This is a genomic window from Brachybacterium sp. J153 (assembly GCF_036311905.1).
Taxonomy (GTDB): Bacteria; Actinomycetota; Actinomycetes; order Actinomycetales; family Dermabacteraceae; genus Brachybacterium.
In genome coordinates this window covers 1-57,671 of the sequence record NZ_JAZDCH010000008.1, presented here as the reverse complement: position 1 = coordinate 57,671, position 57,671 = coordinate 1, and the positions used below count along the sequence as shown (strand labels likewise).

Below are 57,671 nucleotides of genomic sequence, written 5' to 3'. Positions count from 1 at the left end.
GGAGGCGCCAGTTCTCGCGGTGGTCGAGGGCGTCGTGCATGGGGCGGATCCAGGTGCCGACGGCGGTGACCCCCGCGGCGGTGAGCAGCTCGAGGGCGTCGGGCAGGGCACCGAGCGCCTTCCGGAACTCCTCGGCGGAGGAGTCGAGGCCGATGGGCAGGCCGGAGATGCCCCAGCTCAGCCCCTTGGCCTTGACGGCGTCGCCGTGCTCGACGACGGCCTGCAGGCCCTTCTCCTCGAGGAGGGTGCGGAAGTGGCCGGGGTCGGGGTCGACGCCCCCGAAGCCGTGCGTCACGGCGAGATCGATGGCGGTGGTGTGGTCCAGGGTGAGCCCGAGTGCGCCGGGCGAGAGGCAGGAGAACATCCCTGAAGCCTAGGCCCCGAACGTTCCCACGTGGTGACCTCGCGCACATCGTCCACGGAGTGGGACGCCGGGGCGAAGCGGGCGCGCTGGGCTATTCGCGAGCGCTCCGCCAGGCAGCATCCCGCCGACGCCCCCGCCCTGGACTCCGCACGTGACGCCCACGCCGACGGCCCCTCCCGCGCCGCCGCGAGGCGGGCCGGAGGGGCCGTCGGAGAGCAGGGCGGGGCCGACGGAGCGTCCGTCGGCCCCGAACGCCCGCTCAGGCGTCGATGACCACGGCCATCACCGCGGGCTCGCGGCGGTAGGTGCGGCGCAGGTGGGTGCTGACGGTCTCGACGACGATCTCCTCGATCTTCGCGATGTCGTCGATGCCGTCGGTCCGGGTCTGGACGAGGGCCTTCTCGACCTGCGCGGCGGCGCCCTGGAAGGTCTTCTTGTCGTGGACGAAACCCTTGGTGAGGAATTCGACCGGCTCGACCGGCTTGTGGGTCTTCGGGTCGATCAGCGCGACCACGGTGACCACGCCGCCGCCGGAGAGCAGCCGGCGCTCGGCGAGGGTGTCCTCGGTGGCGGCGCCGATGGTCTGCCCGTCGACGTACACGAGCCCGGCCTCGACCTTGCCGGAGATCTTCGCCTGGCCGGCGATGAGGTCGACGGTCACGCCGTCCTGCGCGATGACCACGTTCTTCTCCGGCACACCCGTCTTGCGGGCCAGCTCGGCGTTGGCGTGGAGGTGCTTGGACTCGCCGTGCACCGGCATGACGTTCTTGGGCCTCACGATGTTGTAGCAGTACACGAGCTCGCCGGCGCTCGCGTGACCGGAGACGTGGACCTTCGCGTTGCCCTTGTGGACGATGTTCGCGCCGAGGTCGGTGAGCTTGTTGATGATCCCGTAGATCGCGTTCTCGTTGCCGGGGATCAGCGAGGAGGCCATGAGCACCGTGTCACCCTCGCCCACCTGGATCTGGTGGTCGCCGTTGGCCATGCGGGCCAGCGCCGCCATCGGCTCACCCTGGGAGCCGGTGCAGATCAGGGTGACCTTGTGGTCGGGCATCGACTGGATCTTGCGGAAGTCGACGACGAGTCCCTTGGGGATGTCGAGGTAATCGAGGTCGCTCGCGATCTTCATGTTGCGCACCATGGAGCGGCCGACGAAGGCGACCTTGCGGCCGGCGGCGTGCGCGGCGTCGAGCACCTGCTGGATGCGGTGCACGTGGCTGGCGAAGCTCGAGACGATGATGCGGCGCGGCGAGGTGGCGAAGACCCGGTCGATCGCGGGGGTGAGGTCGCGCTCGCTCATCGTGAAGCCGGGGACCTCGGCGTTGGTGGAGTCAGTGAGGAAGAGGTCCACGCCCTCCTCGCCGAGGCGCGCGAAGGCCCGCAGGTCGGTGATGCGGCCGTCGAGCGGGAACTGGTCCATCTTGAAGTCGCCGGTGCACAGCACGGTCCCGGCCTTGGTGCGGATGAACACCGCGAGGCTGTCCGGGATGGAGTGGTTCACGGCCACGAACTCGAGGTCGAAGACCCCGGCGCGATGCTTCTGCCCCGCCTCGACCTGCACGGTCTTGGGAGTGATGCGGTGCTCCTTGAGCTTCGCGGTGAGGAAGGCGAGAGTCAGCTCGGAGCCGATCAGCGGGATGTCCGCGCGCTCCTTGAGCAGGTACGGGACACCGCCGATGTGGTCCTCGTGGCCGTGGGTGAGGACGATGCACTCGATGTCCTGGAGGCGGTCGCGGATCGAGGTGAAGTCCGGGAGGATCACATCGATGCCGGGCTGGTGCTCCTCGGGGAAGAGAACGCCGCAGTCGACGATCATCAGCTTGCCGGCGTGCTCGAACACCGTCATGTTGCGGCCGACCTCGCCGAGGCCGCCGAGCGGGGTGATGCGCATGCCGTTCTTCGGCAGGCGCGGCGGAGCGGAGAGCTTGGTGCGGGGGGAGGGCATGGAGGAGGTTTCCTTCGACGGAGGGACAGGGACAGAGGTCTGTGGTGGAGCGCGCGGGAACGGGTCCCGCCGCGGCGTCCGCCCCTTCAACGTACGGGGTCTCGGCGCAGATCCCGCGTTCTGGGCCGGAACCGACACGAGAATCACCTTTCGCGGGGCGGATCTGCCACCATGGCGACGGCCGCAGGCCGGGGAGACACCCCGCGCCGCCGCGACGGGAAGGGCGTGAGGCAGTGGGAGCACGACGCACCGGAGGGTCCGTTCCAGGGGCGCGGAGCGGCGGATCGGCCGACGGGGGCGCCGGGCCGCTGCTGACCCGCCGGGCGCTCGCCCGCACGGCAGTCGCGATCGCGGCCGTCCCCGCCCTCCCCACCCTCGCGGCCTGCACGGACACCGACGAGGCGGGCATCGTCTTCGTCGCCGACCCGACCCCGTCGGCCGTCCTCCCCGCCGCCTCCCCCGCCGCGACCGCGCTCTCGCTGAGCGCCCTGCTCGTCGAGTCTGCGGACGTGGTCGCGCTCGCCCCCGCCGAAGCGGGGGACGCCCTCGCCGCGCTCACCGGGCCGGCGCGCCTGCCGCTGCTCGTCGGCCCCGACGGGGAGATCACCGAGGAGCAGCTGGGCGAGGAGCTGGACCGGCTCGGCGCGCGCACCCTGCTGATCCCCGCGGGCCAGGATGCCGGCGCACTCGGTGAGGGCCGGGACATCCTCGAGGTAGACCTCGCCGCGGAGGATCCCTCCGCCGACCTGCCGACGGTCACCGTCGGCGCCGCCCCCGAACGACTCACCCTGCTGCTGGACCCGGAGCAGGCCCTGCCCGCCGCGCCGGTCGCGTCGGCCCTGGTCACCGCCGCCGGCGGGACCGTCGCCCAGGTGCCCGGCGGGCAGCTGGGCCGGAGCTCCGATTCCGTGGCCGCGGCCCGTGCCGCCGTCGGCAATGATCCGACGACGGGCGTGCTCGCCCTCGGCGAGAGCTTCGGCGCGAGCGACGGCCTCGCCGGCGCCCTCGAGCGCGCCGCGACGACCCCGGAACTGCCGGGCGGAGGGCAGATCGCCTTCCCCGGTCGGCGGATGGTCGCGGCCTACGGCTCCCCCGGCGTGCCCTCGCTGGGGATCCTCGGTGAGCAGGGGCTCGAGGAGACGATCGCCCGCACGCAGCAGCTCGCCGCCGACTACCAGGGACTCACCGACGAGCTGGTGATCCCCGCCTTCGAGATCATCGCGACGATCGCCGCGGACACCCCCGGCGGCGACGGCGACTACTCGCGGGAGCTCTCCGTGGACTCACTGCGGGAGTGGGTCGACGCGGCGGGCGAGGCCGGGGTGTACGTGGTGCTGGATCTCCAGCCCGGCACCACCGACTTCCTCACCCAGGCGCAGCGCTACGAGGAGCTGCTGCTCGAGCCGCACGTCGGCCTCGCTCTGGACTCCGAGTGGCGGCTGAAGCCCGGCCAGAAGCACCTCGAGCAGATCGGATCGGTCACCGGGGCGGAGGTGAACTCGGTGGTCACGTGGCTGGCGGACCTCACCGCCGAGCATGGCCTGCCGCAGAAGCTGCTGATCCTGCACCAGTTCACGCTGCGGATGGTCACCGAGCGGGAGACGATCGACACTTCCCGGACGGAGCTCGCGATCACCCTCCACGCCGACGGCCACGGTGCGCCCGGCGACAAGCTCGCCACCTGGAACGCGTTGCAGCAGGGCCTGCCGGAGGGGATCTTCATGGCGTGGAAGAACTTCTACGACGAGGACTCCCCCACCTTCACGCCCGAGGAGACCTACGCCGTCGAGCCGCGGCCCTGGTTCGTGTCGTACCAGTAGGCGGGCTGGGCGCGGCGACGCAGTAAGTCGACCGGCGGTGACGCGGCGGCGCGGGCCGCCCCGACGAGGGGCGGCCCGTCGGGCCTCCTCCGCGGGTCAGCCGAGCTGCAGCTGCACCGTCGCCACGGAGTGCGGCGGCAGGGTGACCTCGAGCCCGGCCGGGTGCTCGCGCACGTCCGTGAGCGGCACGGGCGCGACGGCCTCGGGCTGCTCGGGGGTGTTGTGCGCGGCGGTCGAGGCGCCGGTGAGCACGGTCGCGGTGTGGCCCACCACCTCGCGGCCGCGCAGGTCCAGCACCAGGGTGCGGGGCTCGGCGGCGTCGAGGTTGGAGAGCGAGATCAGCGCGGTGTCCTCCGCGGACCGCAGCGAAGCGGAGGCGGAGATCCGGGGCAGCGCCCGCCCCTCGATCACCGCGGACTCCTCGGGCAGGAGCACGTGGGCGTCGAGCGCGGCGGCGTCCTGGTGCCCTGCGTTCATGGCGAACACGTGGTAGGTCGGCGTGAGCACCAGCGCGCCGGTGTCCGGATCGGTGAGGATCATCGCCTGCAGCACGTTCACGGTCTGCGCGATGTTCGCCATGATCAGACGGTCCGCGTGACGGTGGAAGCCGTCGAAGTGGATCGAGGCGACCAGGGCGTCGCGCATCGTGTTCTGCTGGTACAGGAAGCCGGGGTTGGTGCCCGGCTCGACGTTCCACCAGGTGCCCCACTCGTCCAGGACCAGACCCACCTTGCGGTGCGGGTCGTAGCGGTCCATGACGGTGGCGTGGCGGGCCACGTGCTCCTCGGCGCGGGCGGCGCGGGAGAGGGTCAGGTACCACTCGTCCTCGGTGAACTCGGTGGCCGAGCCCTTGTCCGACCACGGCCCCGACATCGTGTAGTAGTGCAGGGAGATCGCCTGGTAGGGGCCGGCCTTCCCGTCGGCGTGCTCGACGTTCGTAACCGCGCGCATGAGCGACTCGGTCCACCCGAGGTCACCATCAGAGGCACCGGCCGCGATGCGGGTGACCTGGTTGCCGGCGTGGTCGCGGACGAAGGTCGAGTACTGACGCGCGAGCGCCGCGTAGTCCTCGGCGCGCATGTTCCCACCGCAGCCCCAGGACTCGTTGCCGATCCCGAAGAACGGCACCTTCCACGGCTCGTCCCGACCGTTCTGGCGGCGCAGCGCCGCCATCGGCGAGTCATCCGCACGGGTCAGGTACTCGATCCACTCGCTCATCTCCTGCACCGTGCCCGAGCCGACGTTCCCGTTCACGTACGCCTCGGTGCCCAACAACTCGACCAGGTCGAGGAACTCGTGGGTGCCGAAGGAGTTGTCCTCCACGACATCACCCCAGTGGGAGTTCACCATCCGCGGCCGCTGCTCGCGCGGCCCGATGCCGTCCTTCCAGTGGTACTCGTCCGCGAAACAGCCTCCCGGCCAGCGCAGGTTCGGGATATGCAGCGCCCGCAGCGCCGCCACCACATCGTCCCGGATGCCGCGGGTGTTGGGGATCTCCGAGTCCTCGCCGACGAAGAACCCGCCGTAGATGCACCGACCCAGATGCTCGGCGAAATGGCCATACAGATGCCGGGAGATCGTGGCCCCCGGCAGGTCCAGGTCCACCACGACCCGGGCGGGTCCGGTGGTGCGGCGGGCGCTGGGTCCGGTGGACCCGCCGGCGGGGGTGGTCAGCGCGGAGACGAGGTCGCTCGCGAGGGTGGGCGCGTTCTCGGTCATGGTGCAGGTGCTCCTGTTCAGGGGGCCGACGGGTCAGCGGCGGGCGAGGCGGACGAGGGACCAGGAGATCGCAGGGAGGGAGCCGACGAGCCGGCCGTCCTCGAGCGCGATCGAATCGTTCGCCGCGGGGACCACGGTCTCCGGGGCGTCCTGAGTGTTGGCGGCGTAGGGGTCCTCGTGGTGCAGGGTGACGGCCTCGACCAGCTCGAGGTCGCCAAAGGAGGAGAGGTCGGCGTCGAGGGCGAGCTCCTCGTCGGCCCCGCGGTTCACGACGAACACGCTGAGCGCACCGGACTCCTCGTCCCAGGTGGCGACGGCGTCGCCGGAGGCGCTGCTGCCGAAGCGGGCGTTCTCGAAGCGCGGCGAGTCCAGGCGGACGTCGAGCACCTCGCCGCGGGCGTGCGCGGAAGTGAGGGCGAAGGGATGGAAGGTGGTCTGCTTCCAGGCGTCACCGCCGGGGGCGGTCATGATCGGGGCGATCACGTTGACCAGCTGGGCGAGGGAGGCGGAGGCGACGCGGTCGCTGTGGCGCAGCAGGGAGATCAGCAGGTTGCCGAAGACCACCGCGTCCATCGCGTTGTAGGTGTCCTCGAGCAGCACCGGAGCGACGGGCCAGTCATCGCCGCTCGGCGGGCGGGACTCGGCGCGGTGCTGGTACCAGATGTTCCACTCGTCGAAGCTGATCATGATCCGCTTCTCGCGCTTGAGCTTCGCGCGCACGTGATCCGCGGTCGCGACGACGGAGTCGATGAAGTGGTCCATGTCGTCGGCCGACGCGAGGAAGGAGGCCTGGTCGCCGTCCTTCTCCGAGTAGTAGGCGTGGGCGGAGATCATGTCGACGAGGTCATAGGACTCCGTGAGGACGGTGTTCTCCCAGGCCGCGAAGGTCTCCATGGAGGAACTGGAGGAGCCGCACGCGATGAGCTCGAGCTCCGGATCCTCCTGCTTCATCAGTCGGGCCGCCTCGGTGGCGATGCGGGCGTACTCCTCCGCGGTCTTGTGACCGGCCTGCCAGGGGCCGTCCATCTCGTTGCCGAGGCACCACATCCGGATGCCGTAGGGCTCCTCGTGGCCGTTCGCGGCGCGCTGGTCGGACAGGGCGATGCCGGTGGGGGCGTTCGCGTACTGCAGGACGTCGAGGGCCTCCTCGATGCCGCGGGTGCCGAGGTTCACGGCGTACATCGGCTCGACCTCGGCCTTCTTCGCCCAGGCCATGAACTCGTCGAGGCCCACGGTGTTCGGCTCGGTGGAGTGCCAGGCGAGGTCGTGGCGGGCGGGGCGCTCCTCGACCGGGCCGACGCCGTCCTCCCAGCGGTAGCCGGAGACGAAGTTGCCGCCCGGGTAGCGCACGGAGCTCACGCCGAGCTCGCGGGTGAGGGCGAGGACGTCGGTGCGGAAGCCGTCCTCGTCGGCGCTCGGGTGCTCCGGTTCTAAGATGCCGGTGTAGACGCACCGGCCGAGGTGCTCGACGAAGGCGCCGAAGGTGCGGCGGCGCACGGGGGCGACGCGGAAGGCGGGGTTCAGGGTGAGGGCGAGGGTCGAGGCCACAGTGAGGATCCTTCGGGGCGGGGCCGGGTCGCGACGATGCGACGGACCGGGCCGGGCGGGGCTGAGCGGTGTGGGCGCTGCTGAGTAGACGCTGCAGTCCAAGTTCTACAACGTTGCAAACAAGCCTGTCACAGGGCGGGCGGCGAGTCAACGGACATTCTCCCCTCGTCCCCCGACCCCCGCGGCGAGAACCCCCACAGACTTGGGCTTATTCGGGCCGAATTCCCCCAAGTCTGCGGGGGTTTCGGGCGCCGCACCCCGCCGCGCGACGTGACCTCGGCCCGGCGCCCGCCACCGCTCCCCCGTCGGTGCGAGAATCATCGCCATGACTCCCCCCGCCCCGCCGACCGGTCGGCACCGCCCGCCGCGGCTGCGCGACGTCGCCGAGCTGGCCGGGGTGTCGATCAAGACGGTCTCGAACGTCGTCAACGACTACCCGCACGTGAAGCCCGAGACCCGCGAGCGGGTGCAGGCCGCCATCGCGCAGGTGGGCTACCGCCCGCAGGTCGCCGCGCAGCAGCTGCGCACCGGGTCGTCGGGGATGATCACGCTCGCGCTGCCGTCGCTGACCTTCACCTACTTCTCCGACATCGCGCAGGAGTTCATCGAGGCGGCCCAGCGGCGGCGGCTGACGATCATCGTGCACACCACGGAGGGCGGCCCCGAGGCGGAGCGCACCGTGCTGCAGGGCTTCGAGCGCGTGCTCGGCGACGGCGTCATCTTCAACCCGCTGCACCTGTGGGAGGAGGAGCTGGCGCGCATGGATCACACCAGCCAGCCCACCGTTTTCATCGGCGAGCACCTGCCGGAGGCGCTGCCGCGTGGGTCGGACTACGTGCGCATCGACAACGAGGCGGCCTCCTTCGACGCGACGTCGCACCTCATCGCGCAGGGCCGCACACGGCTCGGCTTCCTCGGCGCGATCACCTCGCCCCACGGGGAGCAGCCGCACAGCTCGGGTACGCTGCGCCGTGCCGGCTTCAAGCGGGCCCTGCGCGAGCACGGCATGGACCCCGCCTCCGCCGTGCTGCAGGAGGTGCGGGACTGGCATCGCCAGGATGGCTTCGTCGGGATGGCGGCGCTCCTCGAGCGCATGCCGGACGTCGACGGGGTGGTGTGCGCGAACGACGACCTCGCGATCGGCGTGCTCGCCAGGCTGCGCCGCCTGGGCCGTCGGGTGCCGGACGACGTCGCCGTGATCGGCTACGACGACACCCCCGACGCCCCCTTCACCTCCCCGTCGCTGTCCACCATCTCCCCCGACAAGCAGCAGCTCGCCGCCACCGTGCTCGACCTGATCGCCGAGCGGATCGCGGGCTACGACGGCCCGCCCCGGACCGTGGACGTGCCCTACACGCTGGTCACGCGCGACTCGACCGCCGTCGGCCGCCGCGCGCAGACCACCTCCGAGCCGACCTCCGTCGACCCGATCGTCTCCGACCGGCCCGACTCCGAGACAACCGCCCCCGACCCGTCCGCCGTCGACCTCGAGGAGCTCCCCCGGTGACCACCATCCCCACCCCCTACGAGGACCTGTTGCGCGAGGTGCTCGAGACCGGCGCCGCGAAGGGCGACCGGACCGGGACCGGCACGCGCAGCCTGTTCGGTCGGCAGATCCGCTATGACCTCTCGCACGGCTTCCCGCTGCTGACCACCAAGCGCGTGCACACCCGGTCGGTGTTCCTGGAGCTGCTGTGGTTCCTGCGCGGCGACACCAACGTGCGCTGGCTGCAGGAGCGCGGGGTGACCATCTGGGACGAGTGGGCCGACGAGGACGGCGACCTCGGCCCGGTCTACGGGGCGCAGTGGCGCTCCTGGCCCACGCCCGACGGCGGCGTAATCGACCAGATCACCGACGTCGTCGAGCAGATCCGCACGAACCCCGACTCGCGGCGCCTGATCGTCTCCGCCTGGAACCCGGCCGACATCCCCGCCATGGCGCTCGCCCCCTGCCACGCCCTGTTCCAGTTCGAGGTGCATGACGGGAAGCTGTCCTGCCAGCTGTACCAGCGCAGCGCCGACCTGTTCCTCGGCGTCCCGTTCAACATCGCGAGTTACGCGCTGCTGACCCACATGGTCGCGCAGCAGACGGACCTCGAGGTCGGCGACTTCGTGTGGACCGGCGGGGACTGCCACATCTACGACAACCACGTCGAGCAGGTGGAGCGGCAGCTCGCGCGGGAGCCGTTCCCGTACCCGACGCTGCGGCTGAACCGTCGGCCCGCCTCGATCCTCGAGTACGAGCTCGAGGACATCGAGATCGTGGGCTACCAGCACCATCCGGGGATCAAGGCACCGGTGGCGGTGTGAGTGCGGCCGACGGGGTCGGTGCGGTGGACGCCGGCCACAGGGCCGGTGCGGCCGCAGGGGTGAGTGCGGCCGACGGGGCCGGCACGGCCGACTCCGCCGCGACCGAGGTGCCCGGGATCGGGATGATCTGGGCGCAGGCCCGCGGCGGCGTGATCGGCGCCGGCGGCACGATGCCCTGGCACCTGCCGGAGGACCTGAAGCACTTCCGCCGCACCACCTCCGGCAGCCCCGTCGTCATGGGGCGCCGCACCTGGGAGTCCTTCCCCCCGCGCTTCCGCCCCCTGCCCGGACGCACCAACATCGTCATCACCCGCGACGACGACCTCGAGTTGCCCGGCGCCGTGCGCGCCCGCTCGCTGCCCGAGGCGCTCGAGCTCGCGGCGGGCGAGGCCGGCCCCGGGGTGACCACCTGGGTGATCGGCGGCGGCACGATCTACGCCGCGGCGATGGAGGTGGCGGAGGTCCTGGTGGTCACCGAGATCGACCTCGAGGTCGCCGGCGACACCCTCGCCCCCGCGATCCCCGCCGACTTCCGCCTGGCCGGGACGGATCCCGCGGGGGGCTGGCACGAGTCGGCCGACGGGCTGCGCTTCCGGGTCGTCACCTACCTGCGCTGAGCAGTCCCCACCTCAAGCCCCACCCCGCACCCCGCACCCCACGCCTCGCCCGACCCCCGGCCACGCCCCCGCCACGCCCCGCCCCCCCCGCCGCGCCCCGACCCGACCGACTCCACGGCGCCTGAGGGAGCATCGTGCGGCGAACATGCTCCCTCAGCCGCCGCTACCCGCCGGTAACGGACTGGCGCGGGCTGAGGAGGGGCTGGTGGGCCTGGTCGGCGCGTCAGGCTGCGCCCGCGTCAGCCTTCGCCCGCGTCGGGGTCCTCGCCGCGGCCCGCCGCGCGCCATGCCAGCAGCGCCCCGAGCACCGCCCCGGCCACGGCGCCGAGCGGCAGGCCCACCGCGGACAGCACCAGCACACCCAGTGGCACCTCACCGCCGCGCACGACCGCGGCCGCCAGCAGATCCGTGAGGATCAGCGCCGCGAGCAACCCGCCGACGGCCCCGAGCAGCCCCGCGCCGAGGAGCCGCCACGGGCTCGGGGCGCCCGTCGGGCCCGTCGGCCCCTCCCCGCTCACCGGGCCGACACCGCCCGCGCGCTGCCGGCGACCCGCGCGAGCAGCGCCGCGACGAGCCCCACCACGACGCCCACCACCAGCCCCGTGACCAGGCTCGACATCACCGCGGCGGCACGGACCAGCACCTCCTGCAGCAGCGGGTCGAGGCCGGCGAGGTTCCCGCCGAGCCGCGGGCTGCCGCCCGGGAAGGCGGCGCCCCACAGCAGCTGATGGGTGAGCGCGAGGAGCACGCCGTGCACGGCGCCGATCGTGAGCACCGTCAGGAAGGGCCGCGGCACCCGGGCGAGTAGCACGACGAGGATCCACACCAGCGGCGGGACCACCACGAACAGCAGGTTCACGAAGGTGCCCTCGTGGATCAGGTCCAGGTCGTGCAGCACCACCCGCGGCACCGCGAGCAGCGCGAGACCCACGACGGCGAGCCAGGGTAGGCCCGGCCAGGACCGACGGGGCGGGGCGGAGGACGGACGGGTGGACAGGTTCTGCGAGGTCATACCGGCACGCTAGGGATCGTCGGCCCCGGTGCACATCGGCCCTCGCGCGTTCCCGGGGTCGCGTGCAGGCGACACCCGAGGTCGTCGGGAGGCGACCTCGCCGCGGCCCGGGGTCGGGGTTCCGGTCCGGGCAGCCCCCGTAGTCTGGAAAGCGTGAGCGAGACGATGTCGGGGCCGTCCGCGGCCCCGCCCCCGGCCGGGCGGCGCCGTCGGCGGCTGCCACCGCGCGCCGTGGACCTGCTGCTCGCCGTGCTCGTCGCCCTCGCGCTGACCCTGGTGATCCTGACGAACGATCGCGGCGCCCGCCCGGCGGACGCTCTCGCGATCCTCTTCGCCGCGGGGTTCGGCGCGCTGCTCCTGCTGCGCCGCTCGATGCCGCGCACCGTGCTCGTACTGAGCGTGCTCGCGATGTTCGCGTACTACACGCGCGACTATCCGCCGATCGGCGTGGCCGTCCCGATCCTCGCGGCGCTGTTCTCCGCGGCGGAGGCGGGGAGGTGGCGCTGGGCAGTCGGTGCGGCGGCGGTCTCGCTGCTGGTCTCCACGGCGTTCCGGCTGCTCGAGGGCGGGGAGTCGATCGGCGTGGTGCTCGGCTACGAGTCGGTCACCAACGTGGCGCTGTTCGCGGCGGCGATCGCGCTCGGCGACGGGCTGCGCACGCGGCGGCTGCGGGAGCGGCAGCAGGCGGAGATCGCCCGGCTCACCGCGGCCCAGCTGGCCCGCGAGGCGGACCTGCGGATCCAGTCCGAGCGGGAGCGGATCTCGCGGGATCTGCACGACACCGTCGGCCACACCCTCTCGGTCATCTCGCTCCACGCCGGGGCGGGCGGCGAGGCGGTGGGCGCGCGGGACGAGGAGGCGCGCGAGGCCTTCGCGCGGATCCGGGATGCGGCCGGTCGCTCGCTGCGGGAGCTGCGCGTCATGGTCCGGCTGCTGCGATCCCCCGAGGGGCACTCCGGCGGGGGCGTCCCGTCCGACGGGGGTCCCGCCCCGGAGCAGGTCTCCGCGGGGCGCGGGCCGCAGTCGCTCGTCGCCCTGCCCGAGCTCGCGGCCGAGGCGGGGGCCGCCGGCCTCGCCGTCGCCCTCGACGTCGAGGTCGAACCCGCCGACCTCCCCGGTCCGGTCGACACCGCCGCGTTCCGGGTGGTCCAGGAGTCGCTGACCAACGTGCTGCGCCATGCCGGAACCGACCGCGCCACGGTCCGTGCGCAGATCCGCGACGGCCGGCTGCACCTGCGGATCGCCGACGACGGCGCCGGTCGCTCGGCCGCCGACGGAGGCACTCCGGCAGCCGGCGACAGCGCGCCGGTGGCCGACGAGGGCGCGACGGCGTCGGGCGGGCAAGCACCGACGTCGGGCGGGCCGACGTCGGGCGGGCACGGCCTCGTCGGCATGACCGAGCGGGTGCGGCTGCTGGGCGGGACGCTCACGGCCGGCCCCTCCCCCGACGGCGGCTTCGTCGTCGAGGCGTCCCTTCCCACGAGACTCCAGTGAGGTGCCCATGATCCGCGTGGTGCTGGTCGACGATCAGGAGCTGGTGCGCACCGGCCTGCGCACCCTCGCCCAGCACGACGGCGACATCCGCGTGGTCGGCGAGGCAGCCGACGGCGAGGCCGGGCTGCGCGTCGTGCGCGCCGAACGGCCCGACGTGGTGCTCATGGACATCCGCATGCCCCGGCGCGACGGGATCTCCGCGACGGCGGAGATCGTGGCCGACCCCGATCTGGCCGGGGTGAAGGTCGTGGTCCTGACCACCTTCGACGATGACGAGGACGTGCTCGCCGCGATCCGCGCGGGCTCCGCCGGCTACCTGCTGAAGGACATCGCCCCCGAGGACCTGCGCCGGGCGATCCGGAGCGTGTCCGCCGGGGACGCCCTCGTCTCGCCCGCGGTCACCACCACGGTGCTGGGCGCCCTCGCGGAGGGCCTCGCCGGCGGGACGCGGCCCGACCTGATCGCAGCGCTCACCGACCGCGAGCGGGAGGTCCTGGCGCGGATCGGTCGCGGCGAGTCCAACGCCGAGATCGGCAGGAGCCTGCACCTCAGCCCGGCCACCGCCCGCACCTACGTCAGCCGGCTGCTCGCGAAGCTCGCCGCCCGCGACCGCTCGCAGCTGGTGGTCCTCGCCTACGAGTCGGGGCTCGTCCGCCCCGGCAGGCCCTAGCGGCCACGGCGCGCCGGCTCATCACCACGGGTGACGGCGCCTGAGGGAGCATGTGGCGGCGAACATGCTCCCTCAGACGCCGCTACCGTGCGGTAACCGCCGGGAGAGTGGTCAGGCTCCGGCGATGCCCGTCGTCGAGATGCCCTTGATGATCTGCCGCTGGAAGAACAGGAACACCACGATCAGCGGCAGCGCCGCGAGCATCGCCTGAGCCATGTTCTGCGCGTACTGGATGCCGTAGGCGCTGATCACGGTCTGCAGACCGGTGGGCAGGGTCATCAGGCTCGCGTCGTTGACCACGATGAACGGCCACAGGAAGTTGTTCCACGCGCCGATGAACACGAAGATCGACACGGCGCCGAGGATCGGCCGGGATAGCGGTAGCACGATGCTGAGCAGGATCTTCAGCCGGCTCGCGCCGTCCATCAGCGCGGCCTCCTCGAGCTCCCGCGGGATCTGGTCGAAGAACTTCATCAGGATGAACACCATCGGGGCCGCGACCACCTGCGGCAGGATGATCCCCCAGTAGGTGTCCACGAGGTTCAGCCCCAGCATGAGGTGGAACAGCGGGACGATGAGGATCTGGCCGGGGATCATGATCGAGCCGACGATGAGGGCGATGATCGCCTTCCGCCCCGCGAAGTCCATGCGGCTGAGCGCATAGCCGGCCAGGGCCGAGATGACCACGGTGATGATCGTGACCGCCGTCGAGGTGATCAGGCTGTTCCACGCCCACCGCGGCACCTGGCCCGAGGTCAGCACGGTGATGTAGGCCTCGAGGGTGAAGCCGTTCTCGGGGATGATCGTCACCGGCATCGCGGCGGCCTCGGCCTCGGTCTTGAACGAGGTCAGCGCCGCCCACAGCACGGGCACGAGCCAGAGCAGGGCGAGGATCGCGAGGATGACGAAGGCGACCACGCGCGCCGGGTCGGTCCGGCGTCGGCGGCGGACCCCGTCGGCCGCACCCGGGCGGGCGCTCGCGCCCCCGGTCGAGCCGTCGCGGGAGCCGACGGCGGCGTCGGCCGTGGGACTGGTGGGGTTCGCGGCGCTCATGCCTTCACGCTCCGTCGGCTCGAGATGACCATGTACGCGATGGAGATCGCGATGATCAGGAAGAAGAAGATGTAGGAGATCGCCGAGGCGTAGCCCAGCCGGTAGCCGGTGAAGCCGACCTCGTAGATGTACAGCAGCACCGGACGGGTCGAGCCGCCGGGGCCGCCACCGGTCATCTGGTAGATCTGGTCGAAGACCTTGAGCGAGGCGAGCAGCTGCAGCACGAGCACCAGCACCGTGGTCGGGGCGAGCTGCGGCAGGGTGATGGAGAGGAACGTCCGCCAGCGCCCGGCGCCGTCGAGCGAGGCCGCCTCGTAGAGCTGGTCGGGGATGTTCTGCAGCGCGGCGAGGTACAGCAGGAAGTTGAAGCCGATCGTCCACCACACGGTCGTCATCACGACGGCGATCATCGCGGTGTTCGGATCCTGCAACCACGCGGGGCCGGTGATCCCGAACCAGCCCAGCACCGTGTTCACGAGGCCCAGCTGCGGGTTGTACATCCAGTTCCAGAACTTCGACACGACGGTCGAGGCCAGCAGGAACGGCAGGAAGAATGCGAGCCGCCAGAACCACTGGCCGGGCAGGCCGATGTTCACCAGGATCGCGAGACCCATGGCGATGAGCACGAGCGGGATGGTGGACAGGACCGTGAACCAGGCCGTGTTGCCGAGCGAGGTCCACACGTTCGGATCGCTGAGCGCCTCGGTCCAGTTGGCGAGGCCGACGAAGCCGGTGTTGGTGCCGGCCAGGCTGGTGCCGGTGAAGCTCATCCACAGGCCGTAGATCGTGGGCCAGATGAGGAAGAGGCCGAACGCGGCGAGGAACGGCAGGCAGTAGATCCAGCCGCGCAGGTTCTCGGCGCGGCGGCGTCGGCGTCGGCCCTCGGCGCGGTCGGCTCCGTCGGCGGCGGCCGACGGGGGCTGGGCGGTGTGTGCGGGCTGGGCGGCGCGGGGACCGCTGGGAGCGGTCAGGCCGTCGGCGGTGGTCATCTCTCGTCTCCTTCGACGGGGCCGGTCACATCGGGCTCGGCTTGGCGAGCAGGTCGTTGATGCGGGCGACGAAGGCGTTCCAGCCCTCGAGCGGGTCGGTGCGCCGCGCCCACACGTTCTGCATGTCGTTGCCGAAGTAGGTGTGGAAGTCGCTGCCCGAGCCGGTGAACCAGGCGGGCGGGTCGTAGACCAGGTGGTCGATCGCGTCGGCGTAGTGGGACTGCGGGACGAGGTCCGCATAGCCGGGGTCCTCGATCACCGGGGTGTAGGCGGGGATGTGGCCCGCGCCGGCCCAGGCGAGAGAGCTCTTGAGCAGGTGGGCGACGAGGCCGTGGACGGCCCGGCGCCGCTCGGGATCCGGAGAACTCTGGTGCGGGAGCACGAACGAGTGGGAGTCGGCGTAGGCCGTCGGCTCGCCGAAGACCCCGGGGATCACCGTCATGTCGAAGGGCAGCCCCTCGTTCTTGTAGCTGCCGGTCTCCCAGACGCCGCCGTAGAACGCGCCGCTGCCGCCGGTGGCGAACTCGGAGATGGCGGTGCCGCCGTCGTGGCCGGGGTTGCCGACCTCGCCGTCGATCAGGGAGAGGATCCACTCGATCGCCTCGACGACCAGCTCCTCCTGGTAGCCCATGGTGCCGCCGACGGGCAGGTCGATCGTTCCGCCTAGCTGCGTGTAGTAGGTCGAGAACATGCGCCACTGGTTGGAGCCGTCGCCGAGATAACCCCAGCTGAGCCCGTAGCCGCTGGGGGCCTTCGCCCCGAGCTCGAGGGCGAGGGCGCGGAAGTCCTCGGGGGTGTCGGTGGGCAGCAGCAGGCCGTCGCTGCCGAGCACCCCCGCCGCCTCGGCGATCTCGGTGTTGTAGTAGAGGACGAACGGGTGCGAGTCGAGCGCGATGCAGGTCAGCTTGCCGTCCACGACCATCTTCTCCCAGATCAGCTCCGGGAAGTCCTCCTGGTGGACGCCGAACTCGCCGAGCAGGTCGAGGTCCCACTCGTCGAGCAGGCCGCCCGGGGCGTAGCCGGGGACGCGCGCGGCGTGCATGACCGCGAGGTCGGGGGCGCGGCCGCCCGCCGAGGCCATCGCGAGCTTCGTGTAGTACGGGGCGCCCCAGCCGAGCACGGTCTGCTGCACGCGGGCGGCGCCGTCGGTGGCCATGTAGCCGTCGATCAGCTCGCTCATGGTGACGCCGTCCGGACCGGAGAGCAGGTGCCAGTAGGCGATGTCCTCAGTGCCGCGGGCGCTCGCGCCGGAGCAGGCCGCGAGGCTGCCGGCCGCGCCCAGGGCACCGATCCCGCCGAGGCCCTTGAGGAGGGTGCGGCGGGTGGGGCCGGCAGGGCTGGGCCGGGTGGGGCTGGACCCGGCGGTGGTGCCGCCCGGGATGGGGATCGAGCCCGGGGCTGGGGTCCCGGGGCGTGGGAATGTCGGCGTCATGCGGTCCACCTCTTCGTGGTCGGGACCTCGCAACCTCTGCGGCGCGGGGGCATCCGATCGTCGTCCGTCTGCTGACCCAGAATTTACATCGTTGCAAAGTGGCGGTCAACACACCGAGGTCCCAGACTGCGGCGATCGCGTCGAGCTCGAACATGATGCCGGCGCCCGGCTGCGCGCTGTTGGAGCGGGCCGAATAGACGTTGCCCGCGACCGCGGAGAGCAGGCCCATGTTCACGAACAGGAGCATGTTCACGCGCTTGATGTTCGCGCCGGAGAGCTTCGCGGCCTGCAGGTTGCCGCCCATCGCGTAGATGTGCCGGCCAAAGATCGTGCGCTGGCGTGTGTACGACGTCGTCACGGTGTTCCTCGCGGTGCTCCGGGGTGACGTGCGGCCAGGCGGCGTCCGTGCCGTCGCGGCCGACGGGTCGTCGGTGGAGCGGTGGGCCCGTCGGGCCCGGGTCATGCGCCTCGTGTCCGACGACTGCAGTCTGAGGCGGGCGAGATGCACGATGCTAACGTTCACATGGAAGCGCGGCCGGGACCTTCAGCGGTCTACCAGGGGGGTCATGCATCGACAACGAAGCCCGGCGGGATCGCCTCCCCGGGCTCCGCGATCTCGGCCCCTCCGATCCGGCGAGGCCGTTCCTCACACCGGCCACGCGTCTCCGCCCCTGACCCCGCCTCCCCCCTCCCACCAGCACCTTCTCCCCTACGACGACCAAGGACCGCTCATGGCACCCACGACGCGACGCCCTTCGATGGCGGATGTCGCCGCGCGCTCGGGCGTCTCGTATCAGACGGTCTCACGCGTGCTCAACGAGCCGGGGATCGTGCGCCCGGAGACCCGCGACCGGGTGCAGCGGGCGATCGACGACCTCGGCTACACCCCGAACCGTGCGGCGCGCGCCCTGAAGACGACCCGCTCCTCGCTGATCGGCCTGCTCACGGACGGATCCTCGCTGTTCGGCCCCGCGGAGACGGCGACCGCGATCGAGACCGCCGCGCGCGAGGCCGGCTACTCGGTGCTGCTCACGACGGTCGGGACCGCCGCCGACGCGACGGCAGGGGCGGCCGACGGCGCGCGTCGCGGGACGGCCGACGGGGCGCCCCGAGCGGCCGACGCCTCAGCGGGCGCGAGCCTCATCGGCTCCGGGGTCGACGGGATCCTCGTCGTCGCCGCGCACGAGGGGATGCTGCCGGTGGTCGCCGCGGCGGCCGCCTCGATCCCGGTGGTCGCGGTCTCGGCGCAGCCGACGTCGGCCCCGGGCGTCGACGTCGTGGGCGTCGACCAGCACCGGGGCGCGCGCGAGGTCGTCCACCACCTCGCGCGGACCGGCGTGCGGACGGTCGCTCACCTGCCCGGACCGGCGGACTGGTTCGACGCCCGCGCCCGCCTCCACGGCTTCGAGCAGGCCGTCGAGGAGCTCGGGATCGCCGGGACGACCACCGCCCCCGGCGACTGGACTCCCCGCTCGGGCTACGAGCTGACCTGCGGACTCCTCGCCTCCGGCCTGCCAGACGCGATCTTCGCCGCGAACGACATGATGGCGATCGGTGCCCTCCACGCGCTCGACGAGCACGGGGTGCGGGTGCCGCAGGACGTGGCCGTCGTCGGCTACGACGACACGGTCGGGGCGGAGTACCTGATCCCGTCGCTGACCACGGTCTCACAGCCCTTCGCCGAGCTCGGGCGCCTTGCGCTGCACAGGCTGCTCGAGGTGCTCGACGGCGCCGATCCCGCGCCGCACGGGACGACGACCCTGCCGCCGCGCCTCGTGGTGCGCCGCTCGACGCGGCCCGAGCGCACGCACTGACGGCGGGTGCCGGGCCCCGCGCAGCATCACCCGACGCCCCGCCCGCCCTCCGCCCTTCAACCCACCTCGCCCCATCCCGCCCACCCAGAATGTGAACGTTGACATCGCCCGGCCGGACCTGATGGGATGGGCGCATGACGCACGCCGACGTGTCCCCGACCGACCCCACCCCCGCCGCGCCGGGCACCCCCGCCGAGACCATCTCCGCCGGTCACGCCCTGCTGGGCCTCGAGCTGGGCTCGACCCGCATCAAGGCCGCCCTGATCGACGAGACCGGCGCCGTGCTGGCCACCGGCTCCCACGCCTGGGAGAACGAGCTGGTCGGCGAGACCTGGACCTACTCGCTGGACTCCGTGTGGGCGGGGATCGCCGACTGCTTCGCCGATCTCGCCCGCGAAGTGCGCGAGCGGCACGCCGTGGAGCTGACCTCCCTGCGCGGCCTCGGGATCTCCGCGATGATGCACGGCTACCTGGCCTTCGACGCCACCGGCGAGCAGCTCGCCGAGTTCCGCACCTGGCGCAACACCTTCACCACCGAGGCGTCGGCGCTGCTCAGCGAGACCCTCGGCCAGAACATCCCGCTGCGCTGGAGCGTCTCCCACCTCCTCCACGCGGTGCAGCAGGGCGAGGAGCACGTCCAGCGCCTCGCACACCTCACCACCCTCGCGGGCTACGTGCACTGGCGCCTCACCGGGCGCCGGGTGCTCGGCGTCGGCGATGCGAGCGGCATGTTCCCGATCGCCGCGTCGGGCGACGCCTTCGACCCCGAGCTCCTCGAGCGCTTCGCCGCCCTCGACGCGGTCGCCGAGGTGCCCTGGTCGCTGCCGGACCTGCTCCCGGAGGTGCTCGTCGCCGGGCAGGACGCAGGCCGGCTCACCGCCGAGGGCGCCGCCCTGCTCGACCCGAGCAGCACCCTGCAGCCCGGGGCGATCACCGCTCCCCCGGAGGGCGATGCCGGCACCGGCATGGTCGCGACGCAGGCCGTCGAACCGCGCACCGGCAACGTCTCGGCGGGCACGAGCGCCTTCGCGATGGTCGTCCTGGAGGGTCCGCTGTCCGGGCCGCGCGAGGAGATCGACCTGGTCACGACGCCGGCCGGCGACCCCGTCGCGATGATCCACACCAACAACTGCACCACCGATCTCGACGCCTGGCTGGGGCTGTTCTCCCAGTTCGCGGAGCTGATCGGCGCCCCGCAGTCCCCGGAGGACCTCTACGCGACCCTCTTCGGCGCCGGCGCCGCGGGGGATGCCGACGCCGGCGGGATCCTCACCTACAACTACGTCTCGGGCGAGCACCAGACGGGCGTCGCCTCCGGTCGGCCGCTCGTGGTCCGCGAGCAGTCCGCGCGCTTCACCCTCGAGAACTTCCTGCGCGCGCAGCTGTACGGGGCGTTCGGCGCCCTCGCCGTCGGCATGGAGGCGCTGCTGCAGGACGAGGGCGTGCACCTCGACGTCATGTACGCCCACGGCGGCATCTTCCGCACGCGCGGCATCGCCCAGCAGGTGCTCGCCGACGCGCTCGGCACCCCGGTCGCCCTCGGCGAGTCCGCCGGGGAGGGCGGCGCGTGGGGCATGGCGCTGCTCGCCGCGCACACCGCCCGCACGGCCGACGGGGACACCGCCGTCGACGTCACGACCAGCGCTGACGCCGGTCCCGGCGCCACCGCCGACGCGGGCCGCCCCGCCGGCTCGGGCGCCGGCCGGGCGCTCAGCGCCTATCTCTCCGACGTCGTCTTCGCCGATCAGGAGCTGAGCACCCTCGACCCCGATCCCGCGGGCTCCGCCGGGCATGCCACCTGGCTGGCCGGCTACCGCGCCGCCCTCCCCGTCGAGCGCCTCGCGGGCGAGCTCCTCGACTGACCTGGTCGGCCCGCCCCGTCGGCCGCATCACCCCTCCGGAAGGAACCCCATGACCCTCGTCCTCGCCGACCTGCCCCGCGCCACCCAGCGCGCGGTGGCCGAGACCCGCGAGCGCGTCGCCGCGCTGCACGCCGAGCTGCCCCGCAACGGGCTCGTCGTGTGGACCGCCGGCAACGTCTCCGAGCGGGTGCCCGCGGTCGACCCCGACGTGCCGGGCCTGATGGTCATCAAGCCCTCGGGCGTCTCCTACGACGACCTCTCCGCGGACGCGATGGTGGTCTGCACCCTCGACGGGAAGAAGATCGAGGACGGCACCCCGGCCGTCCTGGTCCCCTCCTCGGACACCGACGCCCACGCCTACGTGTACGCGCATCTCGACCACGTGGGCGGGGTCGTGCACACCCACTCGACGTACGCGACCGCCTGGGCGGCGCGCGGCGAGGAGATCCCCTGCGTGCTGACGATGATGGCGGACGAGTTCGGCGGCCCGATCCCCGTGGGCCCCTTCGCGATCATCGGCGACGACTCGATCGGCCGCGGCATCGTGGAGACCCTCCGCGACTCCCGCTCGCGGGCCGTGCTGATGCAGAACCACGGCCCGTTCACCATCGGCAAGGACGCCCGCGACGCGGTGAAGGCCGCCGTGATGTGCGAGGAGGTGGCGCGCACCGTGCACGTCTCTCGCCAGCTCGGCGAGCCGCTGCCGATCGCGCAGGGCCACGTCGATTCCCTCTTCGACCGTTACCAGAACGTCTACGGCCAGCCCGCCGCGGACGCCGCCGACCAGCCCAGCCAGGAGGCCTGAGCCCCATGCAGAACCCCTTCGAGACCCGCGAGATCTGGTTCCTCACCGGCAGCCAGGGGCTGTACGGCCCCGAGACGCTCGAGCAGGTCGCGGCGCAGTCCCGCGGGATCGCCGAGACCCTCGACGCCGCGTCCGACATCCCGGTGCGGATCGTCTGGAAGCCGGTGCTGACCGACCGCGACGCGATCCGGGAGATCGCCCTGGCCGCCAACGCGGACCCGGCCTGCGTCGGCGTGATCACCTGGATGCACACCTTCTCCCCCGCGAAGATGTGGATCCAGGGCCTCGACGCCCTGCAGACCCCGCTGCTGCACCTGCACACCCAGGCGAACGTCGCCCTGCCCTGGTCCACGATCGACATGGACTTCATGAACCTCAACCAGGCCGCGCACGGCGACCGCGAGTTCGGGTACATCGCCACGCGCCTCGGCGTGGACCGCAAGACCGTGGTCGGCCACGCCTCGGACCAGGTGGTGCAGGGGAAGATCGGCCGCTGGGCCCGTGCCGCGACCGGTTGGGCCGAGATGCACTCCCTGAAGCTCGCCCGCTTCGGCGACAACATGCGCAACGTCGCCGTCACCGAGGGCGACAAGACCGAGGCCGAGCTGCGGCTCGGCGTCTCCGTGAACACCTGGGGCGTCAACGAGCTGGTCGCCGTCGTCGACGCGATCGAGGACAGCGCGATCGATGAGCTGGTCGCCGAGTACGAGCTGCTCTACGACGTGGTGCCCGAGCTGCGCCGCGGCGGCGAGCGCCACGGGTCGCTGCGCTACGGCGCCCGCCAGGAGCTGGGCCTGCGCCGCTTTCTCGAGGACGGCGGCTTCGGCGCGTTCACCACGAACTTCGAGGACCTCGGCGGGCTGCGCCAGCTGCCGGGCCTCGCCGTGCAGCGCCTCATGGCCGACGGCTACGGCTTCGGCGCCGAGGGCGACTGGAAGACCGCGATCCTGGTCCGCGTCGCGAACGTCATGGGGTACGGCCTGCCGGGCGGCGCCTCGCTCATGGAGGACTACACCTACGAGATGACGCCGGGGAAGGAGAAGATCCTCGGCGCGCACATGCTCGAGGTCTCCCCCACGCTCACCACCAGCACGCCGTCGCTCGAGATCCACCCGCTGGGGATCGGGGACCGCGAGGATCCGGTGCGGCTGAAGTTCTCGGCCGATGCCGGCCCCGCCGTCGTCGTCGCCCTCTCCGACATGCGCGAGCGCTTCCGCCTGGTCGCGAACGTCGTCGAGGTCGTCGAGCCCGACGAGGAGCTGCCGCAGCTGCCGGTCGCGTGCGCCGTGTGGGAGCCGGCCCCGGACTTCGCCACTTCCGCCGAGTGCTGGCTGACCGCGGGCGCCGCCCACCACACGGTGATGAGCACGGCGCTGGGCCTCGAGGTGTGGGAGGACCTCGCCACGATCGGCGGGATCGAGCTCGCGATCATCGACGAGACCACCACGGTGCGCTCCTTCGCCCAGGATCTGCGCACCAACCAGGTCTTCCACCGCCTGGCCCAGGGTTTCTGAGATGACCGGCCGAGCGCCCGGGCGCAGCTGGTCGGGGACCGTCGACTACGGGCCGGGTCCGCTGCACGCCCCGCGCACCGTCGACGAGCTGCGCGTCCTCGTGGCCCGCTCCCCGCGGCTCCGGGCGCTCGGAACCCGCCACTCCTTCTCCGAGGTCGCCGCCTCGGACGGTCCGCTGGTCACGCTCGCGCAGATGCCCGCCGAGATCGAGATCGACACGGCAGCCCGCACCGCGCGGGTCGCCGCCGGGGTCCGCTACGGGGAGCTCGCCCTCGCCGCGCACGAGGCCGGTCTGGCGCTCACGAACATGGGCTCCCTGCCGCACATCTCGGTGGGCGGCGCGAGCGCGACCGGAACCCACGGCTCCGGGGACCGCCTGCGCTCCCTCGCCGCCGGGGTGCGGGCGATCGAGCTGGTCACGGCCGACGGCGACCTGCTCACCCTGTCCCGGGAGCGGGATCCGGAGATCTTCGACGGGGCGGTGCTCTCGCTCGGCGCGCTCGGAATCCTCACGCACCTGACCCTCGACCTGGTCCCCGCCGTCCCGATGCGGCAGACCGTCCATCTCGACTTCCCCGACGTCGCGACCGAGCAGGAGACGCTCTCCGCGCTGCTCGCGGGCGGCACCAGCGTGAGCCTGTTCCACCACTGGGACGGGACGATCGCACAGGCCTGGGTCAAGCAGCGCGCAGACGAGGAGACGGCGCCGCCGGAGTCCTGGTACGGCGGCCGACGGGCGCTGCGCGCCGTCCACCCGCTGCCCAGCATGCCCGCCGACTTCTGCACCGACCAGACCGGGGAGCCGGGGCCCGCGCACGAGCGGCTGCCCCACTTCCGGCTCGAGTTCACGCCGTCCAGCGGCGAGGAGATCCAGTCGGAGTACTTCGTGGCCCGGGAGGATGCGGCCGCGGCGCTCGCGGCGGTGATCCCGCTCGGGGAGCGGATCCGGCCGCTGCTGCACGCCTCGGAGATCCGCACGGTCGCGGCCGACGGGATGTGGCTCTCCGCCGCCCAGCACCGCGACAGCGCCTGCCTGCACTTCACGTGGCACCAGCGGCCGGCCGAGGTCGCGGCGCTGCTGCCCGAGATCGAGGCGGCCCTCGCCCCATTCGCCCCGCGCCCGCACTGGGGCAAGGTGTTCGCCCTCGCCCCGGAGACCGTGCGGGAGCAGTACCCGGATCTTGCGCGCTTCCAGGCGCTGCGCGACCGGCTCGATCCCCAGCGCGTCTTCGCGTGCCCCTTCGTCAACCGCATGCTCGGAGAGTGACATGACCGCCCAGACCCCGTCCCGCCTGGCCGCGCCGGCCCCGCCCCGCGGCTGGAACTCCTGGGACTCCTACGGCACCACCGTCACCGAAGAGGAGGTGCTGGCCAACGCCCGCTTCCTCGCCGAGCACCTGCTGCCCCACGGCTGGGACACGGTGGTGGTCGACATCGACTGGTCGGACCCGTCCGCCCGCTCCCACGGCTACAACGAGGGCGCCCCGCTCGCCATGGACGAGCACGGCCGACTGCTGCCCGATCCCGGGCGCTTCCCCAGCTCCGCGGGCGGGAAGGGCTTCGGGCCGCTCGCCGCGCAGGTCCACGCGCTGGGGCTGAAGCTCGGGATCCACGTGATGCGCGGGATCCCCCGTCGGGCGGTCGCCGCGAACACCCCCGTGCTCGGCACCGCGGTGCGCGCGGCCGACGTCGCCGATCCCGAGAACTCGTGCGAGTGGAACCCGGACATGGTCGGGCTCGACCACACGGTCGACGGCGCCGGCGCCTACTACGACTCGGTGCTCGCGCTGTACGCGGAGTGGGGCGTGGACTTCCTCAAGGTCGACGACATGCTCTGGCCCTACCAGGCTGCCGAGATCGAGGCCTTCGCCGGGGCGATCGCGCGCTGCGGCCGGTCGATGCAGCTGAGCCTCTCCCCGGGCCGCGATCTGTCCCTGACCCGCCTCGAGCACCTGCGGGAGCACGCCACCATGTGGCGGATCTGCGACGACCTCTGGGACCGGTGGGAGGACGTCGCGGCGAACTTCGCCCGCTTCGCCCGCTGGGCCCCGCACGCCGGGCCCGAGGGCTGGCCCGACGGCGACATGCTGCCGCTGGGCCGGATCGGGATCCGCGCCGAGCGCGGCGAGCCCCGCGACTCGCTGCTGACCCCGGACGAGCAGGTCACGCTGATGACCCTGTGGGCAATCGCCCGGTCACCGCTGATGGTGGGCGGGGACCTGCCCAGCTCCAACCCGGCCACCATCGCGCTGCTGCAGAACGCCGACGTCCTCGCCCTCCACGCCGGCGCGACCGCGAGCCGCGAGGTGTTCCGCGAGGACCCGCTGATCCTGTGGACCGCCGAGGACGCCGACGGGCGGCGCTACGTCGCCGCGTTCAACGTCGGCGAGACGGAGCTGGACGTGGCGCTGGACAGCCAGGACGTGGGCCTGCCGGCCGCGCTGACCGGCGAGGTGCGGGAGCTGTGGACGGGCGCGCCGGTCGAGGTGCGGCCGGTGACCGTGCAGTCCGACGCCGCCCGCGGCGTGTCGCCGGGCTCGACGGCGATCGACGTGCGGATCGCGCCGCACGGGGCGGTGCTGCTGCGGGTCGGATGAGCCGGGCGAGCTGCGCCGCTGTCCACCGACGGGATCCCAGCGGCACGAGACCTGCATAGTGCAGGCCGCGTGCCGCTGACGTCCCGTTCGTGGACAGCGGTCTGGGGTCAGCTCGTCACAGCAGCCACCGTCGGCCTCCCGCTCACGACCACCGCGCCGTGAAGGTGGTGATGGACCGGGGCGCCAGCCGCGTCGTCCCCCGGGCGATGCCGTCGCTGTCGCGCTGCAGCCGCCACTGGGCTCCCCGCGCGAGCGACTCGGTCTCCGACGTCCGGTGCGGGGTCAGGACGAGGGTCTTCGAGGAGGTCGGCACGGCGAGCTCGATCTCCTGCTCGGTCTCGGCCTCGTTGAGGGCGACGACGACCAGGTTCCCGGTCTCCTCATCGAGGTATGCGGAGGCCAGCACCTCGATCCGGGTCGCCGGGGTCCAGGAGAGCGCCTCCGCCTGCGTCATCCCCACGGGGACGAGCAGGTCGAGGATGTTGGGGTCCTCGTGCCCGTCGGAACCCCCGCCGAAGTTCCAGTCGGTGCCCTCCCGCAGCACCTCCCGCACACGCAGGGAGTCCGACTCCATGTTCCCCTCCGAGCCGGTGACGAGCACCTGGATCGCCCAGCCGGGCTGGAGGTCCCCGAGGAAGCTCTTGGGGACGCGGACCGTGAGGGTGTCGCCCGCGACCGACTGGTCCTCCGTCAGCGCGACGAACAGAGCCTCGCGCATCTCCGCGGACACCTTCGCGGCGACGTCCGAGGCGATGACGTCGGTCCGGCCGGAGGCGAGGATCGCGCGGTCCCAGGCGAACTCGTCGGCCACCAGGGCGCGCCTGCCCGGGAGCAGCTCGCGGAATCCGCCCTCCGCACGGGTGTCGACGTAGATGTCGATGTTCTGGAGGTCGTAGCCGACGGGCGAGCCGTTCCAGGGGTCCTGGAGGTCGGCGCCGAGGCGGATCGCGAACTCGACGTGCTCGCCGGCGTCGGTCGCCTCGACCGAGAGGAGGTCGAAGCAGCCTGGGACGAAGACGGGGTTCGAGGGATAGGTGTAGGTCCCGGGCCCCACGTCGTCCCCGGCGGGATCCTCGAGGCGGAAGATCCGGTCGCCGGCTGCCGTGCCCGTCGCGACCTCGGGGATCACGAAGGGGATCCGCGCCATCTCGCCCTCGGTCCGGGACTCGGTCGCGACGGTCAGCTCGATCCGGCGCGCGCCGGGGCGCAGGAAGCGGCTGTAGTTCCCGAGCGCCCACAGCCGTCGGGTCTCCTCGAAGGTCTCGGGATCGCCCCGCTCCACGTAGTCCGTGTAGATCAGGCCGTCGCGGTAGTCGTACCTGCTCACGGCGATCCAGTACTGCCAGGTCGTCGTCTGCGCGAGGGTGAGATCGGCGTGGACGGTCCGCGCGAGGGTCAGGGCGGAGTCCATCCCGTAGTCCCGCCCGTTGACCATCTCGCACCACTCGGTCGTGCCCAGCCGGACGTCCGGGTACCTGCTCATGGCCTCCGCGGCGAGTGTCCGCTGCTCGTCGGTGGACCAGTAGGAGTGGGTGGCGAGCTCGCCGATCCCCTCGCGGATCATCGGGTCCTCGAGCAGCAGCTCCGCGTATTTCTCCCCCGAGTACAGCGCCTTGTACTCCCCCGACTCCGGCGCGGAGACGGTCGTCTCCATCCCGCTCGCCGCGAAGGCCTCGATCACGGCGGCGGTGAGCTCCCGCACCTGCTCCGGCTCGTAGTGGCACCCCTCCTGCCCGGGGCCGTCCCAGCCCCACTGGGGCTCGTTGATCGGGCTGATGGTGCGGAACTCGATCCCCTCCTCGTCGCGGAAGTGCCGGACCACGTCGAGGAGGTACGCGATGAACGGCTCGTGGTCGACCGGGGCGAGGTTCGAGGTCCCCGGGTCGCCGTAGGTGTGGCCGTTCCGGGTCAGATGCCGCGGCGGGGAGTTGACGAAGGCGATGACGTCCTCGACGCCACGCTGCTTCGCCGCCTGGAGGAACCAGCGCGCCGCCTCGTCGCGGCTCCAGTCGTACTCCCCGTCGCCGAGCGCGAAGGTCTCGGCCGTGCGCCACGGATCGGTGATGGTGTCGTCGATCCCGCCGCCGATGTTGTAGCGGAACTGGGACAGACCGATGCCCTGCGTCCGCGAGAAGAGGAGCTGTGCGATCGCGGTGCGGCGCGAGGCGCTCCAGCTCCCGAGCTTCTGCGACCACCAGGAGCCGGAGGCGCCGAAGCCCTCGAGGGTCTGGTGCACCGTCGCGGGATCGACGGTGAGCCGGTATCGGGGCGCCTCCGCAGGGGGCTGGTCCGCACGGGGCTGCTCCGCACGGGCCGCGCTCGGCGCGGCGGTCGCGAGGGCGACGCCGCCGGCGGCACCGGCGGCGACGCTCGCCGCGAGGACGGTGCGCCTCGACGGCGTCGCGGGCGCGTACAGGGTCTCACTGGACGGAGCGGGAGAGGGCAGGGGAATCGTGGGCATGACGTCCTCGTCTCTTCGGGGCGTCCGCGTCGACGCCCTTTCTTCACCCCTTACCGTAAGCGCAACCGTTTGCGGATGACCAGAGGTTCCGGGAACCTGCTCCACCCCCTTCCATAGCGGTCGAGGCTCCACTACGGTCGACGCACCCCCCTTCTTTCGAGGGGTGTGAGAAGGGCGGTTCGAGACCGCCCGACGATCCGGCACCGACGCCGATCGATCCCCGCACGACTCGACGAGGAGTACCCCGTGCCCACGAATCCCCCCACCGCGCCCCGCCGACGGAGCATCCTCGCGGCCGCTCTCGCCGCACCACCCCTCGCGATGCTCGCCCCGTCGCTCGCCCACGCCGAAGGCACCTCCGCCCGGCAGTCCTTCACGCCCGGGGAGCCGTGGCTCGACACCGACGGGAAGGTCATCCAGGCCCACGGCGGCCAGGTCGTCCTCTCCGCAGACGCCGAGGGCACGCTCTACTACTGGTTCGGCGAGGACCGCAGCAACGGCTACGCCGCCACACCCGGCGTGCACGTCTACTCCTCCCGCGACCTCTACACCTGGACCGACGAGGGCCTCGCACTGCGCACCCTCACCACCGCCGACCAGATCGACACCGACCCGTACTTCACGGCTCTCTACGGCGACTACTCGGAGGCGCAGAAGTCCGCCGTCGTCCGCGATCTGCTCACCGTTCCCGAGGCGGGGAGCGGCATCCCGGCCGCGATCCTGGAGCGCCCCAAGGTCCTCCACAACGCCGCGAAGGGAACGTGGGTCATGTGGGTCCACGCCGACGGTCCGTCGGAGACCTCGACCGCGCAGTACGCGAAGGCGAACGCCGGCGTCGCCGTCTCGGACTCCCCCACCGGCCCCTACCGCTGGATCGACAGCTACCGCCTGCACCATGCCCCCGAGGGCGAGCCGAACTGGCAGCCCGACAACCCCGGCATGGCCCGCGACATGACCGTCTTCCTCGACGACGACGGCACGGCGTACATCATCTACTCGAGCGAGGAGAACTACTCCCTCTTCATCTCCCGGCTCGACGAGGACTTCACCGATCTGGCGACTCCCCCGGACCGGGCGGTCAAGGGCGTCGACTTCATCCGTCCCTACATCGGCGCACATCGCGAGGCCCCGGCACTGTTCAAGCGGGAGGGGACCTACTACCTGATCACCTCCGGGGCGACCGGCTGGAATCCGAATCCCGCCCAGTACGCCACGGCGACGGAGATCCTCGGCGACTGGACCGACCATGGCAATCCCGTGACCGGCGACGGCGCCTCGGACACCTTCCGCTCGCAGTCCACGAACGTCATCCCCGTCGACCCCGAGCGCGGCACCTTCGTGTACATGGGCGACCGCTGGACCCCGTCGGACCTGAAGAACGCCCCCTATGTGTGGCTGCCGCTGCGGTTCGGCGAGGGCACGCAAATGTCCCTCGTCTGGGCGGACTCGTGGCGCTGGGAGGACCAGCCCCTGCAGCCCGCCTACACCGTCGACGTGGCGCTCCCGAGCGCGGTCGGCCTCGGGGAGGTCAACAAGCTCCCCCGCAGCGGGACCCTGCGACTGTCCGACGGCACGACCGAGAAGCGGAAGATCACCTGGGAGGCGCAGCTCGATCGGCCCGGGATGGTCGAGGCCGTCGGGACGCTCAGCGGTCCGGAGGGCCTCACCGTCCGACGCGAGGTCCTCGTGGTCCCCCGCCACATGGTCTACCTGGTCAACGCCGGCGGGGCCGAGACGAGCGACTACCTCGCCCTCCGCAAGCACGCGCAGGGGCCCGCCCTGAAGAACTCCGTCGCCGATCAGCCGTATGGCGCAGACCCGGCGACCGGGGCGGTGTGGGGCTACCAGGGGCGCTCCAAGCCCGCCGGCTCCGAGACGGACTCCCTGGACCGCTCGCTCCGGTACGCGACCAACCACGACGACCTCACCTACCGCTTCGCGAACCTCCCTTCGGGCTCCTTCACCGTGCACGTCGGCTACTACGACCCCTGGCCCTGGGCCAACCGAGCCGCCCGCGTCACCCTCAACGGGACGGTGGTCGAGGAGGAGCAGCTCTTCACCGGGGTCCCCGAGGCCGTCGCGTACAGCGGCATCATCCCGGGGTCGTCCGGCGAGATCATCCTGACCCTGCACCCGACGAGGTCACCGGACATCCAGGTCAGCTGGGTCGCCGTCGTCGCGGAGTGAGCGCCCCCTGACGGCGGGTCCGGTTGGGTCCTGTCGGCGCTGGGCTGCCCGCTGGCCGGCTGGGCTGCTGTCACACCGGCCTGCCGGCCCACGGTCCTGCCGTCCTGCCGTCCTGGGGGCCTGCGGTCCTGCCGCCCTGCCGCCCTGCCATCCTGCGGGTTGCTGTCCACCGAAGGGATCCCAGCGGCACGCGCCCTGCATATGACAGGGCACGTGCCGCTGACATCCCGTTGGTGGACAGCGGCGGGCGGGGCCGGGCCGGGGCAGGACGGGCCAGGCCCGGTCGGGGCAGGTCGGGTCGGGCCGGGGCCGGTTTCCGGGCCGGGCCGGGGCAGGTGGACGACCCCGGCCGAGGCCGCGCCGCGTCCCGCGCTCAGCCGATCGCGGCCCCGAGCTCGTCGACCATCTGCTGCCCGGCCGCGGCGGCGTCGATCTCGCCGAACATGAACGACTCGCCGACCCGGTTCAGGAGCGACTCGAACTGGGAGCCGCCCTGCGGCGCGATCTCCGGATCGGCGCCGACCTCGGGCGTGATCTCGTCGACGAACTCGAGGGTCTCGAGCTCGATGCCCTCGAGGCGGCCCTTCACCAGCTCGCGGATCTCGGTGTTCGGCGGCAGCCCGCGCTCGACGCCGAGGATCTCGGCCGCCTCCGGCGCGTTCAGGAAGTGGTTGATGAAGGCGACGGCGGCCTCGGGGTGCGCACTCGTCGCGGCGACGGACCAGAACATGCCGGGCTTGAGCCACATCTGGTGGTTCCCGGGATCGCCCGGCGCCGCCGGCAGGCGCATCAGGACCAGCTCGTCCTCGAGCACGCTGGTGAAGGCGACGGTCTGGTTCGACCAGGCGACGGTCATGCCCTGGCGCCCCGTCGCGAACAGCGACTGCTCGATGCCCGCGGCGTAGTCCTCCTGGGTCTGCGAGGCGTCGGGGCCGGCGCCCGAGGACAGCATGCGCTCGGCGTGCTCGAAGAAGCCGGTCGCGTCGGCGGTGTCGAAGCCCAGGGCGCCGTCGGTCCACAGCGCCTTTCCGTGCTGGCGCAGCCAGGCACGGAACACCACCGGGTTCACCACGAACTGGCCGGTGCCGAAGGTGCCGTCCTCGGTCGCGGCGCCGAGCGCCTCGGCGATCGCGAGCTGGTCGTCCCAGGTCCAGGTGGTGTCGTCGGGCAGCTCGACCCCGGCGCGCTCGAACAGGGAGGCGTTGACCAGCATGATCGGAGCGTTCGACCCGCCCCGCACGCCGACCTTGCCGGCCTCGCCGACGGTGCCGGCCTCGGCCAGCCCCTCGGTGAAGCCGGAGGTGTCGAGCCCGGCGGTCGACAGGTCCAGGAGGGCGCCGCGCTGGGCGTACTCGGCGAGATAGGCCTCCTCCATCTGGATGATGTCCGGGGCGCTGCCCGCCGCGGTCTGCGTCGCGAGCTTGTCCCAGTAGGAGGAGAAGTCCGAGGGCTCGGCCTCGATGGTGACCCCGTTGAGCGCCCCGACGTACTGGTCGATGACCTCCTGGGTCAGGGCGGCGCGCTTGTCGCCGCCCCACCAGGTCATCCGGAGGGCGGCGTCGCCGCCCCCGTCGGACCCGCCGGATCCGGAGCCGGAGGGCTGGGCATTGGGGCCGCAGGCGGCGAGCGCGAGGCCGACGGCGGCGGTGCCCCCGAGGGCGAGGTCGCGGCGGCGGGGAAGCGCGGGTGCGGGCATGGTGTCTCCTTCGTGACCACGGCGTCAGGACGGTCGCGTCCAGGGGCGTCGATGCCCGGGCGGCCGGTGCCGACATCGTGCTCCCTCCGGACACCTTCACCCCGAGAACGGACACTTTCGATCAGGTCCGTGCACCCCGGCCGTCCGCGGCCTACGGTGGCCCGAGCATCCCGCGACCCGAGGACGAGAATGCCGCCCGCCGCACCCCTGCCCGCCCACCTGCCGCGGTCTCGCCACGAGCACCTCCTGCGCGAGCTGTCGCTGCGCGGCAGCGTGCGCGCCTCCGAGATCGCCGCCGAGCTCGGCGTCTCCGAGGTGACGATCCGCCGCGACATCATCCGGCTCGAGCGAGACGGTCAGCTCGCCCGCGTCCACGGCGGGGCGATCTCCGCGGCGGAGACGACCCGGCCCCGCCCGGCGCGCACCCCGGTGGGGCTGGTCCTCCCCGGTCCCGGATCCCATTTCCCGGCCGTCACCCGGGGTGCCGGCGAGGCGGCGTCCGCGCTCAACGCGCGGCTGATGATGGCCTCCACCGACTACCGGGTCGCGACCGAGCGGCGGCAGGTCCGCCAGCTCCTCGACCTGGGCATCGAGGGGCTGCTCATCGCCCCCACGCTGCGCGACCGCACCCCTGCCGAGCTGCTCGAGGAGCTGGGCGCCGTGCCCGTGCCCGTCGTGCTCCTCGAGCGCAGCCTCGAGGGGACCGTCGTGCTCGCCGATCACGACGGGGTGCGGACAGATCACGCACGCGGCACACTGATGGCGCTCGAGCATCTGCGCGCGCAGGGGCACGATCGCATCGGCCTCGCGCTGCTGGATCGCACGCCGACGGCGGCCCCGATCCGCGAGGGCTTCCTGCGCGCCTGCGGTCAACTGGATCTGGACCCGCCGCCGATCGGCTCGCTGCCGAAGGACGACGGGGGCCGGGTGGATCCCGTGGATGCCGCGCTCGCGGAGCTGCTGGCCGACAGCCTCGCGCGCGGGGTGCGAGCGCTCGTGGTGCACACCGACCACTACGCCGCACGACTGGTCGAGATCGCCCTCGATCAGGGCATCCGGGTGCCGGAGGACCTGGCCGTGATCGCCTACGACGACGAGTTCGCCGAGCACTGCATCGTCCCGCTCACCGCCGTCTCCCCGCCGGGCCGCGAGATCGGGCGCCTCGCGCTGCACACGGTCTTCGACCGGATCCGCACGGGCTCCGGCGAGGCTGCCGGACCGCCCCGTCACGTGCAGGTCTCCCCGCAGTTGATCGTGCGGTCGTCGACGCTGAGCGTCGGGGCGGAGGCGGGAGCCGCCGTCGCAGAGCCTCCGTCCGCAGGGGCGACATCGACGCGATGACCCGCTAACCTGCGCTGACCCGCGCGGATACGTGCCGACCCCGCCGATCTCGATCCGGCCACGTCCCTCGTCCGCGCGCGCCGCGTGGACTAGCGTCGGCCCCAGGCTCGGCGATCCTCGCCCGATCCGGTGCACGGCAACGACGCTCACCCACTGGAGGTCTCCATGTTCACCCGCCGTCAGACCCTCGCCCTGCTCGCCGCTGCGGGCTCGATCCCTGTCCTGGCCTCCTGCGGCCCCAACTCCGGCGGCTCCGGGGGCGGCGACGGCGAGGGCGGCGGGGACGTCCGCATCTACTGGTGGGGCGGCGACCTGCGCCTCGGCCTCACCCAGGACGCCCTCGCGATCTTCGCGGAGAAGAACACCGACTTCGCGGTCTCCCCCGAGTACAGCGAGTGGACCGGCTACTGGGACAAGCTCGCGACCCAGACCTCGGGCGGCGACGCCCCCGACCTGATGCAGATGGACGAGGCGTACATCGACTCGTACGGCACGCGCGGGGCGCTGCTGGATCTCGAGACGATCACCGATGTCCTGGACCTCTCCGCGATGGACTCCAAAGTGCTGGACACCGGGCGCCTCGCGGACGGCACCCTCGTCGGCGCCCCTCTGGGCATCGGCATCTTCTCCGTGGGCGTCAACGAGGACCTCCTCGGCAAGTCCGGGGTGGAGCTCCCCGCGGACACCGAGTGGACCTGGACCCAGTTCGCCGAGGCCGCCGCCGCGATCAGCGCATGGGGCAAGGACCAGGACATCGTCGGCATCGACATGTTCGGCCAGGGCGCCGCGGAGCTGCACGCCTGGGCGCGGCAGTCCGGGCAGCAGGTCTTCCCCAAGGAGGGCGACACCCTCGTGACGCTCGAGACCATCCAGGGCTGGCTCGAGTTCTCCAAGTCGCTCATCGACTCCGGCGCCGCGCCGGGGGCTGACGCGCAGATCGAGGACTTCGGAGCGGGCGTCGAGGGCGGCCGCTTCGGCACCGGCAAGGCCGTGCTCCACTTCCAGTTCCACACCCAGGTGCAGACCTTCGCGAGTGCCTCGGGGGCCGCGATGAACCTGCTGCGCCTGCCGGCGATCACCGCCGGGGATCACCAGATGGTGAACAAGGCGTCGATGTATTGGTCGATCGCCGCGGCCAGCGAGGTCACCGAGAACGCGGGCGTGCTGATGAGCTTCCTGCTCACCGACCTCGACGCGGCGAAGGTGCTGAAGATCGAGCGCGGTGTGACGGCCTTCCCCGAAGTGCAGACCGCGATCGAGGGCGAGCTCAACGACATCGAGCGCATCTGCCTCGACTTCGCGCGCGACATGCAGGCCGAGGTCGCCCCCGCTCCGCGCGTCACCCCCGCGGAGGGCGTCGGCTTCGGCACCGAGGTGACCCGCATCAGCCAGGAGTTCTACTTCGGGAACACCGACGCGGCCGCGGCGGCCCAGCAGATCCTCGCCGCGATCGAGGGCATGCAGCCCGCGGAGTGACGCCGGGGCGGGCACCCCGCGCCGCCCCATCCGGTCGACGCTGTCATTCGTGTCGGAATGGGCGGCCATACCGACGCAAACGACAGCGTCGACCGTAGGGACCGACTCGGATCACCGCATCGACCGCACCCCGGCGACGCCACCCACTGTCTGCACCCCCGGCTGGCTCGACGCGCTCGGCAGGCCCACCTGCTCGAGGAAGCCCTCGAGGGCGAGGACGGCCATGCCCAGGCTGACACCCTCGCCGTCGGCGGCGGTGAACTCGAGGCTGAGCCCGGAGGCGGGGCCGGGCAGGCACTCCTGCGGGATCCGCTCCCGCACCCGGTCACGCAGCTCGGAGCCGGCGTAGTTGGTGATCCAGCCGAGCACCGAGACGTGCTCGGGGTTGACCAGGTTGACGAGGTTGCCGATGCCCGCGGCGAGGTAGTCGCCCGTGCGCAGCAGCGCGGCCTGGGCGGAGACGTCCCCGGCGGCCTCCGCGCGGGTGAGCCGCTGGATGAAGTCGCGGTGGTGCTGCACCTGGACCAGCTCGTGGTCGGGGTCGATCTCTGCGAGGGTCGCGCGGATCCCCTCGACCCCCACGTACGCCTCGACGCACCCGGTCCGGCCGCAGCGGCAGGTCCGGCCGTCCCAGACGAGCGTGGTGTGCCCCCATTCGCCGGCGGAGTTGCCGGGCCCGCGCAGCAGCTTGCCGTCGGTGATGATCCCGGCACCCACCCCGGTGCCGAGGTTCACGGCGACGAAGTGCTCGAACCGCTGCCCGGCCCCGAACCACAGCTCTCCGGTGGCGAGCGCCATGAGCGGGTTGTCGATCCGCACCGGGACGGGCAGCGCGGACTGCAGGGCGTCCATCAGCGGCACCTCGTGCCAGCCCCAGTTGGGGGCGAAGACGTCCACACCGCGCGCGGGGTCGACCTGCCCCGGCAGGGAGACTCCCGCGCCGACCACCTGGCCCGCGAGCTCGGGGTGGCGCTCCAGCAGCAGCTCGGCGCAGCAGCGGATCCGCTCGGCGACCGACTCGATGGTCTGCGCGCCCGGCGCGAGCTCGATGCGCTCCTGGTCGAGGCGCGCGAGGGCGGTGTCGAAGAGGTCGACGCGCACGTAGGTCTCGGCGACGTCGACGGCGAGCAGCGCGCCGCGGCCCGGATTGGCCTGGAACGTCGCGGTGGGTCGGCCGCCGCGGGAGGAGATCTGGCCCGCCTCGCGCACCACGCCCTCCTCTAGCAGCTCGCCGACGAGGGTGGTGACTGTCGCGGCGCTCAGCCCCGTCTGCGCGCTGATCTCCGCCCGCGAGATGGTGGTCCGGGCATAGATCGTCCGCAGCACGAGGAAGCGGCTCTCGTGCCGGATCCCCTGCGAGGTCTTCGTGGCCATGGTGCTCCTCCCGACCCGACGGCTCGGCGTGCCGACGATCGGCGACCGTCGCTCGAGCCCTAGCGGGTCGTCTCCGCCCGCCGGATGGGTCCGAACCTACCGCCCGCGCCCGCGAGCGGCTCGACGAGCAGCAGCAGGTCGGCGCCCGCGCCCTCCCCCGCCCAGCCGGCAGGGATCCAGGAGCGCGCCGGATCGCCGCCGGAGACGGCCGGCGCGCCGAGCACGTGCCGCGACACCCGCCGACCGTCGCAGACCACCGTCACCTGCACGTCCTGGCCGGCGAGGTCGAGCAGGGCGCCGCTCCGGCCGCCGGCCGGCTCGGCGAGCCGCACGAGCGTCGGCACGGCGACCCGCAGCTCCCCGAGAGGGAGGTCACCCCAGCTCAGGCCCGGATCCGTGACGCGAGCCGTGAGCTCGGCGGCCAGCTCGGCCTCCCGCTGGGTGCGCAGCTCCCGCACCATCGGCCGACGTGCGCGGAGCAGCTCGGCGCCGTCCCCCAGACCGCCGGGGACGTGCGGGGCGAGGACCTCCAGGTCGACGCTCCCGCCCGGTCCCTCGAGCACCAGGACCGGTGCCTCGGGGACCAGGAGCCGCTCCTCGCCGCCGTCGATGCGGACGCGCAGCGGGTGGCCGAGCCCGTGCAGGCGCAGCACCGCGATCTCGTCGCCGCCCGGCAGCGACAGGCTCCGCCCGTACACCGTGGTCTCGCCGGGCCGGGCGCTGGACCAGCCGCCGAGCGAGCGCAGCGGCGGGGCGGCGAGGGGTCCGTCCCCGCGCCGATCGGGGATCTCCCGCACCTCCCAGAGGTCAGAGGCGTCCTCGCTCCCGAGCACCTCGAGCACGGTGCCGAGGCCGCGTCCGGCGCCGAGGCGGAGGGCCGGCCGACGGGCGTCGTCGAAGTTGGCGCGGCCCCAGATCTCGGCGGTGAGCCGTGCCCGCTGTGCGAGGCCGGGGGTCAGCGGATGGCTGATCGGGGCGCCGTGCGCGACGCTCACCCCGAGATCGCGGCCGTCGACCTCGCAGCGCACGAGGTCCGCCGCGCCGAGCAGCAGCAGCTCCTGCGCCGCGGCGGAGAGCTCGACCTCCGCCTGCAACCGGCCGTCGGCCAGTCCCAGCGCCTCGGCGCCGGGGAGCGGTCGACGGGCCCCCGCCTCGTCGTGCGGGACGACCTCCCCCGTCGGCAGCCCGTCCGCGCCCAGCACGGTGATCTGCGCCGACGCCCGTCGCCGCACCGGCTCGGGATCGGCGACCGGAGCGGACGGCACCCGGATCTCCACCCGCACCCCGGCGCCCTCGCGTCCGGCACGGGCCGCGCCCGGGCCGACGAGGTGCAAGGTCTCGGTCGAGCCGCCGCCCTCCCCGCCCCCGAGGCGCACCCGCACCTGCGCCGTCGGGCCGCCCGCGAAGACCAGCACGAGGTCGGCGCCGTCCGTCGCGGGCCGCACCTCGACCAGCTCGCCGGTCGCGACCTCGAGCGTGCCCTCCGCGCCCCAGGGCTGCAGCGGCACGTCGACGGCGAGGAAGGGGCAGGCGCCCGGTGCGATCACGGCGTCGACCGGCGCACCCGCGGACGGCTCGAGCCGCACCGCGAGCGCGACGTCGTCGAGGGCCGCCGCACCCACCAGGTGACCTCCGCCGGCCAGCGCGAGCGCGCCGCCCGCGAGCGTCCCGCCGTCGGCCGCCTCGACCGGGGCCTCGCCGAGCGGGATCGGGGTCGCCGCCGCGAGCCGCTCGCCCCAGGCGGCGAGGGTGGTGGTGAGCGCGATCGCCTCGTCGTACTCGGCGCGGCGCAGGCCCTCGGGGCTGAGATAGCCCGCGAAGTCGTAGTCGTGGGTCATCAGGTTCCCGGGATCGCCCCAGTTGCCCGCGGAGGGCAGGACCAGGTGGTCGAAGCCGGAGGTCTGCAGGTAGGGGGCGACCAGTCGCGCCCCGGCGAGGATCTCGCGGCGCAGCGTCCGGTGGAGGCGGTTGGTCTCCGTGACCATCAACGGCAGACCACGCTGCGCGAGGCGCTCCGCGTAGACGCGCGCCTCGGTGTCGAAGCTGGTGGAGGCGTCCGAGGGGTAGAGGTTCACGGTGGGGACCACGCCGTCGGCGTCCCCCGAGGCGCCGGCGAGATCGCCCTGCCCCGCGCACGCGATGATCGGCACCTCGATGCCGGCGGCGCGTGCCGACCGGGCCAGGTGGTCCATGTACTCGGCCGGATCGGGGCAGTCGAAGAAGTCCAGCTCGTTCTCGATCTGGACCAGCGCGACCGGGCCGCCGCGGGTGATCTGCGCGGCGGCGAGCACCGGCATGACCGCGGCGAACCAGCGGTCGACGGCCGCGAGATAGTCCGGGTCCGAGGTGCGCAGCGCCGCCGGGGCGTGCGGGGAGTCGCCGTGGAGCCACCAGGGCAGTCCGCCGCCGTCGGTCTCGGAGCAGATGTAGGGCCCGGGCCGGGCCATGACCAGCAGGTCCTGTGCCGCAGCGAGCTCGAGGAAGCGGGCCAGGTCCCGCTCCGGGGAGCTGAGGTCAATCCGCCCCGGCTCCTCCTCGTGGAAGCCCCAGTGCACGTAGAGGTCGATCATCCGGTACCCGGACTCGCGCACCAGGCGCAGGCGGTCCTCCCACTGCGTGGCCGGCAGGCGGAACGGGAAGACCGAGGAGCACAGCAGCACCGCGGGCACGCCGTCGAGACGGAGCTCGCCGGGGCCGAGCTCGAGGGTGATCAGCGGATCGGACATCAGGCGGAACCTTCCAGGGGCGGGGAGGAGGGCAGGGTGGAGCGGGGCAGGCGGGCAGGGCGGGGCAGGCGGGCCGTTCAGGACTGGTTGGAGCCCGTGTATCGGGCAAGCACGCGGCGCAGCAGGAGGGCGTTGACGCAGGCGATGCCCGAGAACCCGGCGAGCAGCCAGAACAGTCCGTAGCCGGCGAGCGCCGGGTCGGTGACCGTGACGGCGAGCGGCAGCACCAGCACCCCGGTCATCCCCATCGCGGCCAGCGGGTGGCGGGCGGACATCTTCCGGGCGTTGGAGATCACCTCGCGGGTGGAGCCCTCGAAGGTCGCGAAGTAGGGGAACAGGAACAGCAGCACCGCGATCAGCCGCAGTGCGAGCAGCACCAGCGCGGCCCACAGCAGCACGCCGGCGAGCGGGCCCGCGTCGACCTGGGTGAGCACCACGGTCCAGGCGACGAGCACGGCGACCGCGACGGCGGCCACCGCGAGCACCCCGAAGGACTGACGCAGGTTCTGGCGGAAGGAGCGCAGGTAGGCGTCGGTCGCGGATTCCGGGCTGTCCTCCACGAGCCGCAGCGCCGCGAAGTTCAGCGCGGTCAGCGAGGCGCCGAGCGTGATCAGCGGCACGGAGGTGACGAGGAAGAGCAGGTTCAGGATCATCACGTCGCCGACGCGTCCCAGCACCCGCTGCAGCGGCGAGTCCGCCGCGAACAGTCCCTTCATCATGCTCTCCTTCCCGGCCCGGGGGCCGACGGGGGTGGCCGCGGTGGGGCCGATGGGGGCGCGGGCGGTCTGGGCCCGCGCCCCCGTCGGCACCGGTCAGCTGAGGCCCTGCTCCGAGGCCCAGGCGTCCATCTGCTCCTGGACGGAGGCGATGATGTCGCCGATGCCCGCGGACTCGAGCTCGGCGCGCATCTCGTCGACCGCGGCGCTCGGGTCGTCGAACTTGCCGTACTGCAGCTGCGGCAGGTACTCGGAGAGCACTCCGCTGACCGCGGAGAGCGACGGCGCGAACGGGTTCTGGTCGATCACGAAGGTCTCGTACGGGTACTCCTTCGCGATCCCGTCGAGCTCCTCGTAGAAGTCCCACTTGTTCGGCGCGTCGGTGACGCGGTCGAGCTCGTAGTCGTCCATGCGGCCGTACCAGAAGTTGGCGCCGAGCCCGTCGGTGGACGGGTCGTAGCCCTCGGGGAAGTCGAGCTTCCCGTCGGTGACGATGTAGTCGGTGCCCTCGATGCCGAAGTTGATCAGCCTGTAGCACTCCTCGTCGTTGCGCAGCGCGTCGTAGACGGCGAGCGCCTTCTCCGGGTTGCCCGAGCTCGCGGCGACGGCCATCGCGCCGTGGGTCTTGAGGTCCTTGAAGAAGTTCCCGTTCTCCGTGCCCCAGTAGAAGAAGCGGGGGTCCGAGCCGGGCTGCTTCGTGGTCATGTTGTTGACGATGCCGGTGAGGAACGTCTGGGTGTGGTGCTGATCCGCGCCGGAGAGGCCCGCGTAGAACAGCTCGCGGGTGTCGCCGTCGTAGTTCAGCGCGTCCTCGCGCCACACGCCGATCTCGTTCCACTGCTTCGCGAGGTCCGCGGCGTCCTTGAGGACGTCGCCCTCCATCAGCCACGACGTGACCTTGTACGGGTCCGACTCGGTGGTGTGCAGCGGGAAGTAGATACCGGCGGCGATGCCCTGGATGGTCTGGAAGTCGGCGTGGCCGGCGATGTACCCGTCGAGCACGGCGCCGTTCGAGCCGGCGACGTCCCACGGGTACGCCTCGGGCTGGTTGTCCTTGACCCACTGGAAGTACGTCGTGAAGTCCTCGAACTTCGTGATGGTCCCGTCGGCGAAGCCGGCCTCGGTCGCCCAGTCGCCGCGGTAGAAGAAGCCGTGATTGGTGAACTGGGTGTAGTTGTCCTCAGGGGCGAAGTAGATCGTGCCGTCGAGCTTGCACAGGTCCCAGTGGCCGTCGGCGTTCACCTGCTCCCAGGTCTTCGGGGCGTTCTCCTGCAGCAGCGCCTCGTCCAGCTCGAGGAAGGCGCCCTTGCCGGCGTTGTCCCACGCGTACAGCCAGTCGGTGGCGGTGCCGATCAGGTCGATCGAGCCGTCGCCGGAGAGCAGCTGCACGTTGTACTGGGTCTGCCAGTCGGCCCACTCGACGTAGTACAGGTCGAGGGTCGCGCCGGCCTTCTCCGTCAGGAGCGTGTTGAGCTGCTCGAGCATCGCCTCGACGCGGCCGTTGGTGGGCTTGTCGCCGAGCACGAGCATGGTGATCGTCGGGGTGCCGCCCCCGCCGCCGGAGCCGGATCCGGCGCCGCAGCCGGTCAGCGCGGTGGAGACGAACAGGGCGGGGACGGATGCCGCGCCGATCTTGAGAAGGGTCCTGCGTTCCATGGTGTGTCCTCAGCTTCCTCGATGAAGTCAGGGGCGGGTGGTGGGCACTGCAGTCGGTCGGTCCGGGGCGGGGCGTGCGGGGCGACGAGCGGGAGCTCCCGTGGTGCGGGCGGAGCGGGGGCTCAGCCCTTCACGGCGCCGACGGTCAGACCGGAGACGAAGTACTTCTGGACGAAGGGATAGAGAAGGACGATCGGGCCGGTGGCCACGACGGCGCTGGCCATCTTCAGGGTGTTGGTGGGCAGCTGCGTCACCGTCACGTTCGCGCCGGCCACCGAGTTCTTCAGGGCGTTGGCCGTGTTGATGACGTTGTAGAGGTAGTACTGCAGCGGCTTGAACTCGACCGCGCTGCCCAGATAGAGCGAGGACAGGTACCACTCGTTCCAGTAGCCGAGCGCGAGGAACAGGCCGACGGTGGCCAGCGCGGGCTTCAGCATCGGGAAGGCCAGCTGCCAGAAGATCCGGAAGTCCCCGGCGCCGTCCATCTTCCCGCTCTCGACCATCTCCCACGGGACGGAGCGGGCGAAGTTCTTCATGAGGATGATCAGCCACGGCGTCATCAGCAGCTGCAGGAACACCGCGAGATAGGAGCCTTTCAGCCCGAGCACCTGGGTGACCCACAGATAGGTCGGGGCGAGGCCCGCGGAGAACAGCGTCGTGAAGTAGATGAAGAACGAGATGTAGTTGCGGTACGCGAAGTCGCGGCGCTGAAGCGCGAATCCGGTCATCGCGATGATGAACAGGCCGATCGCGGTGCCGGCGACCGTCATGATGATCGTGACGGCATAGGAGCCGGCGATCGCGCGCGGGTAGCGGAAGATGAACTCGTAGGCCTCGAGCGAGAATCCCTTCGGGAACAGTCCGAAGCCCTCCTTCATGATCACCGCCTCGTCCGAGACCGAGGCGGAGAGGATCAGCAGGAACGGCAGCGCGCAGAAGATCGTGAACACCGTGACCGAGACGTACGAGACGGTGCGCAGCACGATCTCGCCGCGGTCCAGCTTGATCTTCACCGGGGTAGTGCGGGGGCGGGGCGCGGTGGGATCCGGAGCCTCGGGCAGATCGGGGGCGCCGACGGCGCCGGGGGCAGATGCGGTCATGATGGCTCTCCGTCCGCTCAGAACAGCGCGTAGTCGGGGTTGATGCGGCGCACGATCCAGTTGCACAGGAGCACCAGGAACAGGCCGAACAGGGACTGGTAGAGACCGACCGCGGTGGAGGCGGTGAAGTTGTTCTGCGACATGATCATCCGGTAGACGGAGGTCTCGATGATGTCGGTGGTCCCGTACAGCGCCGAGTTGTTCCCGATGAGGTTCCAGAACAGCCCGAAGTTGCCACGCATGATGCCGCCGAGCGAGAACAGCAGCAGGATGATGAACGTCGGCTTGAGGCTCGGCAGGATGATGTGCCGGATGCGCTGCCAGGCGGAGGCGCCGTCGATCGCGGCGGCCTCGAACATCGAGTTGTCGATGCCCATGATCGCGGCGAAGTAGACGATCGAGCCGTAGCCGGTGGACTGCCACAGCTGGAACAGGACGATGATGATCGGCCACAGCCCGGCGGTCGAGTAGATCTTGATCGGGTCGCCGCCGGTCGCGCGGAGCAGGGCGTTGATCGCGCCGGTGTCGTAGTTCAGCAGGTTGAAGGCGATCACGCCGATCAGCACCACGGAGATGAAGTACGGCAGGAACATCACCGCCTGGCTGATCTTCTTGAAGTACCGGTGGCGGATCTCGTTGAGCATGATCGCGATCGCGATCTGCAGGACGTTGCCGATCACGATGAATGCCAGGTTGTACAGCAGCGTGTTCCGGGTGAGCAGCCACAGCTGCCCGGACTTCGCGAGGAACTCGAAGTTCTTCAGGCCGACGAACTCGCTGCCGAAGATGCCGTCGCGGAAGTTGTAGTTGGTGAACGCGATCCAGCTGCCCGGGAGCGGGCCGTAGCTGAAGACGATGAAGAAGACGATCGCGGGCAGGCACATGATGAGCAGGACGCGGCTCTCCCACAGCCGGTGCCGCCACGAGCGGCGCCTGCTGGGCGCGATGGTGGGCTCGGTCGGCGTGCTGTCGACCATCCCGACGGCCTTCACGGTCATCCTCGGTCCCCTCCCCGGTGGCGGCGCGCGACCTCGGTGGTCTGCGCGGTGGATCCTCCGACGACGCGGCGCGACTCCATGCCCGACCCGGGGTGCGCGGAGCGGATCCGCGCAGTGGATGGTGCAGGACGCATCGGCGTGCCTCTCGTCGAATTGCAGCGACGGCTCGGCGGGGCGGCTGTGCCTCGTCCAGCGATGGGCTGCGGTGCCCACGTCGTGCGATGAGACTTAACCTAACCCTTGAGATAAGCAGTGTCGAGAGTCACGATGGTCACGGATGGGTCACGGTCCGGCAGGTCGCCGCTGCGCTCCGCGCCAGCGAGGCGGGCGGGGCGGGCGCAGAGGCGGGCGCCGCGGCGCTCCGCGGGCCGACGAACCGCTCGAGGCTGTACCTGCTGTCGGTATGCCGCTCCATTCCGACGATATATTCAGCGCCGAGCTGGCGGGCCGGAGGTTCCGCGGCGTCGGCGGGGTGCGCCAGGGCGTCGGCGGCGCGGGGCGAGCGGGACCGGGGCGTCGGCGGGGCAGCGCGGCTCAGAGTTCGGCGTAGCGGGAGCGCAGCACGGCGTAGACGCCGTAGAGCATGAGCCCGATCCCGACCACGGCCAGCAGCACCATTCCAGCTGGCAGCGCGGCCATCGCCTGGAAGGCCCCGTCCATGCCGGTCGCCTTCTCGGGGTCAGCACCGATCGCGGCCCATCCGAAGAGGGCGCCGACGGCGATCAGCGCCACGCCCTTGGCGACGTAGCCGACCACGCCGGTGACGGTCACGGCGAGGCCGATGCGGTGGTCCCCCGTGGGGCGCAGGTCGTCCTCGAAGCGCCGCGAGATGCCCTTGACCAGGTGATATCCGCCGATGGCGATCACCGCGAGACCCAGCACCGCCACGGCGATCCGGCCGCCCGGCGTGCTCATGATCCCGGCGGTGACCTCGGAGGTCTGCTGGCCCGAGTCGCTGCCCCCGCCGACGGCGAAGCGCAGCGCCGTCGCGCCGAGCGCCCCATAGACGACGGCCTTGCCGAGGGTCTTCACCACGTGGGCGGTCCGCTTCCGGGCGTCGCGCTCCCACCTCGCGCCGAACCAGGCCTCGGCGAGGTGCCAGACCGTCAGGGCGAGCATCGCGAGCCCGCCGATCCACAGCAGCACGTTGCCTCCCGGGGCGGCGGCCACGGCGCGCAGCGCTCCGGACTGGTCCGCGTCCTGCCCGGAGTCCCCGAGGCCGACGCGCAGCGCGAACCAGCCGATCAGCACGTGCACGAGTCCGCTCATCACGAAGCCGCCCCGGGCGATCCCCTCGAAGACGGGATGCTCGGTGACGCTCTCCGCGGCGCGTTCGACGTTCTCGGCGCCCTCGCGGGCGTCCCTCAGTGATGCCATGCCCGCACTGTACGGCGCGGCGGGTCGGCGGCACGCCGCGCGGATGGGGCCGACGACGCCGCGCTCGCCATTCGCATCAGACGGCCGGGTCCGCCTCGCGCACCGCCGCGAGCGCGACGCGGCCCTCGACGGCGAGGTCCTCCCAGGTGAAGCATTCGATGGAGACGTGCCCGGCGTAGCCGCCGTCGCGCAGCGCGGTGAGGAACTCGGCGAGCGGCCAGTCCCCCTGACCCGGCGGGCGACGATCGGTGTCGGCGATGTGGGCGTGGCCCACGCGCCCGGCGAGGCGCTGGACGGTCTCGAGGCTCTCGTCCTCGAGCATCACGTGGAAGAGGTCCGCCACCATCCGCACGTCGGACAGGTCGTGGGTGTCGAGGAAGGCGGCCCCCTGCTCGAGGGTGTTCACGAGGTCGGTCTCGCCCTGGTGCAGGGGCTCGAGAAGCACCTCGAGCCCCTGCTCGGCGGCGAGGTCACGGGCGAGGCGCACGGAGCCGGCGAAGCGCTGCTCGCCGTCGGCGCGGGAGACGCCCTCGGGGATCCGACGCGCGCCGCCGCTGCCGAGGACGACGGTCGCGCCGGGACGTGCCCACGGGGCAATCGCGGCGAAGGCGGCGCGCAGGTAGGTCTCGGTCTCGGCGAGCGGCACCGCGGGGTCGGAGACGCGCATCGTGCCGGGGCAGAGGATCGCGAAGCTGGGGGCGGGCGGGACCGGGGCGAGGCCGGCGGCGGGGCGCCACTCCCCCGTCGGCTGCTCGACGAGGAGCGAGCCGACGACGGTCTGCTCGAGGTAGTCGGAGCCGGCGGCCGCGACCTCGTCGGCGCGGGCGTGGGCGGCGATGATGCCGTGCTGGACGGGGGTCGGGGTGCGGGTCATGGCGGTCCTTCCGGGGTGTGGCGGGTCGGAGGTGAGCGGCGAGTGCCGCCTATGGACCGCTTCGAGCGACGGTCAGCGGCCCGAACGCAGCAGTGGGCGAGCAGAGCGGGCGGTCAGCGGAGCGGGCGGCGGCATGGCAGGCGGGCGGGCGGCAGATCAGGCGGGTCGCAGCGCCGGGAGCGGTCCCGGCAGCGGCTGCACCCCCTCGACGCGGGCGCCCCAGGCGGCGGGCAGGCCGGGCTGCGGCGGGCCGCCGTCCCAGCCGGCCGCCATGAGCGCGGCGGCGATCAGGGTGCCGCCGTTGGCGGGCAGGTAGACGGGCAGCGTGTCGCGCTGGACGCAGTGACCGGCCGCGTCGAAGCGGTTCTTGGGGGTGTCGCGCAGGAGCAGGTCGACGGCCTGCTCGGCCCGCCCCAGCCGGGTCGCGGTGAGGGCCGCGGCAGGGCAGTCCCACCCCCAGGTGCTCTCCCAGTCCCACTCGGCGAGGGCGTCGTCGAGCGCCTCGCCGGCGGCGGCGTCGGGGATCGTGCCGGTCGGCGGGACGAGGCCGTGGGCGAGCAGGTGGGCGGGGTGGTCGGAGCGGGTCATCGCGGGGCCGACGCGGAAGGTGCGCAGTCGCCCGTCGGCCCGCAGCGGGGAGTGGACGCGCGAGGCGATCGCACTCAGCTCCCCCGCCCGGGGATCACCGCGGCGCTCGCGCCAGGCGTCGGCGATCCGGAGCGCCCAGGCGGTGTACGCGAGCTCGAAGGCGGGGTCCTGCAGGCGGGCGCGACCTTCGACATGCCGCTCCTGCGCGCCGACGAGCGGCGGACCCAACCCGAGTCGCCCGTCCGAGTCCGAGCGGAGCATCGCGGCGAGGAGCACCGCGGACTCCTCGACGATCTCCTGCAGCATCCCGTCGCCGCCGCGGGCGGGGTCGGAGCGGCGGCACAGCTCGGCGAGGTGGATCGGATGGGGCTGCTGCCACAGCAGGAACGGGCCGATGTCGCTCGGGGACTCGCGCAGGTCGGGACCGATCTGCTTGGGCCAGCGCGCGCCGCGCAGTCCCTGCTCGCGGGCGGTCGCGCGGGCCGACGGCAGCAGCGCCGCATAGGTGCCGAGGCTGCGGAGCAGGGAGTCCGCGTCGCCCCAGAGCGGGAAGTGCGCCGCATGCCACCAGTGCATCTCGAGGTGGGCGCGGCCGCGCCAGGAGTTCTGCAGCAGTCCGGTCTCGGCGGGCGGGAAGACGCCCGCGGCATGGACCCGCTGGATCTGGCGCGACAGGATCACGCGGCGCTCGAGCTCGTGCGCGCGGGGATCGTCGGCCGCGGAGAGGTCGAGCGCGCCCGTGCCCTCCCAGTGCTCGCCCCAGAAGCGGCCCGAGCGGTGCCGGATATCGGCCGCGTCGCGCGGGAGGTCGGTGTGCCCCGTCGGCCGGGCGGTGAGGGCGAGGTGCGGGGAGCGAGTGGGGCGGAGCAGGAGCGCGACATCGAGCGGCCCGGTTCCCGCCGCGTCCGGTCGGGCTCCCCCGGCGTCGGGGGCGTCGAGCCGCACCCGGTGCGCGCCGACCCGGCGCACCCGGGCGCCGGTCACGTCGACGCGGTAGCCGAGGTCGTCGAGCTCGCGGTGGATCGCCTGTCCGTCGACGGCCGTCGAATGGGCGTCCTCCCGTGCCCAGTCGGCGGAGCCGTCCCAGGCCTCGCTGCCGTAGGGGAAGCGCAGCTCGAGGGCGAGGTCCCCGCCGCTGACGGCGAGCGCGAGCGCGTCGGCCTCGGGGTCAGCGGCGGTGAGCACCGTGATCTCGTCGCCGCGATACCGGAAGCGGCTGGTGACCAGGCCCGTCCACAGGTCCAGCTGCTGCTCGGCGTCGGTCACGGCGGCGGGGTCGAGGACCCGGCCGCCGTCCCGCTCGACGAGCACGAGCCGCAGCAGGGAGACCTTGTGCGGATTGGCGCGGAACCAGGTCGCGCGGCCCTCGTCGGCTCCCGCCTCGGAGGGGCCGACGAGATCCATGTAGCGCGCAGGCCCGTGCGGGGTGTCGTAGACCCGACGGTGTTCCTCCCAGGTCGCGTCGTCCCGCTGCGGCACGCTGTGCCAGCCCCACTCGGCGAGCGCCGTCGCCTGCGCGGCACCGGGCACGGGGGGCAGGGTGTGGGTCCCGGTGCGGTCCAGGCCGACGGCGAAGCGGCCGTTGCCGACCGAGAGCACTGCGGCGCTGCCCGCGTCGAGCCGGGGTCGGTGCCGGTCGACGAGCGCCCGCCGGTCGATCATGAGCCGTCGATCGCCGCGGTGGCCTCCTCGAACCAGGCGGCGGCGGCCTCGGCGGGGGTCATCCGACCGAACAGGACCTCCTGCTGATTGCGCGGGGTGATCTCCTCGATCGCGGTGGAGCCGGCGGGGCCGATCCACGTGGGCTTCAGCTCCATCGCGGAGAGCTGGTCGATGTAAGCGACCTCGGCCTGGGCGGTCGCGGACAGCTCGGGGAGGATCGCCTCGCGCTGGGCGGCGACGGCGGGGACTCCGCGGTCGGTGAGCACGAGCCGGCCGGCGTCGGGGTCGGTGAGCAGGAAGCTGACGAAGCTCGCGGCGATCTCCGGGGCGGCGGTGCGGTTCGAGATCGTGTACATCTGCGAGGGCTGCAGCCAGGCGCCCGGTTCCTGGCCCTCGCCGGGCAGGGGCACGAGCTGCAGCTCGGTCGCGGCGACCTCGCTGAGGGAGGTCAGCGAGCTGGACCAGGTGGCCATGAACGCGGCCTGCCCGGTGCCCATGAGGGTCTGCTCGTTGGAGACCTCGGCGAGCTCGACGAGGCGGTCCGCGCTCGGGGCGGCCCCGGTGTCCACGAGGTCCTTCGCCAGCTGGAAGAAGCCCTCGACGGTGCCGATGTCGAGTCCCAGCTGTCCGTCCTCGGTGTAGAGGTTCTGACCGCGCTGGCGGGCCCACAGGTCGAGGGAGTCGTGGGTGAGGGTGGTGCCGGAGCCGAAGGTGCCCTCGGGGCTCGCCGCGGTCACGGCGGCGCAGATCTCGACGTACTCGTCCCAGGTCCAGGAGGCGGTGTCGGGCATGTCGATCCCGGCGGCCTCGAGCACCGCCGGGTTCACGATCATGGCGGGGGCGTTGATACCGGTGGGGACGGCGACGACGGTGCCGTCGACGGTGCCGGGCGAGAGCGAGGACTCGTCGAAGACGCTCAGGTCCAGCTGCTCCGCCACCGACCCGAGGTCGAGCAGCAGGCCGCGCTCGGCGTACTCGGCGGGATAGGCGCCGCCCATGGTGATCACGTCCGGCTCGTCGCTCGCGGCGACGGCCGTGTTCAGCCGGTCCCAGTAGGAGGAGATGTCGCCCGGCTCGGTGGTGATCGTGACGTCCGGGTTCCGTTCGCGGAAGAGGGCCACGATCTCCTCGGTGGTGGCCTGGCGGTCGGTGTTGCCCCACCAGGAGAAGCGGATCGCCTGGTCGCCGCCGCTGCGCTCCGCGGCGTTCGGGTTGCAGGCGGCGAGGGCCGCGCCGCCGACGGCGAGGACCGACGCGCCGGCGAGCGCCCGGCGGCGGCTGAGCGAGCGCACCGACAGCGGGGTGGACAGGGGGCGGGGGCTGCGGGACATGAGGATCCTCCGGGGCGCGGGCGGGTGGGGTCAGAGCTCGCCGAGGATCGCGGCGAGGCGGTCGACGGACTGGGCCGCCTCGGGCAGGCCGACCTTGTTGAGGTGGCCGTGGGTGACACCGGCGCGCACCGCGTACTCCACCTCGACGCCCGCCTCGGCGAGCTGCTCGGCGTAGCGGCGGGCAGAGAGGCGCAGGTGGTCGTACTCGTCGGACTCGAGATAGGTGCGCGGCAGCACGGCCAGCTGCTCGGGAGTGCCGAGGCCCGGGAAATCGTGGGCGGTGGCGCGCTCGAGCGGCCCGCCGAGATAGTTCTCGGCCATGCGCCGCATCTTGTCCGGGGAGAACCCGAACTGCTCGGGCAGCTCGGCGAGCGCTGCGGACTCCTCCTCCGTCGGCTCGGGGTTCAGCGGATGCGTGACCGGGTACATCAGCAGCGACGCGGCGGGGGCGCGGCCCGCCTCGGCCAGGCGCAGGCTCGCGGCGGCGGCGAGGTTGCCGCCGGCGCTCGCCCCGCCGAGGGCGAGGCGCTCGGGATCGATGCCCAGCTCGTCGGCGTGCGCGCGGGTCCAGTCGACGGCGGCGATCACGTCGTCACAGGGGATGGGGGCGCGCACGTCGAGGTCGGGGGCGGTGCCGGGGATCCGACGGGCGGGGCTGCCGCCGGGCGGCTCGTCGCACAGCCGGTAGTCGACGGAGACGACGACGGCATCGGCCCGGCCGGCGACACCGCGCGCGGTCGCATCGCCCTCAGGCATGTCGAGGTCGCCGTGCTGGAAGCTCCCGCCGTGGCAGAAGACGAGCACGGGGCGGGGCCCGGTCGCCGCCGCGGTCGGGGTGTAGACCCGCACGGGCACGGGACCGTGCGGCCCCGGCGCCTCGGCGTCCTCGACCCGGAGATCCCACTCCTCGCGGGGCCCGTAGGGCGCGTTCCAGGCGGCGTCCTGCTCGGGGGTGGGGCCGCCGTCGGCGAGGGCGGCGGCGAGGACGCGCAGGCGGCGCGCCATGTCGCCGAGCTGCGCGGGGGAATCGGTGGTGGTCATGGGGACCTCTCGGGGTGGTGCGGGCGTCGCCGGGCGGCGGGCGCCGAGCGCGGGCGTGACGGAGCCGACGGGGGCGGGCTCAGCGGGGCCGGGAGGCGAGCACGACCTCGCAGTCGAAGCGCTGCGAGGAGTCCATGTCGCCGCGGACCCACAGCAGGTGCTCGGTCGCCGGATCGCCGGGGGCGAGGATCGGGCGCAGGTTGTCGACGGCCGAGTCCTCGGTGATCGGGGTCCAGGACCAGGTCAGCCCGCCGTCCGCGGTGCGGCCGCGGAACAGCTCGCGGCGGGCGAGCGTGCGGCCGTCGCGCGGGTCGATCGGGGTGGAGGCCACGAGGGCGTCGGCGTCGTAGGGGTCCAGGGCCGCGAGACCGCTGTAGTCCTGCTCGTGGGGCAGCAGGCCGGGGCCGGCGGCGGCGAGCGGGGAGACGGTCCACTGCCCGTCGGCGCCGAGCCGCGCGTAGACGAGCCGCAGGTCGGGAACGGGGACGTCGTGGTTGTTCGCGTCCCGCACCGCCTCGGGGCCGGAGATCGCGGCGCCCTCGGGCCAGCCGGGATGGTCTGCGCGGGCGGTCATCACGGCGCTGACCACGCCGTCGACGACCCGCAGGTCGGTGGTCCAGGCGTGGGTGAGGCGGGCCCCGCCCACCTCGCTGCCGGCGGCGAGGACCGTGGTGAGCAGGTCCTGGTTCACGGGCGGGTCGACGAACAGCTGCTGCTCGAGCGCGCGACCGGTCGAGTCGTGGAGGCGGCCGCCGGAGACCACACCGTGGTAGATCGAGTTGTCGTAGTCGCGCGGATGGTGGTCGGTCGCGACCACGTGCAGGCCGTCCGGGCCGTCGGCATAGCGGGCGTAGGCGTTGACGTAGCCGATCTTCTCCCGCTCGAAGAGCTTGCCGGCGAAGGTCCAGCTCTCCCCGAGGTCGTCGGAGACGAGTGCGCAGGGGTCGTCGTTGATCGCGCGCACCAGGCAGTACAGGCGCCCGTCGATCTCGTGGATATTCGAATAGGTGACGCGGCGGCCTTCGGTGAGATGGGACCAGTCGAAGACCCGCTCCTCGCCCCAGCGCGTGGGGTCGCCGACCTCGCTGATCCGCCAGTAGGTGTTGTCGTCGGTCTTGTGGCGGGCGTAGACGGCGAGCCAGCGACCGTCGGGGCGGAGCCACAGGGCGGGGACGTCGTGGTCGTCGGACTCGAAGCCCTCGTGCAGGGTCACGACCTGCACCTCGCCGGTCCCGAGGTCCACGACGTTCAGGTCGAGATCGCCGCCGCGGCGGTCCCCGTCCTTCCCCGCGACCGAGGCGATCGAGCCGACGACCAGCAGTCGCCGCTCGGGGTCGACGAGGGCCCGCTCGTCCTGGAACCAGCACCAGGCTCCGTTGTCGTTGAGGATCTGCGGGGCGGGTTCGGGGGTCGACATCGAGTCTCCTCGGAGGGGGTGAGCCGCCGCGGCACGGCCGCGCGGGGGTCGACGTGTCGGTCACGCCTCGGCGCGTGAGGGTCCGACGATGGTCATCGTCCCATCCTTGACGGCCCGGCCCACGAGGTCAAGCGCTTTCCACCCCTCGGCTCCCGCCCGCTCGGTCGCGGGAGTTCGTCGGACGGCCAGCCTCTCCGCGGAGGCAGCAGCGCGGTGATCAGGCGAGGTGGAAGTACTGCGGGAGGACCTGCTTCTCGCCGCCGCCGGGGGCGAAGTACTCGGCCATCGCCGCCTCCCAGCGGGGGCTGATGGCGGCGCGGGCGATGGCGTCCTGCGCGGCGTCGACGTCCTCGGATTCGAAGTACCCGACGACCATCCCGTCCTCGGGCCGCAGGAAGAGGGAGTAGTTGCGCCAGCCCGCCGCGGACAGGGCCTCCCGCATCTCGGCCCACACGTCCTGGTGCGCGGCGACGTACTCCGTCAGCTTCTCGGGGCGCACGTGCAGCAGGAAGCAGCAGCGATGCGGGCTGCGCGCGGTGGACGCGGCGAGAAGGTGGTTGAGGTCGGGGTTGGTCATCGGGGCTCCTGGGCGGTGGGGGCCGACGGGGCGGCAGGATCGGTGGGGCCAGTCTGGTCCGTCTGGTCCGTCGGGCCGACGGACGTGGTCGCGTCGGGGTTCAGCCCGCCGCCGCGCGGGTCGCCGGCGGCGAGGCGGTGGCCGTCGCGGCGCTCGATCGCTCGGAGGCTCCAGCCAACGAACGCGGCGATCTTGTTGGCCCCGCGGCGCTGGAAGTGCGTGTCGTCCGCGAGCCCGTCGGGCCAGGTGCGGTGCAGTCCGCGCGGGTAGTGGCTGAGCAGCGAGCGGGAGTCCTCGACGCCGAGGTCCTCGTACAGCCAGCTGGTGAAGACCTGCAGGTCGATGAGGGGGACGTCGAGCTCGTGGGCGAGGTCGCGCACGGTGTCCGGGTAGTCGCCGTGGCTGGGCTCGATGCGGTCGCCGACGAAGCGGCGGCGCTCCACGGAGGTGCACAGCACGGGCCACGCTTCCCGGGCGCGGACCTCGGCGACCATGTTCCGTAGTTGCTCCGCGTAGCCGGTGCGGGCGCCGAGGAGCTCCGGCTGCTTCTGGTCGTTGTGCCCGAACTGGATCAGCACCGTGTCGCCCGGGGCGAGGCCCGCGAGCAGCTCGGGCCAGTAGGTCTCCCGGCAGGACTCCGTGGTCCCGCCGCCGACGGCGAGGTTCCGCACGGGGGCGTCGACGTGCGCGTCGAGCAGCGCGCCCCAGCCAGACATGGGGAACTCGGCGGGCGGGCACGCCGCGACCGTGGAGTCCCCGGCGAGGTGGTAGGTCATCGCCGCCCCTCCCCCGCGGACGCGATGGCCGCGGCGCCGTCATCGTCGTCACCGACGTCGTTACCGTCGAGGTACGGGATCCGCGCGGGCAGGTGCTCCCCGATGAGGGCGAGGTTCGCGATCGCCGAGAGACCGTACTGGGCGGCCCCGTTGGTGCCGAGGAAGTCGGCCTCGAGGACGGGCTCGAGGACCGTCGGGCCGTCGACGCTGGTTAGCGACCAGTCGGCACGGGCGACCATCGAGTCGGAGTTGACCTGGTCCCCCTTCCCGAGCAGGAAGGCGTCCCAGGCCCGCGCGGCGAGCTCCGGGTCCTCGGCGGAGGCGGCGTGCTGGGCGAGCAGGCGGCTGTAGGCGGGGATCAGCGAGATCCCGGTGAGCGGGGCGCCGAAGCGCTCGGTCTGCTCCTCGGGGGTCGCGAGGTAGTAGCGGCAGTACTCGTCCCACGCGCGGGCGAAGCCCTCGTCGTCCACGAGGTCGAGCAGCTCGGGCACGATCTCCGCGAGGCCGAAGACGGCAGCGAGATGGGAGACCTGGATCCGCTCGCGGGTGGTGTCGAAGCGGCGGGCCTCGAGGTCCCACAGCGCCTCTCCGGTGAAGAAGCCCTGACGCAGAGCGCCGATCCCGGCGAGCGCCCCGCGGATCTTCTCCTCCGCGTCGGCGTCGCCGTGCCGCTCCCAGGCGGTCAGCCACGCGCCGAGCAGGGCGCCGAGGTCGGTGCCGAGACCGATCGCGAGCGCGGCGCGGTCGGGGGCGTAGACGTCGGTGCGGACCTTCCGCGTCGCATCCACCCGCAGCAGCGCGTCCTCGGAGGCGGCGACCTCGTCGAGCAGCTCGCCGACCCGCTCGTCGGCGGTGAGGAAGAAGTGGTGGCGGCGGTAGACGGCGCTCGAGACGCGCAGCTGCTTCGCGCTGCAGCCGAAGTGCTGCACGTTGTGCCGGGTACCGAGGCCGACGAAGGGACCGGCGTGGTACTGGTCGACCTCGCCCGTGTGGCGGCTCATCGCCTCGGCGAGGCGGAACACGGCGGCGTCGCCGCTGCGCAGGAAGTCGGTCCACAGCCACAGGTCGGGGGACAGCTCGGAGTTGTCCCAGGCGTAGCCGCCCACGTCGTAGCGCCAGGTGTGCCGGTCCCGGTCGTAGGTGTGCATGACGTCGCCGTGGTCCCAGAATCCGTACCAGCGGCGCTGCTCGACCTCGCGCAGGTAGTGCTCGCGCAGGAACAGCAGCCGGTCCTCGAGGTGGGCGCGCTGCGGGGTGGAGCGATCCACCGGGGCCCAGATCCCGAACACGCCTGCGGCGCGGATCCGCTCGGGCGAGGCGGCGGGCTGCGGCGGGAGGGCGCAGGCGGCGCCGAGCGCGGAGAGCTCCTCGGTCGACGGGGTCGCGGGGACGGCATCGAGCACCAGCTCATGGGTGCGGGCGATGCCGCGGGCGTCCCCGAAGCCGGGCTCGTAGTCCTCGTAGGTGATCTCGAGGGCCTCGAGCTGGTCCTCGAAGGTGTCCTGGCCGAGGCCGTCGTGGAAGAAGCGCAGGTCCATCGGCTCCGCGGACGGGGAGTACATCCACACGGTCAGCGTCGCGGCGTCGCCGCGGGCTCCCTCGACGTCGAGCTGGGTGGGGTGGAGCCTCCAGAAGTCGCGCAGGCCGGCGCCGATGCCGCCGTGCACGTCGCCGACGAATGCGTAGCCACGGGAGCGAGCGCCTCCGGGGGCGGTGATCCACGGGTGATCGGCATCGGTGCGCTTGGCGACGGTGTACCCGTCCGGGGAGAGCTGGCGCAGGGTCCAGGCGTCCCAGCAGGGGACGAAGCGCAGACGGCCGGAGACCGTCTCCGCCCACTCCATCAGCGGCGGGGTGGGGCGGCCCTCGACCTGGGCGCGGCGCACCTCCTCCCCCGGGTCGCGACGCAGGCCCGTCACGCCCTGCACGGCCTCGGTGAGGAAGCCCCCGTGACCGCCCGCGAGGCGCACGTGCCGGTCGTGGGGCGCGGCGCGCAGCGGGACCTGGACGCGCAGGCCGAGGGAGGTGAGGAACAGCCGCTCCGGATCCGCGTCCCACACGATCGAGTGCACGATCCGCACGCGCGGGGTGCCGGCGGTGACGTAGAGCCGCAGGACGACGGGCAGGACGCTCTCGCCGTCGACCTCGTGCCGGCCCGCGAGGCGCAGCACCGCCTGCTGCTCCCCCGCCCGCTCGACGCGCACGTCGTCGATCCGCACCTCGTGCTCGCGGCGCGGCGCGCGCGGGTCCGCGGAGGCGGCCGACGAGGCGACCAGCCGGCCCGCGACCCCCACCTCGCGCCCTTCGACGCGCAGCGCCCGGATCGGCGCGGTCCCGGGGCCGACCTCGAGGGTCAGACGATCGGAGACCACGCGGAGGCCCCCGTCGGCCGCCTCCTCGATCCGCACCCGCACGGACTCGGCGACGCTCGCGCCGGTCCCCGCACCCGCGCCGGGCCGCGGGAGCAGTTGCCCCTCCCCCGTCGGCGCGAGGCCCGCGTGCCCCGACCACTTCACCGTGCCGTCGGGCCAGCGGGCCGTCACCCAGCTGTCGACCGGCGCGGCGCCGTCCTCGCCGACGAGGTCGAGCGCGGGCAGCTCCCGCACCGCGCCGCGCGGCCACGGCACGCCCCACTGGGCGGGCACGGCGGCGCCGCCCTCGCGCGGCTCGAGCAGGCGGATCCCGGTGTCGGGAAGGGAGGTCATGGGGGTCCTCTCGGAGGGGTGGTGCGGGGACGCGGCGTCCCGGGTGTCGGCGGATCAGCCCTTGACGGAGCCGATCATCACGCCCTTGGCGAAGTGCTTCTGCAGGAAGGGGTAGACGCACATGATGGGGAGGGTCGCGATGACGATCACCGCGAACTTGAGGCCCTCCTTGGGCGGGACGTAGTTGGGATCGAGATTGCCGATCGTGGTGGAGGGATCCGTCGAGATCGTCACCTGGCGCACGAACATCTGCAGCGTCCACTTCGAGCTGTCGGAGATGTACAGCAGCGGCGACATGAAGTCGTTCCACAGACCCACCGCGTAGAAGAGCGAGAAGGTCGCGATCACGGGCTTCGAGAGCGGCAGCATGATCCGCCAGAAGGTCGTGAACTCGTTCGCGCCGTCGATCTCCGCAGCCTCCCGCAGCTCGCCGGGGAGCTGCTGGAAGAAGGTGCGGATGACGATCAGGTTGAAGGGGTTGATCGCCATCGGCAGGATCAGCGCCCAGTACGAGTCGAGCAGGCCCAGCTGCTTGACCACGAGGAACAGCGGAATCATGCCGCCGGAGAACAGCATGGCGAAGAGCACCAGGCGCATGATCAGCCCGCGGCCGACGAGGTTCGGGTCCGAGAGCGGGTAGGCCATCAGGAGGGTCATCGTGATCTGCACCAGGGTGCCGACGACGGTCACGCCGATGGTCACCAACAGCGAGCGGACGAAGGTGTCCGTCGAGAAGATGTAGCGGTAGGTCTCGAGGGTCGGGTTGTTCGGCCACAGGAAGAAGGGCCGGGCGACGATCTCCGCCTCGGAGGCGAAGGACGCGGCGAGCACGTAGAGGAACGGCAGGATCGTGAGCGCGGCGAAGCCGAGCAGCAGCGCGATGTTCGCCCCGTCGAAGATCCTGTCCTTGGGGGTGTTGTACTGCAGGGAGGACATGGCGGACTCCTAGAACAGGGACGAGTCGGAGAACTTCTTGGCCAGCCAGTTCGCTCCGAGGATGAGGATGAGGCCGACCACGGACTTGAACAGGCCGATCGCCGTCGAATAGCTGTACGCGCCGTTGGTGATGCCCATGAAGTACACGTAGGTGTCGAAGACGTCGGCGACATCGCGGTTGAGCGAGTTGGTGAGCATGTAGATCTGCTCGAACCCGGTGTCCAGGAAGTTGCCGATGTTCAGGATGAGCATGATGATCACCGTCGGGATGATCGCGGGGATCGTCACGTGCCGCAGCTGCTGGAACCGCCCCGCGCCGTCGAGCATCGCGGCCTCGTAGAGGTTCTTGTCCACGCCGGCGAGCGCCGCGAGGTAGATGATCGTGCCCCAGCCGGTGCCCTTCCAGAGGGTCTGCGCCATGATCAGCGGCCGGAACCAGTCGGGATCCGCGAGAAAGTTGACGCGCCCGCCGAACAGGTCGTTGAAGAGCACCGTGATCGGGCCGACGTCGAGGGCGAACAGCAGGTAGGTCAGGCCCGACACGATCGCCCACGACAGGAAGTGCGGGATGTAGATCGCGGTCTGGATGAACTTCTTCAGCATCTGCTTGCGCAGCTCGTTGAGCATCAGCGCGACGATGATCGGGGCGGGGAAGGCGATGACGATGTTCAGCACCGCGAGGATCAGGGTGTTGCTGAGCAGTCGCCTGAAGTCGGGGCCGCTGAAGAGCCGCTCGAAGTGGTCCAGGCCCACCCAGGGGCTGCCCTGCATGCCGAGGAACGGCAGGTAGTCCTGGAAGGCGATGGTGATGCCGTACATCGGGGCGTACTTGAACACCGCGAAGTAGACGATGCCGGGGATGAGCATCAGGTAGAGCACGGGGGCGCGCCGCAGCCGCTTGAGCAGGCTGCGGCGCCGGTGCGTGGAGCTCGCGCCGGGCGCGGGGCCCTCGTCGAGCTGCACCGGGGCGAGCGCATCCGGCGCGCTGGAATTGGTCATGACCATGGTCCGTCCTTCCTCCGACGGGTCGGCGGGGGGGGGGGGGGGCAAAGCGCCCACTCCCCCACCCCCTGTTACGCAGCCCTCCCCCA

Annotated in this window: 43 protein-coding genes and 1 pseudogene (1 of these 44 running past the window's edge); 15 read left to right on the top strand and 29 right to left on the bottom strand. The window is 72.4% G+C overall.

The genetic code is table 11. The features are described from left to right. On the bottom strand, positions 1-364 hold the 5' end (the start) of the coding sequence (locus V1258_RS04795; RefSeq protein ID WP_329748591.1) for a sugar phosphate isomerase/epimerase family protein. Its footprint begins 494 nt before the window's first position; 364 of the gene's 858 nt are visible here — the first part of the coding sequence; its start codon is at positions 362-364; its stop codon lies beyond the left edge, outside the window. 259 nt (positions 365-623) lie between these two features. Next, positions 624-2,309: a ribonuclease J gene (locus tag V1258_RS04790; RefSeq protein WP_329748590.1), complete on the bottom strand. Its 1,686-nt coding sequence runs from the start codon at positions 2,307-2,309 to the stop codon at positions 624-626. Positions 2,310-2,542: 233 nt separating this feature from the next. On the opposite strand from V1258_RS04790, the gene V1258_RS04785 reads away from it, so the two are divergent. Then, complete coding sequence (locus tag V1258_RS04785; RefSeq protein ID WP_329748589.1) at positions 2,543-4,129, top strand: hypothetical protein; 1,587 nt, start codon at positions 2,543-2,545, stop codon at positions 4,127-4,129. Positions 4,130-4,225: 96 nt separating this feature from the next. Here the strand turns inward: V1258_RS04785 and V1258_RS04780 are convergent, their stop codons facing one another. Together V1258_RS04780 and arfA are read right to left on the bottom strand one after the other, a co-directional pair. After that, positions 4,226-5,848, bottom strand: a complete 1,623-nt coding sequence (locus tag V1258_RS04780; protein WP_329748588.1) for an alpha-N-arabinofuranosidase — start codon at positions 5,846-5,848, stop codon at positions 4,226-4,228. 33 nt (positions 5,849-5,881) lie between these two features. Then, positions 5,882-7,396: an arabinosylfuranosidase ArfA gene (arfA, locus tag V1258_RS04775; protein WP_329748587.1), complete on the bottom strand. Its 1,515-nt coding sequence runs from the start codon at positions 7,394-7,396 to the stop codon at positions 5,882-5,884. Between the two features lie 325 nt (positions 7,397-7,721). On the opposite strand from arfA, the gene V1258_RS04770 reads away from it, so the two are divergent. From V1258_RS04770 to V1258_RS04760, 3 genes are all read left to right on the top strand, one after another. Beyond that, on the top strand, positions 7,722-8,903 hold the full coding sequence (locus V1258_RS04770) for a LacI family DNA-binding transcriptional regulator (RefSeq protein WP_329748586.1): 1,182 nt from the start codon (positions 7,722-7,724) through the stop codon (positions 8,901-8,903). After that, positions 8,900-9,706 (top strand): thymidylate synthase, encoded by an 807-nt coding sequence (locus V1258_RS04765; RefSeq protein WP_329748585.1) that lies wholly within the window; start codon positions 8,900-8,902, stop codon positions 9,704-9,706. Before V1258_RS04770 ends, V1258_RS04765 begins: the two co-directional genes overlap by 4 nt. Before the next feature lie 122 nt (positions 9,707-9,828). Further along, positions 9,829-10,323 (top strand): dihydrofolate reductase, encoded by a 495-nt coding sequence (locus tag V1258_RS04760; RefSeq protein WP_329748644.1) that lies wholly within the window; start codon positions 9,829-9,831, stop codon positions 10,321-10,323. A gap of 239 nt (positions 10,324-10,562) precedes the next feature. Here V1258_RS04760 and V1258_RS04755 read toward each other — a convergent pair whose 3' ends face one another. Both V1258_RS04755 and V1258_RS04750 read right to left on the bottom strand, forming a co-directional pair. Then, a complete protein-coding gene (locus V1258_RS04755) occupies positions 10,563-10,841 on the bottom strand; it encodes a hypothetical protein (RefSeq protein WP_329748584.1) in 279 nt (92 codons plus the stop codon). Further along, positions 10,838-11,335 (bottom strand): hypothetical protein, encoded by a 498-nt coding sequence (locus tag V1258_RS04750; RefSeq protein WP_329748583.1) that lies wholly within the window; start codon positions 11,333-11,335, stop codon positions 10,838-10,840. The genes V1258_RS04755 and V1258_RS04750 overlap by 4 nt, the downstream gene beginning before the upstream one ends. 153 nt (positions 11,336-11,488) lie before the next feature. On the opposite strand from V1258_RS04750, the gene V1258_RS04745 reads away from it, so the two are divergent. Continuing rightward, positions 11,489-12,829, top strand: coding sequence for a sensor histidine kinase (locus V1258_RS04745; RefSeq protein WP_329748582.1), 1,341 nt, complete (start codon positions 11,489-11,491; stop codon positions 12,827-12,829). Positions 12,830-12,836: 7 nt separating this feature from the next. Further along, entirely contained in the window at positions 12,837-13,499 is a 663-nt protein-coding gene (locus tag V1258_RS04740) for a response regulator transcription factor (RefSeq protein WP_329748643.1), read from the top strand. Between the two features lie 111 nt (positions 13,500-13,610). Here V1258_RS04740 and V1258_RS04735 read toward each other — a convergent pair whose 3' ends face one another. The 4 genes and pseudogenes from V1258_RS04735 to V1258_RS04720 form a co-directional block, all read right to left on the bottom strand. Beyond that, a complete protein-coding gene (locus tag V1258_RS04735) occupies positions 13,611-14,552 on the bottom strand; it encodes a carbohydrate ABC transporter permease (protein WP_329748581.1) in 942 nt (313 codons plus the stop codon). Next, positions 14,549-15,541 carry a carbohydrate ABC transporter permease gene (locus V1258_RS04730; RefSeq protein ID WP_329748580.1) on the bottom strand — a complete coding sequence of 331 codons (993 nt, stop codon included), beginning with the start codon at positions 15,539-15,541 and terminating at the stop codon, positions 14,549-14,551. Before V1258_RS04730 ends, V1258_RS04735 begins: the two co-directional genes overlap by 4 nt. 25 nt (positions 15,542-15,566) lie before the next feature. Next, the gene (locus tag V1258_RS04725; protein WP_329748579.1) at positions 15,567-16,973 is read right to left on the bottom strand and encodes an extracellular solute-binding protein; all 1,407 of its coding nucleotides are present in this window, start codon (positions 16,971-16,973) and stop codon (positions 15,567-15,569) included. A 121-nt stretch (positions 16,974-17,094) separates the two neighbouring features. Continuing rightward, a pseudogene (locus tag V1258_RS04720) lies at positions 17,095-17,310 on the bottom strand (ABC transporter permease subunit); the annotation flags it as partial. Positions 17,311-17,704: 394 nt separating this feature from the next. On the opposite strand from V1258_RS04720, the gene V1258_RS04715 reads away from it, so the two are divergent. The 6 genes from V1258_RS04715 (at position 17,705) to V1258_RS04690 (ending at position 25,565) form a co-directional block, all read left to right on the top strand. Next, positions 17,705-18,787, top strand: a complete 1,083-nt coding sequence (locus tag V1258_RS04715) for a LacI family DNA-binding transcriptional regulator (RefSeq protein WP_329748578.1) — start codon at positions 17,705-17,707, stop codon at positions 18,785-18,787. 134 nt (positions 18,788-18,921) lie between these two features. Continuing rightward, on the top strand, positions 18,922-20,649 hold the full coding sequence (locus V1258_RS04710) for a xylulokinase (protein WP_329748577.1): 1,728 nt from the start codon (positions 18,922-18,924) through the stop codon (positions 20,647-20,649). Between the two features lie 49 nt (positions 20,650-20,698). Then, a complete protein-coding gene (locus tag V1258_RS04705; protein ID WP_329748576.1) occupies positions 20,699-21,454 on the top strand; it encodes an L-ribulose-5-phosphate 4-epimerase in 756 nt (251 codons plus the stop codon). Positions 21,455-21,459: 5 nt separating this feature from the next. Beyond that, entirely contained in the window at positions 21,460-22,968 is a 1,509-nt protein-coding gene (gene araA, locus V1258_RS04700; protein WP_329748575.1) for an L-arabinose isomerase, read from the top strand. A 1-nt stretch (position 22,969) separates the two neighbouring features. Continuing rightward, positions 22,970-24,235, top strand: coding sequence for a D-arabinono-1,4-lactone oxidase (locus V1258_RS04695; RefSeq protein WP_329748574.1), 1,266 nt, complete (start codon positions 22,970-22,972; stop codon positions 24,233-24,235). Position 24,236: 1 nt separating this feature from the next. Continuing rightward, positions 24,237-25,565 (top strand): alpha-galactosidase, encoded by a 1,329-nt coding sequence (locus tag V1258_RS04690; RefSeq protein WP_329748573.1) that lies wholly within the window; start codon positions 24,237-24,239, stop codon positions 25,563-25,565. A gap of 142 nt (positions 25,566-25,707) precedes the next feature. Here the strand turns inward: V1258_RS04690 and V1258_RS04685 are convergent, their stop codons facing one another. After that, a complete protein-coding gene (locus tag V1258_RS04685) occupies positions 25,708-28,026 on the bottom strand; it encodes a glycoside hydrolase (RefSeq protein WP_329748572.1) in 2,319 nt (772 codons plus the stop codon). 246 nt (positions 28,027-28,272) lie between these two features. Here V1258_RS04685 and V1258_RS04680 point away from each other — a divergent pair, with 246 nt between their 5' ends. Next, positions 28,273-30,213, top strand: a complete 1,941-nt coding sequence (locus V1258_RS04680) for a family 43 glycosylhydrolase (RefSeq protein WP_329748571.1) — start codon at positions 28,273-28,275, stop codon at positions 30,211-30,213. 373 nt (positions 30,214-30,586) lie between these two features. Here the strand turns inward: V1258_RS04680 and V1258_RS04675 are convergent, their stop codons facing one another. Next, complete coding sequence (locus V1258_RS04675; protein ID WP_329748570.1) at positions 30,587-31,909, bottom strand: ABC transporter substrate-binding protein; 1,323 nt, start codon at positions 31,907-31,909, stop codon at positions 30,587-30,589. 189 nt (positions 31,910-32,098) lie between these two features. On the opposite strand from V1258_RS04675, the gene V1258_RS04670 reads away from it, so the two are divergent. Together V1258_RS04670 and V1258_RS04665 are read left to right on the top strand one after the other, a co-directional pair. Next, positions 32,099-33,250: a substrate-binding domain-containing protein gene (locus V1258_RS04670; protein WP_329748569.1), complete on the top strand. Its 1,152-nt coding sequence runs from the start codon at positions 32,099-32,101 to the stop codon at positions 33,248-33,250. Positions 33,251-33,415: 165 nt separating this feature from the next. Further along, the gene (locus tag V1258_RS04665) at positions 33,416-34,726 is read left to right on the top strand and encodes an ABC transporter substrate-binding protein (protein WP_329748568.1); all 1,311 of its coding nucleotides are present in this window, start codon (positions 33,416-33,418) and stop codon (positions 34,724-34,726) included. Between the two features lie 111 nt (positions 34,727-34,837). Here the strand turns inward: V1258_RS04665 and V1258_RS04660 are convergent, their stop codons facing one another. The 17 genes from V1258_RS04660 to V1258_RS04580 form a co-directional block, all read right to left on the bottom strand. Further along, positions 34,838-36,100, bottom strand: a complete 1,263-nt coding sequence (locus V1258_RS04660; RefSeq protein ID WP_329748567.1) for an ROK family transcriptional regulator — start codon at positions 36,098-36,100, stop codon at positions 34,838-34,840. A 59-nt stretch (positions 36,101-36,159) separates the two neighbouring features. Further along, positions 36,160-38,826: a beta-galactosidase gene (locus V1258_RS04655; protein ID WP_329748566.1), complete on the bottom strand. Its 2,667-nt coding sequence runs from the start codon at positions 38,824-38,826 to the stop codon at positions 36,160-36,162. A gap of 77 nt (positions 38,827-38,903) precedes the next feature. After that, on the bottom strand, positions 38,904-39,542 hold the full coding sequence (locus V1258_RS04650) for a DUF624 domain-containing protein (protein WP_329748565.1): 639 nt from the start codon (positions 39,540-39,542) through the stop codon (positions 38,904-38,906). A 96-nt stretch (positions 39,543-39,638) separates the two neighbouring features. Further along, positions 39,639-41,198 carry an ABC transporter substrate-binding protein gene (locus V1258_RS04645; protein WP_329748564.1) on the bottom strand — a complete coding sequence of 520 codons (1,560 nt, stop codon included), beginning with the start codon at positions 41,196-41,198 and terminating at the stop codon, positions 39,639-39,641. A 122-nt stretch (positions 41,199-41,320) separates the two neighbouring features. Continuing rightward, complete coding sequence (locus V1258_RS04640; RefSeq protein ID WP_329748563.1) at positions 41,321-42,298, bottom strand: carbohydrate ABC transporter permease; 978 nt, start codon at positions 42,296-42,298, stop codon at positions 41,321-41,323. Between the two features lie 17 nt (positions 42,299-42,315). Further along, positions 42,316-43,296 carry an ABC transporter permease gene (locus V1258_RS04635; protein ID WP_329748562.1) on the bottom strand — a complete coding sequence of 327 codons (981 nt, stop codon included), beginning with the start codon at positions 43,294-43,296 and terminating at the stop codon, positions 42,316-42,318. A 534-nt stretch (positions 43,297-43,830) separates the two neighbouring features. After that, the gene (locus V1258_RS04630) at positions 43,831-44,673 is read right to left on the bottom strand and encodes a DUF1206 domain-containing protein (protein ID WP_329748561.1); all 843 of its coding nucleotides are present in this window, start codon (positions 44,671-44,673) and stop codon (positions 43,831-43,833) included. Between the two features lie 76 nt (positions 44,674-44,749). Beyond that, on the bottom strand, positions 44,750-45,547 hold the full coding sequence (locus V1258_RS04625; protein WP_329748560.1) for a sugar phosphate isomerase/epimerase family protein: 798 nt from the start codon (positions 45,545-45,547) through the stop codon (positions 44,750-44,752). Between the two features lie 156 nt (positions 45,548-45,703). After that, positions 45,704-47,797, bottom strand: a complete 2,094-nt coding sequence (locus V1258_RS04620) for a hypothetical protein (protein ID WP_329748559.1) — start codon at positions 47,795-47,797, stop codon at positions 45,704-45,706. Continuing rightward, a complete protein-coding gene (locus tag V1258_RS04615; protein ID WP_329748558.1) occupies positions 47,794-49,128 on the bottom strand; it encodes an ABC transporter substrate-binding protein in 1,335 nt (444 codons plus the stop codon). Before V1258_RS04615 ends, V1258_RS04620 begins: the two co-directional genes overlap by 4 nt. A gap of 30 nt (positions 49,129-49,158) precedes the next feature. After that, positions 49,159-50,169, bottom strand: coding sequence for an alpha/beta hydrolase (locus V1258_RS04610; protein WP_329748557.1), 1,011 nt, complete (start codon positions 50,167-50,169; stop codon positions 49,159-49,161). Between the two features lie 79 nt (positions 50,170-50,248). Continuing rightward, entirely contained in the window at positions 50,249-51,586 is a 1,338-nt protein-coding gene (locus V1258_RS04605; RefSeq protein WP_329748556.1) for a BNR-4 repeat-containing protein, read from the bottom strand. Between the two features lie 217 nt (positions 51,587-51,803). Beyond that, positions 51,804-52,163, bottom strand: coding sequence for an L-rhamnose mutarotase (locus V1258_RS04600; protein WP_329746155.1), 360 nt, complete (start codon positions 52,161-52,163; stop codon positions 51,804-51,806). Next, positions 52,160-52,939: a rhamnogalacturonan acetylesterase gene (locus V1258_RS04595; RefSeq protein ID WP_329748555.1), complete on the bottom strand. Its 780-nt coding sequence runs from the start codon at positions 52,937-52,939 to the stop codon at positions 52,160-52,162. The genes V1258_RS04600 and V1258_RS04595 overlap by 4 nt, the downstream gene beginning before the upstream one ends. Continuing rightward, the gene (locus tag V1258_RS04590) at positions 52,936-55,644 is read right to left on the bottom strand and encodes an exo-rhamnogalacturonan lyase family protein (RefSeq protein ID WP_329748554.1); all 2,709 of its coding nucleotides are present in this window, start codon (positions 55,642-55,644) and stop codon (positions 52,936-52,938) included. Before V1258_RS04590 ends, V1258_RS04595 begins: the two co-directional genes overlap by 4 nt. A gap of 54 nt (positions 55,645-55,698) precedes the next feature. Then, the gene (locus V1258_RS04585; protein ID WP_329748553.1) at positions 55,699-56,580 is read right to left on the bottom strand and encodes a carbohydrate ABC transporter permease; all 882 of its coding nucleotides are present in this window, start codon (positions 56,578-56,580) and stop codon (positions 55,699-55,701) included. Positions 56,581-56,589: 9 nt separating this feature from the next. After that, complete coding sequence (locus tag V1258_RS04580; protein ID WP_329748552.1) at positions 56,590-57,579, bottom strand: ABC transporter permease; 990 nt, start codon at positions 57,577-57,579, stop codon at positions 56,590-56,592. Positions 57,580-57,671 lie beyond the last annotated feature (92 nt).

Coding starts and splice junctions, on each gene's coding strand:
- V1258_RS04790 (WP_329748590.1), bottom strand. CDS start 2,309: ATGCCCTCCCCCCGCACCAAGCTCTCCGCTCCGCCGCGCCTGCCGAAG.
- V1258_RS04780 (WP_329748588.1), bottom strand. CDS start 5,848: ATGACCGAGAACGCGCCCACCCTCGCGAGCGACCTCGTCTCCGCGCTG.
- V1258_RS04770 (WP_329748586.1), top strand. CDS start 7,722: ATGACTCCCCCCGCCCCGCCGACCGGTCGGCACCGCCCGCCGCGGCTG.
- V1258_RS04760 (WP_329748644.1), top strand. CDS start 9,829: ATGATCTGGGCGCAGGCCCGCGGCGGCGTGATCGGCGCCGGCGGCACG.
- V1258_RS04750 (WP_329748583.1), bottom strand. CDS start 11,335: ATGACCTCGCAGAACCTGTCCACCCGTCCGTCCTCCGCCCCGCCCCGT.
- V1258_RS04740 (WP_329748643.1), top strand. CDS start 12,837: ATGATCCGCGTGGTGCTGGTCGACGATCAGGAGCTGGTGCGCACCGGC.
- V1258_RS04735 (WP_329748581.1), bottom strand. CDS start 14,552: ATGAGCGCCGCGAACCCCACCAGTCCCACGGCCGACGCCGCCGTCGGC.
- V1258_RS04730 (WP_329748580.1), bottom strand. CDS start 15,541: ATGACCACCGCCGACGGCCTGACCGCTCCCAGCGGTCCCCGCGCCGCC.
- V1258_RS04725 (WP_329748579.1), bottom strand. CDS start 16,973: ATGACGCCGACATTCCCACGCCCCGGGACCCCAGCCCCGGGCTCGATC.
- V1258_RS04715 (WP_329748578.1), top strand. CDS start 17,705: ATGGCACCCACGACGCGACGCCCTTCGATGGCGGATGTCGCCGCGCGC.
- V1258_RS04710 (WP_329748577.1), top strand. CDS start 18,922: ATGACGCACGCCGACGTGTCCCCGACCGACCCCACCCCCGCCGCGCCG.
- V1258_RS04705 (WP_329748576.1), top strand. CDS start 20,699: ATGACCCTCGTCCTCGCCGACCTGCCCCGCGCCACCCAGCGCGCGGTG.
- araA (WP_329748575.1), top strand. CDS start 21,460: ATGCAGAACCCCTTCGAGACCCGCGAGATCTGGTTCCTCACCGGCAGC.
- V1258_RS04695 (WP_329748574.1), top strand. CDS start 22,970: ATGACCGGCCGAGCGCCCGGGCGCAGCTGGTCGGGGACCGTCGACTAC.
- V1258_RS04690 (WP_329748573.1), top strand. CDS start 24,237: ATGACCGCCCAGACCCCGTCCCGCCTGGCCGCGCCGGCCCCGCCCCGC.
- V1258_RS04685 (WP_329748572.1), bottom strand. CDS start 28,026: ATGCCCACGATTCCCCTGCCCTCTCCCGCTCCGTCCAGTGAGACCCTG.
- V1258_RS04675 (WP_329748570.1), bottom strand. CDS start 31,909: ATGCCCGCACCCGCGCTTCCCCGCCGCCGCGACCTCGCCCTCGGGGGC.
- V1258_RS04670 (WP_329748569.1), top strand. CDS start 32,099: ATGCCGCCCGCCGCACCCCTGCCCGCCCACCTGCCGCGGTCTCGCCAC.
- V1258_RS04665 (WP_329748568.1), top strand. CDS start 33,416: ATGTTCACCCGCCGTCAGACCCTCGCCCTGCTCGCCGCTGCGGGCTCG.
- V1258_RS04660 (WP_329748567.1), bottom strand. CDS start 36,100: ATGGCCACGAAGACCTCGCAGGGGATCCGGCACGAGAGCCGCTTCCTC.
- V1258_RS04655 (WP_329748566.1), bottom strand. CDS start 38,826: ATGTCCGATCCGCTGATCACCCTCGAGCTCGGCCCCGGCGAGCTCCGT.
- V1258_RS04650 (WP_329748565.1), bottom strand. CDS start 39,542: ATGAAGGGACTGTTCGCGGCGGACTCGCCGCTGCAGCGGGTGCTGGGA.
- V1258_RS04645 (WP_329748564.1), bottom strand. CDS start 41,198: ATGGAACGCAGGACCCTTCTCAAGATCGGCGCGGCATCCGTCCCCGCC.
- V1258_RS04640 (WP_329748563.1), bottom strand. CDS start 42,298: ATGACCGCATCTGCCCCCGGCGCCGTCGGCGCCCCCGATCTGCCCGAG.
- V1258_RS04635 (WP_329748562.1), bottom strand. CDS start 43,296: ATGACCGTGAAGGCCGTCGGGATGGTCGACAGCACGCCGACCGAGCCC.
- V1258_RS04630 (WP_329748561.1), bottom strand. CDS start 44,673: ATGGCATCACTGAGGGACGCCCGCGAGGGCGCCGAGAACGTCGAACGC.
- V1258_RS04625 (WP_329748560.1), bottom strand. CDS start 45,547: ATGACCCGCACCCCGACCCCCGTCCAGCACGGCATCATCGCCGCCCAC.
- V1258_RS04620 (WP_329748559.1), bottom strand. CDS start 47,797: ATGATCGACCGGCGGGCGCTCGTCGACCGGCACCGACCCCGGCTCGAC.
- V1258_RS04615 (WP_329748558.1), bottom strand. CDS start 49,128: ATGTCCCGCAGCCCCCGCCCCCTGTCCACCCCGCTGTCGGTGCGCTCG.
- V1258_RS04610 (WP_329748557.1), bottom strand. CDS start 50,169: ATGACCACCACCGATTCCCCCGCGCAGCTCGGCGACATGGCGCGCCGC.
- V1258_RS04605 (WP_329748556.1), bottom strand. CDS start 51,586: ATGTCGACCCCCGAACCCGCCCCGCAGATCCTCAACGACAACGGAGCC.
- V1258_RS04600 (WP_329746155.1), bottom strand. CDS start 52,163: ATGACCAACCCCGACCTCAACCACCTTCTCGCCGCGTCCACCGCGCGC.
- V1258_RS04595 (WP_329748555.1), bottom strand. CDS start 52,939: ATGACCTACCACCTCGCCGGGGACTCCACGGTCGCGGCGTGCCCGCCC.
- V1258_RS04590 (WP_329748554.1), bottom strand. CDS start 55,644: ATGACCTCCCTTCCCGACACCGGGATCCGCCTGCTCGAGCCGCGCGAG.
- V1258_RS04585 (WP_329748553.1), bottom strand. CDS start 56,580: ATGTCCTCCCTGCAGTACAACACCCCCAAGGACAGGATCTTCGACGGG.
- V1258_RS04580 (WP_329748552.1), bottom strand. CDS start 57,579: ATGACCAATTCCAGCGCGCCGGATGCGCTCGCCCCGGTGCAGCTCGAC.